General features: G+C 36.9%; 47 protein-coding genes, 1 tRNA gene and 1 pseudogene. 32 read left to right on the forward strand and 17 right to left on the reverse strand.

Features of this window, described 5'->3' with window-relative positions; translation table 11 throughout:
• Window positions 1–281 precede the first annotated feature (281 nt).
• Complete coding sequence (locus L1967_RS17130; RefSeq protein ID WP_249602728.1) at window positions 282–1,409, reverse strand: glycosyltransferase family 2 protein; 1,128 nt, start codon at window positions 1,407–1,409, stop codon at window positions 282–284.
• A gap of 127 nt (window positions 1,410–1,536) precedes the next feature.
• On the opposite strand from L1967_RS17130, the gene ruvC reads away from it, so the two are divergent.
• Both ruvC and hemW read left to right on the forward strand, forming a co-directional pair.
• Window positions 1,537–2,091 (forward strand): crossover junction endodeoxyribonuclease RuvC, encoded by a 555-nt coding sequence (gene ruvC / locus L1967_RS17135; RefSeq protein ID WP_262917461.1) that lies wholly within the window; start codon window positions 1,537–1,539, stop codon window positions 2,089–2,091.
• Between the two features lie 36 nt (window positions 2,092–2,127).
• Entirely contained in the window at window positions 2,128–3,315 is a 1,188-nt protein-coding gene (gene hemW / locus L1967_RS17140) for a radical SAM family heme chaperone HemW (protein ID WP_249602729.1), read from the forward strand.
• Window positions 3,316–3,408: 93 nt separating this feature from the next.
• On the opposite strand, the gene L1967_RS17145 is transcribed toward hemW, so the two are convergent.
• Entirely contained in the window at window positions 3,409–3,801 is a 393-nt protein-coding gene (locus L1967_RS17145; RefSeq protein WP_249602730.1) for a hypothetical protein, read from the reverse strand.
• Between the two features lie 370 nt (window positions 3,802–4,171).
• Between L1967_RS17145 and L1967_RS17150 the strand changes: the two genes are divergently transcribed.
• From L1967_RS17150 to L1967_RS17185, 8 genes are all read left to right on the forward strand, one after another.
• Window positions 4,172–4,918, forward strand: coding sequence for a cyclase family protein (locus L1967_RS17150; protein ID WP_249602731.1), 747 nt, complete (start codon window positions 4,172–4,174; stop codon window positions 4,916–4,918).
• A 3-nt stretch (window positions 4,919–4,921) separates the two neighbouring features.
• The gene (locus tag L1967_RS17155) at window positions 4,922–5,272 is read left to right on the forward strand and encodes a DUF4260 domain-containing protein (RefSeq protein WP_249602732.1); all 351 of its coding nucleotides are present in this window, start codon (window positions 4,922–4,924) and stop codon (window positions 5,270–5,272) included.
• Window positions 5,273–5,275: 3 nt separating this feature from the next.
• Entirely contained in the window at window positions 5,276–5,893 is a 618-nt protein-coding gene (locus tag L1967_RS17160) for a DUF4230 domain-containing protein (protein WP_249602733.1), read from the forward strand.
• Window positions 5,894–5,910: 17 nt separating this feature from the next.
• Window positions 5,911–6,270: an MmcQ/YjbR family DNA-binding protein gene (locus L1967_RS17165; RefSeq protein WP_249602734.1), complete on the forward strand. Its 360-nt coding sequence runs from the start codon at window positions 5,911–5,913 to the stop codon at window positions 6,268–6,270.
• Window positions 6,270–8,048 (forward strand): MutS-related protein, encoded by a 1,779-nt coding sequence (locus tag L1967_RS17170; RefSeq protein ID WP_249602735.1) that lies wholly within the window; start codon window positions 6,270–6,272, stop codon window positions 8,046–8,048. Before L1967_RS17165 ends, L1967_RS17170 begins: the two co-directional genes overlap by 1 nt.
• 16 nt (window positions 8,049–8,064) lie before the next feature.
• Window positions 8,065–9,069, forward strand: coding sequence for a metal-dependent hydrolase (locus tag L1967_RS17175; protein WP_249602736.1), 1,005 nt, complete (start codon window positions 8,065–8,067; stop codon window positions 9,067–9,069).
• A 529-nt stretch (window positions 9,070–9,598) separates the two neighbouring features.
• Window positions 9,599–11,314, forward strand: coding sequence for a DUF885 domain-containing protein (locus L1967_RS17180; RefSeq protein ID WP_249602737.1), 1,716 nt, complete (start codon window positions 9,599–9,601; stop codon window positions 11,312–11,314).
• On the forward strand, window positions 11,307–12,263 hold the full coding sequence (locus L1967_RS17185; protein WP_249602738.1) for a peptidoglycan DD-metalloendopeptidase family protein: 957 nt from the start codon (window positions 11,307–11,309) through the stop codon (window positions 12,261–12,263). Before L1967_RS17180 ends, L1967_RS17185 begins: the two co-directional genes overlap by 8 nt.
• A 410-nt stretch (window positions 12,264–12,673) precedes the next feature.
• Here the strand turns inward: L1967_RS17185 and L1967_RS17190 are convergent, their stop codons facing one another.
• A complete protein-coding gene (locus tag L1967_RS17190; protein WP_249602739.1) occupies window positions 12,674–14,062 on the reverse strand; it encodes a dipeptidase in 1,389 nt (462 codons plus the stop codon).
• 128 nt (window positions 14,063–14,190) lie between these two features.
• On the opposite strand from L1967_RS17190, the gene L1967_RS17195 reads away from it, so the two are divergent.
• Window positions 14,191–14,272 (forward strand) — tRNA-Leu (locus L1967_RS17195).
• A gap of 180 nt (window positions 14,273–14,452) precedes the next feature.
• Here the strand turns inward: L1967_RS17195 and L1967_RS17200 are convergent.
• The 3 genes from L1967_RS17200 to L1967_RS17210 are packed head-to-tail and all read right to left on the reverse strand — an operon-like array spanning window position 14,453 to window position 20,795.
• Window positions 14,453–16,225 (reverse strand): DUF885 family protein, encoded by a 1,773-nt coding sequence (locus tag L1967_RS17200; protein WP_249602740.1) that lies wholly within the window; start codon window positions 16,223–16,225, stop codon window positions 14,453–14,455.
• 24 nt (window positions 16,226–16,249) lie between these two features.
• Window positions 16,250–17,710: a SusD/RagB family nutrient-binding outer membrane lipoprotein gene (locus L1967_RS17205; protein ID WP_249602741.1), complete on the reverse strand. Its 1,461-nt coding sequence runs from the start codon at window positions 17,708–17,710 to the stop codon at window positions 16,250–16,252.
• A 10-nt stretch (window positions 17,711–17,720) separates the two neighbouring features.
• Window positions 17,721–20,795 carry a SusC/RagA family TonB-linked outer membrane protein gene (locus L1967_RS17210; protein WP_249602742.1) on the reverse strand — a complete coding sequence of 1,025 codons (3,075 nt, stop codon included), beginning with the start codon at window positions 20,793–20,795 and terminating at the stop codon, window positions 17,721–17,723.
• A 417-nt stretch (window positions 20,796–21,212) separates the two neighbouring features.
• On the opposite strand from L1967_RS17210, the gene L1967_RS17215 reads away from it, so the two are divergent.
• The 10 genes from L1967_RS17215 (at window position 21,213) to L1967_RS17260 (ending at window position 35,686) form a co-directional block, all read left to right on the forward strand.
• On the forward strand, window positions 21,213–23,429 hold the full coding sequence (locus L1967_RS17215; RefSeq protein WP_249602743.1) for a hypothetical protein: 2,217 nt from the start codon (window positions 21,213–21,215) through the stop codon (window positions 23,427–23,429).
• A gap of 29 nt (window positions 23,430–23,458) precedes the next feature.
• Window positions 23,459–24,388 carry an ROK family protein gene (locus tag L1967_RS17220; protein WP_249602744.1) on the forward strand — a complete coding sequence of 310 codons (930 nt, stop codon included), beginning with the start codon at window positions 23,459–23,461 and terminating at the stop codon, window positions 24,386–24,388.
• Between the two features lie 729 nt (window positions 24,389–25,117).
• Window positions 25,118–28,309: a SusC/RagA family TonB-linked outer membrane protein gene (locus L1967_RS17225; RefSeq protein WP_249602745.1), complete on the forward strand. Its 3,192-nt coding sequence runs from the start codon at window positions 25,118–25,120 to the stop codon at window positions 28,307–28,309.
• 19 nt (window positions 28,310–28,328) lie between these two features.
• Window positions 28,329–30,218 (forward strand): RagB/SusD family nutrient uptake outer membrane protein, encoded by a 1,890-nt coding sequence (locus tag L1967_RS17230; RefSeq protein ID WP_249602746.1) that lies wholly within the window; start codon window positions 28,329–28,331, stop codon window positions 30,216–30,218.
• Window positions 30,219–30,297: 79 nt separating this feature from the next.
• Window positions 30,298–31,239: a hydroxypyruvate isomerase family protein gene (locus tag L1967_RS17235; protein WP_249602747.1), complete on the forward strand. Its 942-nt coding sequence runs from the start codon at window positions 30,298–30,300 to the stop codon at window positions 31,237–31,239.
• A gap of 2 nt (window positions 31,240–31,241) precedes the next feature.
• Window positions 31,242–32,195 carry a formylglycine-generating enzyme family protein gene (locus L1967_RS17240; RefSeq protein WP_249602748.1) on the forward strand — a complete coding sequence of 318 codons (954 nt, stop codon included), beginning with the start codon at window positions 31,242–31,244 and terminating at the stop codon, window positions 32,193–32,195.
• Between the two features lie 18 nt (window positions 32,196–32,213).
• The gene (locus tag L1967_RS17245) at window positions 32,214–33,545 is read left to right on the forward strand and encodes a Gfo/Idh/MocA family protein (RefSeq protein WP_249602749.1); all 1,332 of its coding nucleotides are present in this window, start codon (window positions 32,214–32,216) and stop codon (window positions 33,543–33,545) included.
• A 306-nt stretch (window positions 33,546–33,851) separates the two neighbouring features.
• Window positions 33,852–34,277: a hypothetical protein gene (locus L1967_RS17250; protein ID WP_249602750.1), complete on the forward strand. Its 426-nt coding sequence runs from the start codon at window positions 33,852–33,854 to the stop codon at window positions 34,275–34,277.
• Window positions 34,278–34,416: 139 nt separating this feature from the next.
• On the forward strand, window positions 34,417–35,124 hold the full coding sequence (locus tag L1967_RS17255; protein WP_249602751.1) for a TerC family protein: 708 nt from the start codon (window positions 34,417–34,419) through the stop codon (window positions 35,122–35,124).
• 82 nt (window positions 35,125–35,206) lie between these two features.
• The gene (locus L1967_RS17260; protein WP_249602752.1) at window positions 35,207–35,686 is read left to right on the forward strand and encodes a hypothetical protein; all 480 of its coding nucleotides are present in this window, start codon (window positions 35,207–35,209) and stop codon (window positions 35,684–35,686) included.
• A gap of 9 nt (window positions 35,687–35,695) precedes the next feature.
• Here L1967_RS17260 and L1967_RS17265 read toward each other — a convergent pair whose 3' ends face one another.
• The 3 genes from L1967_RS17265 to L1967_RS17275 all read right to left on the reverse strand — a co-directional run bounded on the left by L1967_RS17265 (window position 35,696) and on the right by L1967_RS17275 (window position 37,828).
• The gene (locus L1967_RS17265; RefSeq protein WP_249602753.1) at window positions 35,696–36,307 is read right to left on the reverse strand and encodes an FMN-binding negative transcriptional regulator; all 612 of its coding nucleotides are present in this window, start codon (window positions 36,305–36,307) and stop codon (window positions 35,696–35,698) included.
• Window positions 36,308–36,390: 83 nt separating this feature from the next.
• Complete coding sequence (locus L1967_RS17270; RefSeq protein ID WP_249602754.1) at window positions 36,391–36,909, reverse strand: DUF421 domain-containing protein; 519 nt, start codon at window positions 36,907–36,909, stop codon at window positions 36,391–36,393.
• 70 nt (window positions 36,910–36,979) lie between these two features.
• On the reverse strand, window positions 36,980–37,828 hold the full coding sequence (locus tag L1967_RS17275) for an SDR family oxidoreductase (protein WP_249602755.1): 849 nt from the start codon (window positions 37,826–37,828) through the stop codon (window positions 36,980–36,982).
• 158 nt (window positions 37,829–37,986) lie between these two features.
• Between L1967_RS17275 and L1967_RS17280 the strand changes: the two genes are divergently transcribed.
• Together L1967_RS17280 and L1967_RS17285 are read left to right on the forward strand one after the other, a co-directional pair.
• Entirely contained in the window at window positions 37,987–38,652 is a 666-nt protein-coding gene (locus L1967_RS17280) for a glycerophosphodiester phosphodiesterase (RefSeq protein ID WP_249602756.1), read from the forward strand.
• Between the two features lie 24 nt (window positions 38,653–38,676).
• Window positions 38,677–39,927 (forward strand): BaiN/RdsA family NAD(P)/FAD-dependent oxidoreductase, encoded by a 1,251-nt coding sequence (locus tag L1967_RS17285; RefSeq protein WP_249602757.1) that lies wholly within the window; start codon window positions 38,677–38,679, stop codon window positions 39,925–39,927.
• Here the strand turns inward: L1967_RS17285 and L1967_RS17290 are convergent.
• Window positions 39,889–40,365 (reverse strand): TspO/MBR family protein, encoded by a 477-nt coding sequence (locus L1967_RS17290; RefSeq protein WP_249602758.1) that lies wholly within the window; start codon window positions 40,363–40,365, stop codon window positions 39,889–39,891. The two genes, L1967_RS17285 and L1967_RS17290, sit on opposite strands and share 39 nt — an antisense overlap.
• A 103-nt stretch (window positions 40,366–40,468) precedes the next feature.
• Here L1967_RS17290 and L1967_RS17295 point away from each other — a divergent pair, with 103 nt between their 5' ends.
• From L1967_RS17295 to L1967_RS17330, 8 genes are all read left to right on the forward strand, one after another.
• Window positions 40,469–41,560 (forward strand): diphosphomevalonate decarboxylase, encoded by a 1,092-nt coding sequence (locus tag L1967_RS17295; protein ID WP_249602759.1) that lies wholly within the window; start codon window positions 40,469–40,471, stop codon window positions 41,558–41,560.
• Between the two features lie 60 nt (window positions 41,561–41,620).
• Complete coding sequence (locus L1967_RS17300) at window positions 41,621–42,559, forward strand: mevalonate kinase family protein (protein ID WP_249602760.1); 939 nt, start codon at window positions 41,621–41,623, stop codon at window positions 42,557–42,559.
• Window positions 42,560–42,582: 23 nt separating this feature from the next.
• Entirely contained in the window at window positions 42,583–43,488 is a 906-nt protein-coding gene (locus tag L1967_RS17305) for a geranylgeranylglycerol-phosphate geranylgeranyltransferase (protein ID WP_249602761.1), read from the forward strand.
• A 108-nt stretch (window positions 43,489–43,596) separates the two neighbouring features.
• Window positions 43,597–44,433 (forward strand): pseudouridine synthase, encoded by an 837-nt coding sequence (locus tag L1967_RS17310; RefSeq protein WP_249602762.1) that lies wholly within the window; start codon window positions 43,597–43,599, stop codon window positions 44,431–44,433.
• A 320-nt stretch (window positions 44,434–44,753) separates the two neighbouring features.
• Window positions 44,754–46,148, forward strand: a complete 1,395-nt coding sequence (locus L1967_RS17315) for an arginine decarboxylase (RefSeq protein ID WP_249602763.1) — start codon at window positions 44,754–44,756, stop codon at window positions 46,146–46,148.
• 66 nt (window positions 46,149–46,214) lie between these two features.
• Window positions 46,215–47,090 carry an agmatinase gene (gene speB, locus L1967_RS17320; protein ID WP_249602764.1) on the forward strand — a complete coding sequence of 292 codons (876 nt, stop codon included), beginning with the start codon at window positions 46,215–46,217 and terminating at the stop codon, window positions 47,088–47,090.
• Window positions 47,083–48,054 carry a deoxyhypusine synthase family protein gene (locus tag L1967_RS17325; protein ID WP_249602765.1) on the forward strand — a complete coding sequence of 324 codons (972 nt, stop codon included), beginning with the start codon at window positions 47,083–47,085 and terminating at the stop codon, window positions 48,052–48,054. Before speB ends, L1967_RS17325 begins: the two co-directional genes overlap by 8 nt.
• Window positions 48,055–48,168: 114 nt before the next feature.
• Window positions 48,169–48,804, forward strand: a complete 636-nt coding sequence (locus L1967_RS17330; RefSeq protein ID WP_249602766.1) for a lipid-A-disaccharide synthase N-terminal domain-containing protein — start codon at window positions 48,169–48,171, stop codon at window positions 48,802–48,804.
• On the opposite strand, the gene L1967_RS17335 is transcribed toward L1967_RS17330, so the two are convergent.
• Complete coding sequence (locus tag L1967_RS17335; RefSeq protein ID WP_249602767.1) at window positions 48,781–50,211, reverse strand: MptA/MptB family glycosyltransferase; 1,431 nt, start codon at window positions 50,209–50,211, stop codon at window positions 48,781–48,783. The two genes, L1967_RS17330 and L1967_RS17335, sit on opposite strands and share 24 nt — an antisense overlap.
• 402 nt (window positions 50,212–50,613) lie before the next feature.
• Between L1967_RS17335 and L1967_RS17340 the strand changes: the two genes are divergently transcribed.
• Window positions 50,614–51,096, forward strand: coding sequence for a hypothetical protein (locus L1967_RS17340; RefSeq protein WP_249602768.1), 483 nt, complete (start codon window positions 50,614–50,616; stop codon window positions 51,094–51,096).
• A gap of 565 nt (window positions 51,097–51,661) precedes the next feature.
• Here the strand turns inward: L1967_RS17340 and L1967_RS17345 are convergent.
• The 6 genes and pseudogenes from L1967_RS17345 to L1967_RS17370 form a co-directional block, all read right to left on the reverse strand.
• Window positions 51,662–53,134, reverse strand: a complete 1,473-nt coding sequence (locus tag L1967_RS17345) for a cellulose synthase family protein (RefSeq protein ID WP_249602769.1) — start codon at window positions 53,132–53,134, stop codon at window positions 51,662–51,664.
• A gap of 13 nt (window positions 53,135–53,147) precedes the next feature.
• On the reverse strand, window positions 53,148–53,846 hold the full coding sequence (locus tag L1967_RS17350) for a glycosyltransferase family 2 protein (RefSeq protein ID WP_249602770.1): 699 nt from the start codon (window positions 53,844–53,846) through the stop codon (window positions 53,148–53,150).
• A gap of 81 nt (window positions 53,847–53,927) precedes the next feature.
• Entirely contained in the window at window positions 53,928–54,617 is a 690-nt protein-coding gene (locus L1967_RS17355) for a cyclase family protein (protein ID WP_249602771.1), read from the reverse strand.
• The gene (locus L1967_RS17360) at window positions 54,617–56,200 is read right to left on the reverse strand and encodes a 4Fe-4S binding protein (protein WP_249602772.1); all 1,584 of its coding nucleotides are present in this window, start codon (window positions 56,198–56,200) and stop codon (window positions 54,617–54,619) included. The genes L1967_RS17355 and L1967_RS17360 overlap by 1 nt, the downstream gene beginning before the upstream one ends.
• Before the next feature lie 51 nt (window positions 56,201–56,251).
• Window positions 56,252–56,818 carry a transposase gene (locus L1967_RS17365; protein WP_249602773.1) on the reverse strand — a complete coding sequence of 189 codons (567 nt, stop codon included), beginning with the start codon at window positions 56,816–56,818 and terminating at the stop codon, window positions 56,252–56,254.
• A gap of 107 nt (window positions 56,819–56,925) precedes the next feature.
• Window positions 56,926–57,030 (reverse strand): annotated as a pseudogene (locus L1967_RS17370) (IS1595 family transposase); the annotation flags it as partial.

A 57,030-nucleotide genomic window follows, 5' to 3' on the forward strand; every position in this document is an offset into this window, starting at 1 on the left:
TAGTCCGATAGCCTATGAAAAGAAATTGATTCTGAAAAGTACTTTTCAGAATCAATCAATCACTATTTTTAATAATGAAATGTAAATTTAAAAACGGTCAACACTAATTAGGGATGTTCAAGGAATCAGGATTGAAATGCTGAATTTTGAATGAAGTTTCTCCATTCCGCGGCCTTCTATCGAAATGACTTCTAGTTAAAATTGCTGATTGCTGAAAGCTAAAGGCTGCCTGTTAATTGATAATTGTTTATTGAACTTTGCCCACTGCCTACTGAGACTGCTTACTGAAAAAACCTTCTTCCTTTCCAATGATACCCACCAAAAAGAGAACGAAAAGCAACGTAAACCGAAAAAAACGGATGCAATACGCTACTTATTATATAATGCCGCATCAAAGATTCCTGATTAAAAAACTGGCTGGCCTTATAAAGCAACACGAAATCTAAGTTGAATTTCACTAAGAAAATGATCATAAAATAAGGAAAAGGAAACAGCTTAAAAATGCCCAAAAGCAGACTCAAACTAAAAGTCAGGTTCATAATAAAAACAATCAAACCGGTAAGTTTAGCGAAATTACTGGTGTATGCCGAGGTTTTTGATGCCCAGCGAATTCGTTGCTGTACCAGTTTTTTAAAATCATTCAGCGGTTTGGTAGTCACTACAGCGAACTTATCTTTAAGAAAAGTTACTTTTAATTGCTGTTTGATAAATTTTTGAAGTAAAAATACATCGTCACCACTGGCGATATTAGAGTTTCCTTCAAATCCATTTTGTGCAATAAAAGCTTCTTTTTTGTAACAAAGATTAGCGCCATTAGCCATAAAAGCTTTGTGTATTCCAAAAGCACCAGCACCAGAAATTTGCAGACTTAAAAAGTCAAGTACTTCAAAAGCAGTGCTGAATTTTACGTTTTCAGCTTCGATAGTCACCGGTGCGGCGATCATCGCCGGGTTGTTTTTTATAATTTCAGTATTAAAACTCTGTAACCAGTTTTGCGGCACCTTACAGTCGGCATCGGTGGTAAGAATATACTCAAATTGGGCAATTTCGATGGCGGTTTTTATGGCGTCTTTTTTTGGGGAATTAGAACTTCGGTGGTTTTGTAAAGCCTTCAGTTGAAGCTGAGGTTGATTTTCGATACATTCAGCAATAATTTTTTCTGAATCATCTTCAGATTCGTCATTTACCAATAAAATTTCAAAACGCTCTAAAGGATAATTCAGTAATGATAAACTTTCGAGTAATTCGGGTAGATTTTCGGCTTCATTTCGAAATGGGATGACGATAGAAAAGTTGTTTTCAGGAGCTTCGTAATCGTACATCGGTTCTTCAAGTTTTTTCCATCCTTTTAAAAATGCAATCATTAAGGCGGCGTAAGAAAGGGCGATTAAAACAACGAATATTAACATGAAGCTGGTTTTCTTTTTCCCGAAATGCTAAAGTTTCGGTACTCGATTGGTAATTTATCGCAAAGATAGATTTCCGTAGCTTTGCAAAAGAGGAATACTTTAATTTCCTTGTCAAAAAATCACGAATTTGAGCGAAAAGATCATTTTAGGAATCGACCCGGGAACCACCATTATGGGGTTTGGATTGATAAAGGTGAAGAATAAGCAAATGGAGTTTTTGCAGCTGAATGAGCTTCAGCTAAAAAAATATGATGATCACTATGTGAAATTAAAAGTGATTTTTGAAAGGACCATAGAGCTTATCGATACTTTTCATCCCGATGAAATAGCGATTGAAGCACCTTTTTTTGGGAAAAACGTACAATCGATGTTAAAGTTGGGAAGAGCGCAGGGGGTAGCAATGGCTGCCGGACTTTCACGTGAGATCCCGATTACAGAATATCTTCCTAAAAAGATTAAAATGGCCATTACCGGAAACGGAAACGCCAGTAAAGAACAGGTCGCTAAAATGCTGCAAAGCATGCTAAAATTAAAATCCCTGCCAAAAAACCTGGATTCTACCGATGGACTCGCCGCTGCGGTGTGTCATTTTTATAATTCCGGTCGGCCAGATATTGGTAAAAGTTATACCGGTTGGGATGCCTTTGTAAAACAAAATCCGGGGAAAGTCAAAAACCAATAATCCCCTAACCCCAAAGGGGAATTTAACCCAAAATTGATGGCGGACTTAGAAAATTTTACGAATGAGAAACTCCTCTCCTTAGGGGAGGCTGGGAGGGGGAAGGGAATCTACATCCATATTCCATTTTGTAAGCAGGCCTGTCATTACTGCGATTTTCATTTTTCAACCTCATTGAAGAAAAAAAGTGAGCTGGTAAGTGCGCTGCAAAAGGAGTTAATACTTCGGAAAGACGAGTTGCCAGATGAACCGATTCAAACCATTTATTTTGGTGGCGGGACGCCGAGTTTGCTGAATTTAGAGGAATTGAATGCCATTTTTGAAACGATCTATGCGGAATTTACCATTGCTGAACATCCTGAAATTACGTTGGAAGCGAATCCTGATGATCTTTCTGAGGACAAAATAAATGAACTGGCCAATTCAAAAATTAACCGACTAAGTATTGGCGTACAGTCTTTTTTTGAAGAAGATTTAAAACTGATGAACCGCGCTCATAACGCTGAAGAAGCATTAACATCTATAAAGTTAGCGATATCCAAATTCGATAATATTTCGGTCGATTTAATCTATGGTGTCCCGGGGATGACTAACGAGCGCTGGCAAGAGAATATACAGATATTACTGGATTTAGGTATTCCGCATATTTCCAGCTACGCCTTAACAGTCGAACCCAATACCGCTTTGCAAAAATTTATCGAAAAAGGAAAAGTAAAACCGGTAGATGATGCCGCTGCGGCGCAACATTTTGAGCTGTTAAGAACGACATTAAAGAATGCGGGTTTTGAACATTATGAATTTTCTAATTACGGAAAACCCGGTTATTTTTCAAAAAACAATACCGCATATTGGCTGGGAAAGCCCTATTTAGGAATTGGCCCTTCTGCACATTCTTACGACGGAAATTGCCGAAAATGGAATATTGCCAATAACACACTTTACATTAAGGCCATCGAAAAATCTGAACTGCCGCTTGAAGTTGAAGAATTAAGCATTACAGATTGTTACAACGAATATATCATGACCCGCTTACGAACCCATTTTGGAGTTGATCTGGGTGAAATCGAAACCAAATTCGGTGAAAAATACCTTCAATATTTGAAGGGACAGTCGGTTGTTCTTTTTGAAAAAGAGCTTTTAAAAATTGAAAATAACGTAATACATATTACGGAAAAAGGAACCTTTTTAAGTGACGGCATTGCTGCCGATTTGTTTTATATCGATTAAGATTAAGATCGCTTCGCTGTTAGAAATTAGATATGAGAATTTAGATTTTAGAAGTGCACTTTTATTCAAAGCATCTAAATCATTTAAGAAGACCTATTCTTTACTTGCAGCCGGATTCGTTCTAAAAATATAAATATATGCAGTCGTAAAAAGTACATAGATCACGGTAAGTGAAATAAAAATCTCTGGATGTTGTTCGATATCAAATGCTATTTTAAAGAAAGCAACAGCGCCAACACCAAAATGCATTAAATTTCCGAAAGAAATAGGTTTGTTGTAAATCCCACCAATAAGAGTTCCTTTGGCCATCCAATTTAAAATTGCAAAGCCCAGGTACAAAGCACTAAGTGTTTTCAAAAATAAAACTGTGATAAGGTTGGGTTCAATATTTAAAAAGTTAAGTATTTCGGTGGGTAAAAAAGAGATAAAAAGTCCTAAAACTGCTAAGAAGAAGGCACTGGCAGTCATGACGATACTTGTTTTCATTTTTGGTAAAATTTAGATTTCGTAACAAGTAAGTAGAATATTATTACAGTTTGTTACACAATTTATATGGGCAGGAAACCAGCGAAAAATATCTAAACCTCACAGGTTTTCAAAACCTGTGAGGTTTAGCGAGAGCATTTTTATTTTAGTAATCTTTTAGCTGCCGGCTGAGAGCTAAAAGCTGAAAGCTAATATTGATAATTTGAAAATGGAATATATTGATCACTGCAAGCTACAACTGCCAACTTCAAAAAATATCGCTAATTTTACTCGATAATCGAGATTAAATGATCAGCGACTTGTGCTGAGTCGGCTTATTTGTCGATTAAGAAGTAAAACCGCTTATATCATTACGTTTAGACCATAGAATATGCTTGCAAAAATTCAGTTTGAGGGAGAAAGTTTTACGATCGATTTTTCAAAACCTATCGATATATCGCTGAGTTTGCGTGGGGACGATAAAAACCCGATTGCATGGTATTTAGATGCGCCTAAAATCACGCCTTTTAAGGATGGAAATTTTGTGGGAAAAGTTTCAGAAGGGGCTTCGGTAAATTTTAATAGTATTCAGTTTAATCCGCATGGTCACGGTACGCATACCGAATGTGTGGGGCATATCAGCAAAGAATTTTTCAGTATCAATCAAACACTTAAAAATTTCTTTTTTAAAGCGAAACTAATATCTGTAAGTCCGCAACTTCAGAGCGAAGATCAGGTCATTTCCGCAGCAATAATTAAAGCGCAAATTGGTGATACGTGCCCGGAAGCTTTGGTGATAAGAACGCTGCCGAATTATATCGAAAAGCGAAGTAAAAAATATTCGCATACCAACTGGCCATATTTATCTGAAGAAGCCATGCTCTTTATTCGGCAGTTAAATGTCAAACATTTGCTAATCGACCTGCCATCTGTAGATAAAGAAAAAGACGAAGGTAAATTACTGGCGCATAAAGCGTTTTGGAACTATCCTAAAAATACGCGCTTTGAGGCTACGATTACAGAGTTAATTTATGTTCCGAATCATGTGCCCGACGGTGATTATTTTCTGAATTTACAAATCGCTTCTTTCGAAAATGATGCTTCGCCTTCCAAACCTGTTTTATATAAAATTCAGTAATCAATGAACGTAACGCTTAAACTCGAAGAACTTGCTAAACTTTGTTTAGGTATCTTCGCTTTCAATTTTTTAGATTATTCCTGGTGGTGGTTTGTGGGCTTATTTTTTGCTCCGGATATTGGTGCAATTGGTTATGTTTTCAATAATAAAATTGGGGCGTTTTTATACAATTTGTTTCATCATCAGGGCCTGGCGATCCTGTTTTGGATGCTAGGTATTCACCTTCATTTTCAGGTTTTACAATTAATAGGTGTAATTTTGTTTTCTCATTCGGCATTTGATCGTATTTTAGGATACGGACTCAAATACGAAAAAGGTTTTAAATTCACCCATCTGGGAGAAATTGTAAAGTAGGATATGGAATTACTTTTTATCGGGCTGGCAGCAGGAGCCATTGCAGCGTACTTTATTTTTACTGCATTTAACAAAGATCGTTCTAAGGTGAAAACCAAAGAGCAATCTGTGGTGTTAATGGAAAAAATTAGGAGTGTTTGTAAGTTTATAACGGTAGAAGGTGATTTTTCTGAAATCTATCATTACGAAAATCTAAAAGAAAAATATATAAGCCTGATTTTCGGGAAAAAGAAGGCCATTATTTTAATCAATGCAAAGGCGCATGTTGGTTTTGATCTTAGCAAAATTAAGATGGAAAGCGATAACGAGAAAAAGCAGATTATTCTAACCAATTTTCCAGAACCAGAATTGCTTACTATAGAAACCGATTTTAAATATTACGATAAGCGCGAGGGCTGGGCTAATCCTTTTACAACATCAGATCTCACCGAAATTAATCGTGATGCAAAAAAGCATATTGTCGATAAGATCCCAGAGTCTCCACTGTTCGAACAGGCTAAAAAAGAAGCTTTAAACACGGTCTTGCTCATGGAAAATATCGTACAGACCATTGGCTGGAAACTAGATTATTCGGCTTTGATTTTAGACGAAGCTGAGCAGAAAAAGATTGAGAAAAAATAATCCTGAAAATAACCAATATGGATATCGATACCTTCAGAAATTATTGTCTGGCAAAAAAAGCGGTGACCGAGCATTTGCCTTTTGATCCTGAGACCCTTGTTTTTAAAGTGATGGGCAAAATGTTCGCTTTAGCATCTTTAGATGCCGTGCCGTTACGTGTGAATTTAAAGTGTGATCCTGAAAAAGCTTTAGAATTACGGGAAGAATACGATGGCAAGATTATTCCCGGTTATCACATGAACAAGCAACATTGGAATACCATGATCTTAGACGGGGAAATTCCTAACGAATTAATTTTAGAACTTACAGACCATTCTTATCATCTTATCGTTAATAGTTTAACGAAAAAACAACAACGAGAATTCGACCAATTATAATGACAAGACACATCGATTTTTATAAAAAACAGATTGAAATTCATCAAAACGAAGCCGATAAACTCCATAAAAAATTACTAGCCTCCAGTTTATTGCGACTGGCTGTTTTCTTAATTATTTGTTTTCTAATTTATTTCTTCTGGGGAAATACACAGGTGACTATTTCTTCGATCATTGGCGGGATCGCACTTTTTGTTTTTCTAGTGTCCAGGCATAGTGATCTTAAATATAAAAGCGATAAGCAAAAAGCCATAATTCAACTCAACCAAACCGAAATTGATGTGATGCAATCACGGCGATTTCAGGATCTGCCAGATGGTAGTGAGTTTCAGGTTCCCAATCACGAATATGCGCAGGATATCGATCTCTTTGGGAGAGGTTCCTTTTTTCAGTATTTAAACCGAACCGCACTTTACGAAGGAACTAAAAAACTGGTGAGTATTTTATTGGCAAACGATATTGAAAATATCCCACATAAACAGGAAGCACTAAAAGAACTGGCCGAAAAAGCCAAATGGCGCCAGGAATTTAGCGCTACCGCAAGTTTGGTGAAAACAACCGAATCTTCTACGACCATCGTTAACTGGTTTAAAGAATACAAACGTTTTGTACCGAAGTTTATAAAATGGCTTTCCCCTGTATTTTCGATATTATCGATAGGAGTAATTGTTGGATATGTGCTTGGGTTTGTAAGTGAATTTCAGTTACTATTATGGTTAATCGTGGGGATTTTAATTACGGGAATCTACCTGAAAAAGATTAACTTACTTTCGGGAAGTGTTTCTAAAATTCAGGATACCTTTCACCAATATCACCAATTGTTGGGAATGCTGGAAAACGAGGAGTTTTCTTCAGCAATAATGAAAGACAAAAAGAAGGCGATTAGGACCGAAAGTAAGAAGGCTTCGCAGATTTTTAGAGAATTTTCTAAAGCCATCGATGCCCTCGATCAGCGTAACAATATGCTATTCGGGATTTTTGGAAACGGATTTTTACTTTGGGATTTACGGCAGTCGTTAAAACTTGAAAACTGGATTGCAAACTATGGATTTCAGGTAGAAAAATGGTTTGAGGTGATCGAACTTACCGATGCTTATAATTCGTTAGGAAACTTCAGTTTTAATCATCCAGATTATACATTTCCGAAGATAAATTCCGAAGAAAAAGGAATTTCAGCAACCCAATTAGCACATCCGTTGTTACATCCAGAAAAGCGGGTAGCCAATGATTTTTATATCGACAATAAAGAATTTTTTATTGTGACCGGCGCAAATATGGCCGGAAAAAGTACGTTTTTAAGAACGGTTTCTTTACAAATTGTGATGAGTAATATTGGTTTGCCGGTTTGTGCTGAAAATTGTGCGTACACGCCTATAAAATTAATTACCAGTATGCGAACCAGTGATTCGCTAAACGACGACGAATCCTATTTCTTTTCTGAACTAAAACGACTTAAATATATCGTAAATCGTATACAACAAGACCGATATTTTATAATTTTGGATGAAATTTTAAAAGGAACAAACAGTACCGATAAAGCTAATGGTTCTAAAAAGTTTGTTCGAAAATTGGTACGTTCACATTCCACAGGTATTATCGCCACCCACGATCTTAGCCTTTGTGAAATTACCGCAGAATTACCCCAGGTAAAAAACCACTATTTTGATGCTGAAATTATTAATGATGAACTTCATTTTGATTACCGCTTTAAAGATGGAATTTGCCAAAATATGAATGCTTCGTTTTTATTACGAAAAATGGAGATTGTAGACGAATAGCTGAAAGAAAGTTTAAATGGATTCATTAACCCAGATTGTTTTAGGAGCTTCGGTAGGCGAAGTGGTTTTAGGTAGAAAAGTTGGTAACAAAGCCATGCTCTATGGGGCGATTGCCGGTACTATTCCAGACCTAGATGTGATTGCCAGTAATTTTACCGATACGATTACGGCCAACGAAATACATCGAGGATTTACCCATTCTATCTTTTTTGCGCTGATTTTCGCACCTATTTTTGGATGGATCATTTCTAAAATCGAACGAAAAGCTGATGTGGATTGGAAAGGCTGGTCTAAATTAATGTTTTGGGGCCTGTTTACGCATCCGCTTCTAGATATGTTTACTACCTGGGGAACACAGCTTTTCTGGCCGGCAGATATTCGCCTGGCGTTTAAAACCATTTTTGTGATCGATCCCTTTTATACGCTTCCGTTTTTGTTTTTTACGGTGCTGGCAGCTTTTAGACCAAAAGGCTCCATTAGCCGTAGAAAACTGAATTATATGGGATTGCAGTTAAGTTGTTTTTACCTTTTTTGTATTACGATTCCGCTAAAGATTTATGCTTTTTATGAATTCAAAGATGCATTAGAAGAACAAAACCTTTCGTATTACGAAATTGAAACAAAACCTACGCCATTTAACACCATATTATGGACGGCCAATGTAGAGACAGAAAAATCGTATTTGGTGGGGACGTATTCCATTTTAGATGATCAACCTATAGAATTTCGTCGTTATCCTAAAAACTATGATCTGTTAGGAACCATTAAAGATTATCCAAATTTCGAACGATTAGTAAAGATCTCGAAAGGCTGGTATACGATTACTGAAAAAGAAGGCGATTTATATTTCAATGATCTTCGGTTTGGGACAATCGATCCAATGGGTAATGATTCGCGGTTTGTATTTAGTTATAAGCTTGAAGTGAAAAATGGCGAGTTGATCGCTACTGAAGTTGAAAAAGATTACGGCGACGCTTCTAAAATGATGAAAGGTCTATTGGAACGAATGAGAGGGAACTAGTTTGCAGTGGGCAGTGGCAAAATTCAATAAACAATTATCAATTAACAGGCAGCCTTTAGCTTTCAGTTCAGCAATAACCAATTTTAACTAGAAGTCATTTCGACAGAAGCGAAGCGGAATGGAGAAATCTAATTTAAAATTTTGTTCTGATTCCTGGATATTTGAGCTTAGAAAATAGACTTCTTTGGAATATTTTTAACCTTAAGTACTTAAAATATTGAGGAAACCTCACAGGTTTTCGAAACCTGTGAGGTTTAGTTGTACACTTTTGAAAGATGAAACGAATGTCATTATTTCGAGCTTTCTTCGCTGTCAGGACTTTAATGCGAGACCGAAGGCAGGAATCCCATTCAAAATTCAAAATTTACAAAGATATCTCCACAAGGTCGAGATCACATCACTTTTACATTCAAAATTCAGCATTCAAAATTCAAAATAAATTTCGCGGCTCTTTCCTCTCTCGTCTTGTTTGTATTCTAACTTCTAAAATCTTATTTCCTTATCTTAGGTGCTGTAAAACCCCAGATTGATGAAACCACAATTCCTGCTTTTCTCATGTTGCTTATTTTTTACCGGTATTTTTTCAGCCCAAAATCCATCAGCCCAATTAGATAATATTATTAAGAGCGAACAGGAGCACAAGGCGTACGATTATGCCGAATATCCTTTGGGATTACATACTGAAGAGCTTTATAAGTCGGAAGCCGATTTTGCCAAAAAACTACTTGATAATTTATCCAAAATCGATAAATCGAAGCTCTCACAAACCGAAAAAATCACAGCCGAACTAATGAAATTTAAACTTCAGGAGCGGGTAGATCAATATGAATACAAAGCCTATTTAAATCCGTTACTTTCAGATGCCGGTTTTCATGTAAGCTTACCGTATCATGTTGGGCGTTTAAACAATTACGATCAGGTAAAATGGTATTTAAAAAAGCTAAATGCCATTCCGCAGTACGTCGATCAAAATTTAGCATTGTTGCGCGAAGGATTAGAACTAGGAATCACTCAGCCATTAGTTATTTTCGATGGATATGAATCGACTTATAACGATCAGATTGTAGATGATTATAAAGAAAGTTTTTATTATAGTCCATTTCAGGAATTACCAAAAAACTTAACGCAAGCGCAAAAAGATTCGGTATTAAAAGTGGCTAAAATTGCTGTAGAAGAACATGTTATTCCGCAGTTTAAACGAATAAAGGAATTTTTTGAAACCGAATATTTCCCGAAGACACGAAAAAGCATAGGTGTTTCTGAAATCCCAAACGGTAGCGAATATTATCAAAACCGAATCCACTATTACACCACTTTAGATCTTACCGCAGATGAGGTTCATGAAATTGGCCTAAAAGAAGTAGCGCGAATTAACGCTGAAATGAAAGCGATTATTGAAGAAGTGGAATTTGAAGGAAGTTTTGATGAATTTATCGAATTTCTACGAACTGACGATCAATTTTATGCAGAAACCGGAGAAGAGTTATTAAAAGAAGGACGGGATATCGCTAAGCGTATCGATGCGCAATTACCGCGATTCTTTAAGGTTTTACCCAGAAAACCATACGGTGTAGCGCCGGTACCAAGTGCCATTGCTCCAAAATATACAGCAGGACGCTACAAAGGCCCATCTTCCCCAACCGAGCCGGGATATTTTTGGATCAATACCTATAAATTAGAAAGCAGGCCAAAGTATGCATTACCAGCTTTAGCGCTTCATGAAGCCGTGCCGGGACATCATTTACAAATATCTTTAAATGCCGAATTAGGGGACAGTATTCCGCCTTTTCGACGTGGATTTTATTTGTCGGTGTATGGCGAAGGCTGGGGGTTATACGCAGAAAGTTTAGGTGAAGAAATGGGGATTTATACCACTCCGTTTGAGAAATTTGGGCAGCTGACTTATGAGCAATGGCGGGCCTGCCGATTGGTGGTTGATACCGGAATGCATGCCAAGGGCTGGAGTCGTGAAAAAGCAGTGGCATTTTTAACCAAAAATACCGCACTTTCTTTGCATGAAATTAATACCGAGATAGATCGTTATATTTCGTGGCCGGGCCAGGCGCTTTCATACAAAATGGGAGAGCTTAAGATTAAAGAATTGCGCAAAAAAGCGGAAGATGTTTTAGGGTCAGCTTTTGATATTCGGGAATTTCATAAGGTAATTTTATCGCAGGGTACGGTAACTTTAACCCTAATGGAAGATTTGGTGAACAATTATATTAAAGAGACGAAAAATGAATAAATCAGCTTTTATTTTATTCTTTTTGCTTATTTTTCAGTTTAGTTTTGGGCAAAACCAAAACGATTATGAAGAGGTGAAAGAATCGGTTATTTCAGCATATAATTCAGGTAATTATACAGCTATTTTCGATACCTATTCCATGCAGATGAAAGAGGCATTAGGTTTAGAAAAAACCGAAACCTTTTTCAAGAACCTTAAAAATTCCGCAGGAAATATTATCGATTCTGAGTTTTTAACTTTTAATCCGCCATACACCATCTATGCAACAGAATTTGATGGCGGCGCATTTATGTTTAGTCTCGCGCTTTCAGAAAATAAAGAAATTACGGGTTTTAAGTTTACGCCCTACGGAAAAACAACCAATCTTACTGAAGCCGATACGATGCTGGATTTACCTTTTGAAGGGGAATGGTATGTGGTTTGGGGAGGTGATACTAAAGAAGACAACTACCATGTAGAACATCCTGCGCAAACGGGAGCTTTTGATTTTTTAAAGATCAACGACGATCTTAAAACCCATGACGGTGATGGGAGTCGTAACGAACAATATTATGCCTTCGGAAAAGAAATTTTATCGCCCGCAGCGGGTGAAGTGGTGATGGTGGTCGACGGAATTTACGATAATGTTCCCGGTGAAATGAACTCCGATTTTGTAACCGGGAACACGGTGGTAATCAAATTAAAAGAGGGAGAATATTTGTGGCTGGCACATTTTAAAAAGCACTCCATACAGGTTAAAGAAGGCGAGCAGGTTGAAGAAGGACAATTATTGGGATTATGCGGAAATTCAGGTAATTCCAGTGAACCTCATTTACACATGCATATTCAGGATGAATTAAAAATGAATAGCGCAAAAGGTTTAAAATCGTATTTTAAGCGCTTAAAAGTAGATCGAAAATATATCGAAAATTACTCCCCTGTACGCGGAGATTTGATCGAGAAGATCTAATTCATATACCGCTTCGCTGTTAGATGTTAGATCTCGTTTGCTGTTAGTCGATAGAATTGAGTATTGAGACGCTTCGTTTTTAGAAGTTAGAGCATAAATTTAATGATATGAGAGATTTAATTTGAATGCTGAAAGTCATTTCGGTTGGAGCGTAGCGCAATAATGAAATCCAATTTTTTTAATTCTACTTTTCTGAAAAAAGAAAAAGAGGCTGTCTAAAAATATCCCAAAACGTCATTCTGAACTTGTTTCAGAATCTCATCTCATTGATTTAAAAATCGCTATGAGAACCTGAAACAATTACAATAGCTATTGGAACGGGTTGACTAAAATTGAGTTTTTAGACAGCCTCTTTAGTTTTAAATATCGCTGTAAGCTATGCTATAAAACTTCTCACTAAGACTGATTACTTATTTCTGTGAATCAGCGAAGTTTTGAAAGAAATAGGGAATGGTTTCAATACCTTTTAGGTAATTCCAAATTCCAAAATGTTCGTTCGGCGAATGGATCGCATCGGTATCCTGGCCAAAGCCCATTAAAATAATCTTGCTTTTTAAAGCTTTTTCGAAAAGAGAAACGATAGGGATACTGCCACCGCTACGTTGTGGGATTGGTGTTTTTCCGAAGGTTTTTTCATAAGCTTTGCTTGCAGCTTTATAGGCATCGTTATCGATTGGGGTTACATAGGCATAACCACCGTGGTGCGTATTCACTTTTACTGTTACTGCTTTTGGAGCCAGGCTTTCAAAATGCTTTTTAAAAAGTTCAGAGATTTCTTTCCAATCCTGATTAGGTACTAAACGCATCGATATTTTGGCAAAGGCTTTAGCGGGTAAGACTGTTTTGGCGCCTTCGCCAATGTAACCGCCCCAGATTCCGTTTACATCTAAGGTTGGTCGAATAGATCCGCGTTCTAGAGTAGAGAAACCCGCTTCACCATAAACATCGTTTATATCCAGTTTCTTTTTATATTCTTCTTCGTTATATGGCGCTTCAGCCATTTTTGCTCTTTCTTCAGCAGAAAGTTCTTCCACATTATCATAAAATCCCGGGATGGTGATATGATTATGCTCATCGGTAAGGGAAGCGATCATTTTTGTAAGAATATTGATCGGGTTTCCAACCGTTCCGCCATAAAGTCCCGAGTGTAGGTCGCGATTTGGACCGGTAACTTCAACTTCCATATAAGATAAACCGCGCAATCCTGTAGTGATACTGGGCACATCTTTAGCGATCATACTCGTATCTGAAATCAGGATCACATCATTTTCCAGCTTTTCGATATTATTTTCAATAAACCAGCCTAAATGCTCACTACCAACTTCTTCTTCACCTTCGATCATAAATTTTACATTACAGGGAAGCTGATTGGTTTTGGTCATATATTCCAATGCTTTTACATGCATGTACATCTGGCCTTTATCGTCGCAGGCACCACGGGCAAAAATAGCACCGTCTGGATGCAGTTCGGTTTCTTTGATAACGGGTTCGAAAGGAGGGGAGTTCCAAAGATCTAAAGGGTCTGGCGGCTGAACATCGTAGTGACCGTAAACCAATACGGTTGGCAGGTTTTTATCGATAATTTTTTCTCCGTATACTACAGGATGTCCCGGGGTATCACAAATTTCGACGAGGTCGCAACCTGCTTTTTCTAATTGGGTTTTCACTGCTTTTGCAGTGGTGATCATCTCATTTTTAAATTTTGAATCGGCACTTATCGACGGAATTTTAAGTAAATCAACAAGTTCTGAGACAAATCTATCCTTATGTTCGTCGACATAAGATCTTACGTTGTCCATGTAGTTTAGATTTTGAAATTTATCAAAGGTAAGAAATTCAAAATTTTTTTTGAAAGCTTGTTTGTGTATTGAAAGATTTGTTTATATTTGCATCCGCTTACCGAAAGGATAAGCACTTTATTGAGCCCGCGGGCGTGGTGGAATTGGTAGACACGCTAGACTTAGGATCTAGTACCGCAAGGTGTGAAGGTTCGAGTCCTTTCGCCCGCACAGGTTAAAAGCCTCTCAGCAATGAGAGGCTTTTTTTATACTCAGATATTTTTAATTCAAAGTTTGACTTTAATTTTAGAATATTGAAACGGAAGGGATAAAAAACTACCCGGAATGTTGGCTATGTGAGCTAAACAATATACCGGGTAGTGCAATTGAATAATTTGGGGTAATTATAACCTAATCGATCGAATCGTAAAATTTCCAGGATGTTTTAAAATCTTCCTTTACATCCTGATCGGTCAATATAGCTCTTATCATTTCTATTGGCATGGAGTTAAGTTTCATGATTTTATCATGAAATTCTTTATCACTCATTTTACCGGTTTTTACCAATTCTTCCCGGAGCGCATAAAACTGCCTGCCACCGGTTAAATAAGCTAGTTGATATAAAGGGGGATAGCTTCCAATAAAAGAGCGTCGTACTTCACCTTCAGCATTGGCGCGTTCAAAGCCTACGCGGTCTACCAGAAAATCGATGCATTCCTGTGGAGTCCATTTTCCTAAGTGATAGTTTAATGAAAAGATAATTCGGGCGCAACGGTGCATATGCCAAAACAACATGCCGATTCGATCTTCGGGTCCACTGGGAAAACCTTTGTCCCAAAGTAATAATTCCCAGTAGAGTGACCAGCCTTCTGTCCAAAACGGAGTGCGGTAGTTGCGGTAGGTTCTATAGCGGCTATTCATAAAACCTTCTAAATTGTGACCTGCAATTAATTCGTGATGAACGGTAGCTTTAGAGAAATGCGGATTGTTACCCCGCATACTCATCATTTTTTGATCATAGCTCATTTCGCTTGTCGGGTAAGAAATCGTGATGTTTGTGCCACCGGTAAAAAAGGGATTTACCAATTGTCTTTGTGGCGACATCATTTGCATGCCCCAGGTTTCTTCAGCTAACGGCGGTACGCTAATAAGATCATGTTCTTTTAAAAAATCAATAGATTCATTATACAAATCTAACATGGCTTCAGGCTGATGGCCCGGTGCTACGTATGTATTTTTGACTTTTTCCTGCGCGGCTTTCCAGTCTTTGCCAAATCCCATTTCTTCTGTAGCTTTTAAAAGTTCTTTGTCACACCATGCGAACTCTTTATTGGCAATTTCAATAAGTTCTTCCGGGTTGTAGGGAATCATCTCATATTTCAATTGTTTTACCAGCTCGTCTCTTCCGGCTGGATAGCCAATAATACCACTTTCATCAACGGGACGTTTGTTTTCCAGTTTAGCTTGAAAGGCAGTTTTATAGTCTGCTAAACTAGAATCTAAAGCTTTGTAAGTCGTAGGAACCCACCAGGTAAACATGGGATCATAATCATTAAAAAATGAGAAAATACTTGTTGCTGAATTTTTTAGATCTTCTATAGCTGAAATAGCTTCCTGAATCTGGTTGTTGTTCAGTGATTCCTCTTTTTTTAAAACAGGAAGTAATGAATCTATTTGTTTAGCTGAAGTGTTCCAGCTTTGTGCAACTTCTTTAGCATCTAACTGATAACCTCTTCGTCTTAACTTTAGATATTTATAGATGTTTTCTGAAAAGGGAAACCAGTTTTTAACTTCAGTATAGATTTTATCATGTTGTTTTGCATTATTAATATCGTATTTAAGATCACGTTTAAATAAAATATAATCTACTTTACACTCCTGCGGAAGTTCACTAAAATTGATTTTATCTAATTCAGCCAGATATTTTTTATTTAGTGTTACAATGCGGTCTCGTCTTTCCTGCGAACCACCGGGATCTGAAATTCTTCCCCATCTAAAACTATTTGAAGGGGAATAATAGCGCACTAAGTCACCCATATCTGCTTCGTGATTGGTAATTAGCATGGGCATTACCTGGCAGGGAACATAACTTTCTTCCTGAGACTGCGCTATAGAAGAGCAAAACATTATACCAGAGAAAGTTAAAGCAAAAAAATAGCTTTTTAATTTATCGAATTTTAGCATTATATATAAGTTAGCTATTTTTAATTAGTTTTTATTATCCCAGGTAGTTCCTTCGTTAAACCAATCGGGCTGGCCAACTGCACTCACGTTTGGATTTCGCTCAATTTCATTTAATGGATAAGGGAATCTTCTGGCGAAAGTGGTATTGGCGTTGGTATTTTGGATCATATATTCAAAATCAAATTCAGGGTAACCGGTCCTTACATAATCAAAGTAGGTTTCCCCGGTCCTAAAAATGTTTGATACATATTTTTGCTGAATAATAAGTTGTTGTGCCTCTTCTAAATTGTTGGGCATAGTTAATGATGCCTGCGCATTGTAGCTTTCAATTTCTTCTTCGGGAACTTCCATATACTCCATGTCGGCGCGGTTTCCTGCTTTCATGGCGGCTTCAGCTAAATCCCATTCGCCTCTAAATGCATAAGCTTCAGCTTCTAAAAATTTAGATTCAGAATAAAGCATAATATGGTCTGGGTACGACATAGAAAGATAATCGAACCGGTAATGGCTAGGTCTATTCCCTGCCTGCACGGCAGAACCTGCATAATGCCCCATAAATCCATCTGGATCTGCTTCGGCATTGGTAAACATTATAGGTCTTCTGGGATCTTCAAACTCGTTCATCATATCGATAAGGAAGTTCCCCGGAGTTAATCCACGGCCTCCACTATAAGCTCTGGTCATGTAGTTATATAATGGGTTGGCGTTTCCCAGATCTTCGAGGTGTTCCCACATTACGTTATCCTGGTTAGAAGTCATCCCTTTTTCAAGGTAAGAAAGTATTGCCGTGATTTGCTCGTCCTGGTCTACCCCTGGCGCATAAATTCTTCTCATGGTCTGTCTGGCTTTTAAAGAATATGCAAAACGGGTCCAGTTATCAATATCACCATTTAGCATATAATCGTCTTGTCCCGGTAAAAGTTCTCCGCCATCCGTATTTTGAAAAAGGTCAATTGCTTCATCTAAAAGAGCATTTGCATGAGCGTACAATTCTTCCTGTGTGGCCAGTTCTGGCTGTTGGTTTTCTAAACCAGTCATGGCCTGTTCTAAGGGTGCCTTATCATATACATCTGCAATGTAAAACCATTGATGCGCTGCGATTACACTGGCAATTCCCTGATAGTAAGTATTTCCGTTTTCTTCAGCAAAATCATGAAGCTCTACCGCGTGTTTTAAAGAATAAGAGTAGGCGTTCCAAACTTCGTTGCCAAATCCGGGATCCACATTTACAATGGCGTTAGAACCTTCGATCGCAAACCAGGACAACCAAGTGGGATAACCATACCAGGTTTCGAATTTTTCATTGGCCATGGCAACCCATTCGGCTTCAACTCCAATTAGCATTACTTCTTCTGTGATCGATGGGCCCGCGGTAATGCTATCTGGGTCGGTATCGATATCTGTCCAGGATTCGCAACCTGCAATAAAAAAGGCGCTAAAAAATATTAAAAATCGAATTTTATATAGTTGTTGTATCGTTTTCATAATTCTCATTTTAAAATTTGGCAGTTAAGGTAATTGAGTATGTTTTTGTAGTAGGTAAGCTGTAGCTTAAGTAGCTATTCCCGTTAGTGATACCATCGGTATTTATTTCGGGATCCGGTCCTTCGAAATCGTCATGAAAGCTCCTCCATAAGTTCCTTCCGGAGAAAGCGATTTGTACATCCTGTAAACCGGCACTCGCAACAAGTTTATTAGGTAGGTTATAAGCAAGCTGTACTTCTCTAAGCTTTATATAATCTTTTGGCATAATATTATCTTCTAACACCGATTGTGCTACGGTTTGATAGTAAAGATCATATCTTGTAGCCTCGGGTGTTTCGCTTGTTACAACTACTTCCCCTGTAGCCGAATCGTAATGTCCCATTACACCATCAAAAGTTATCATGTTATCATCTGGCCGATTATTTTGATGATCTGCCATGCCATAATAGGTTAGATAATGATCATTAAGGCTATAAAGATTGCCCCCTTTAGAAACATCAAATTGAAACATGAGAGAAAGGTTTTTATAGTTTAGAGTGTTTCTTAAACTTCCAATCCACTCTGGCGCCGTTTGTCCTAAAATCTGATTTCCACTATTATCAGCAAGAGGCCTACCATAACTTAAACCAGGCGTGTCATCTAGTACCAGTCTTCCTTCATCGTCCCTTAAAAAGCCCAGGCCATAAATAACGGGGTAGGGCTGGTCTACGATCGCATAACCGTAAGAGCCAACACTTATTGGTTCGTTATTGGCACCTAATCGATCTACGTTAGAGTTGTCTTTAGACCAGTTAAGGCTTACATCCCAATTAAAAAATTCGGTTTGTATTGGTGTGGCATTAATCCCTACTTCAAGCCCTTTATGGGTGATCCCACCAATATTTACGGTTCCATAAGTATATCCCGTAGAGGCTAAAAATTGTTCTGATAATATTTGATTGTCACTCCAGTTATGGTAGTATGAAATATCGAAGTTTAAACGACTTTTAAGTAATCGTAGCTCTAATCCAAGCTCTACTTCGCTTTTAAATTCGTTTGTAAGATTGTTATTAGGGATTCTAGAAGAAGATAAATAACTTCTCTGGCCATTAAACGGCCACATTACCCCATCACCGCCAGCCGAAACTAATGGATTGTTTCTGGCATACGCGTCTGCCGGCGCGCCTACTTTAGCGTAACTTACCCTAAGCTTACCAAAATTTAACAGGTCATTTTTTGGGAGTAATTCGGTAAATACAATTCCTAAACTGTGGCTGGGATAGAAAAAACTATCCGCAAGGCTGGAAGCCCAGTCATTTCTTCCGGTTACCGTATAGTACAGCATTTTTTTGTATCCAATCATCGCCTGGCCAAAAAATGAGTATGACCTAAACATTTCGCGATCAACATATGCCGAATAACCACTAACATTGGTTGAGTTGTAAATTCCGGGAAGTATAAGCCCGTTTCCATTAAAATAGTTTTCTCTCCATTTGTTTTCCTGAATATTATGGCCAATCATGGCATTTACTTCAAAATCACTAAAATCATTATCGTAGGTGATCGTTTCGGTAGACTCTATATCACGGCTAAATTTTTCTGAAGAACTATAACTACCCTGTACCGATGCATAACCTCCAAGATTGTAATGGGAATCGGTATGAGCATTTGTGGTGCTAATCCCGGTTACAGATCTAAAGCTTAGATGATCTAAAATTTCATATTCGATAATAAACGTTCCTGCGAAGCGATCTCTTTCGTTATTAGTGCCAACATTATCCAGTACCCAGGTATAGGGGTCTCTGGAGCCTCCTCGGTAAGACCTAAGGTTTCCATCTTCATCATATATTGGATAAGGATTCCACGTATTGGGTGTAGCCATCAACGTATTCATAAAAGAACTGTTAGAGCTATCCTCAAAAAGACGTTCGTTCTTTTGAGTTGTGTAGAGAATGTTTGAAGAAACCTTAAGTTTAGGAGTGAATTTAAAAGAAGTATTAGCATTTATCGAATTTCTTCTAAACTCCAGAGGTGATAAAATACCGTTATTATTTAAATTGCTGTAGCTAACATAATATGACGCTTTATCACCGCCGCCAGTGATGCTAATACTATTCTCATTTGTAATTCCGGTTTCGAAAATATCCCAGCGATCATATAGTTTTGCACCGGGGACATCTGAAATTCTTGGGCCAAAACTGGTGGAGGCAAACGAAGAATTTCCATCGACATAAACCCAATCCTCATTCTCCCAATATCCCTGTGACCACTGGTCCTGAAGAGGGATTTCGTAAATTTCATCAAAACTTATAGAACTGCTAAGGGTAATAACCGGTTTCATGTTAAAAGTACCGGATTTTGTGGTTACCAGTATAACACCGTTAGCCGCTTCACTACCATATAATGCCGATGCTGCCGCACCTTTTAATACGCTTAAACTTTCTATAGCATTAGGATCGATATCTGCGAGTCCTGAAGAACTACTTCCGTTAGCAGCATCAAAGGGAACACCATTTACAACCAGGAGTGGTTGGTTATTTCCTGTAATTGAAGAACCACCCCTAATCACAATACGGGCGCCACTACCAGGCTGACTGGAAGCACTGGAGATTTGTACTCCGGCAACTTTACCGCTCAAAGCATTTACAAAATTGTTAGTGGCTTTTACCGAACTTAGGTTACCACCATCAACTTCAGCAGTGGCATATCCCAAAGCTCTTTTTTCACTTTTAATTCCTAGGGCAGTTACGACTACCTCACTAAGCGCTTCAGAATCTTCTGCTAAAGTGATTTCAATAGAATTTTTTCCGTTTACCGGTATTTCTTGTGTAGAAAATCCAACATACGAAATGACTAAAATGGCGTTTTGCGGATTGGTAACCTGCAGGGAGAAATTTCCATCCATGTCAGATTGTGTACCGTTAGAGGTTCCTTTAACGACAATGGTAGCGCCTAATAACGGCATTCCATTATTGTCGGTGATTTTTCCTGTAATTTGATTCTGAGCAAAAAGACTTGTGCTCATAATGAAAAGCATCAATAAGAGAAGGTAGATTTTCTGCTTATACATTAAGGGGATTACTTGTGAATTGGTTTTTTGAAGCATATTTTAATTTTTAGTTGTTTGGGAATTGTAGCTAAGCTAAATATTGTAAGTATTGTTTTTTAACTTAAAATTATCACTTATTAATACTTTATTAGCTTTAACAGTGAAAATAATGAATTGAAAAAACGTTTTATGTATGTGTTATTTTAATTTAATTTAGTTTTTTTGGTTATTATGTAATTGCCTCTTTTAAGTCTTAAAAAGACTAAACAGTAATTTGGAAGTGTTAGAAGTATTATTGGTGAAGTAGTTATTGCGATCAGACTTTGGATTTCTATAATTCGCCGAAAATGCTTTAATTTGCTAAAACGTTTTAATGTATTCAGGACTTTCTTTTGTTTATGATCTTAGAATATTATTTAGAAATTTTAAAAGCGGAAGCTGTCGAGATATAAATCTAATTTTGAATTGTTTATAATGAGAATGCACTTAAAATTATTAAGAATAGGGATTTTCTGCGAGATTATTTTTTTTACTTCGGTTGCTTTAGCGCAAACAAATAAAGCCTCTAATACTTCCAGAGCCAAAACTGCTTTTCAAACTAGTAGTAAATGGCTACCTCAGATTGATATCCGAAGTGATGTTGCTATTGTTTATGGAGTTAATGGAAATCCTTCAGATCACGATCTTACGTCTACGTTTATGAGTAGGGTAAAATCATGGAGGGATAAAGGATATACTACTCATTTTATGACGGGGATCGCCTGGGGTTCTTATCAGGATTATTTTTTAGGAGAGTGGGACGGTAAACTACATCTTAATGAGGGACAGGTAGAACAAAGTGGTGATACTATTTGGCATGGTGAGCATGTGCCATATATCGTTCCTAACAAGTCGTTTTTAAATTACATGAAAACGGCCATAATAAAAAAAGTGATCGATGCCGGCATTAGCTCCATCTATTTAGAGGAGCCTGAGTTTTGGGCCAGGGCAGGTTACAGCTCTCAGTTTAAAAAGGAATGGGAAGATCACTATGGATTTGCCTGGCAGCCACAGTGCCAATCTCCAGAAAGTACATGGTTGTCTAATAAGCTAAAATATCAGCTTTATTACAATGCCATCGACGAAGTCTCTAAGTTTGCAAAAACTTATGGTAACGAGAAAGGATTGGATGTAAAAGTATATATTCCAACACATTCTTTAGTGAATTATTCGGCATGGCATATTGTGAGTCCAGAGGCTAGTCTTGCTTCTTTAGAGGGAATCGATGGGTATATTGCCCAGGTTTGGACGGGAACTTCAAGAACACCAAATTATTTTAATGGTATTTTGAAAGAGAGAACCTTTGAAAACGCTTTTTTGGAGTATGGTTCTATGGTTTCTATGACGGCACCGACCAACAGGAAAATTTTCTTTCTTACAGATCCCATAGAAGATCGAAACCAAAGTTGGGAAGACTATAAAAAGAATTACCAGGCTACATTTGTCGCAAAATTATTATATCCCGGAAATGCGAATTACGAAGTGATGCCCTGGCCAGAAAGAATATATACGCGACCATACAGTGTGGCAGGAACCGATAAGAAAATCCTTATCCCCAAAACATATTCAATGCAAATGCAGATTATGATAAATGCATTAAACAATATCCAGGTTTCTGAAAATAAGGTGAGCGGTGACCAGGGGATTGCGGTGGCAATGAGCAATTCACTGATGTTTCAAACCTTCCCAAATCACGATGACTATAAAGATCCTAATTTTTCAAATTTTTATGGGCAGACTTTTCCACTCTTAAAAAGAGGAATTCCTGTTAGCACAGTTCATCTAGAAAATCTTGGATATCAACAAAGTCTTCAGGCTAAAAAAATATTGATTCTTAGTTATTCAAATATGAAACCCAATAATCCTGAAGAGCATGAATATCTTGCCAAATGGATTAAGAAAGGCGGAGTTTTAGTTTATGCCGGTGCCGATAATGATCCTTACCAGCAGGTGAAAGAATGGTGGAATACAGGTGATTTTAGTTATAAAAAACCGATAGAACATTTAACCGATTTGCTGAATATCGATTATCCAGAGGTTAATAAAGTTTACCAGGCAGGGAAAGGGAAAGTTTATTTTATAAAGCAGAATCCAAAGGATTTTGTAATGAATAAAAATGGTGATGAAGCTTTTTTAAATACCGTGAATACTGCCTATGCTGAAGTGAATAACGGGCAGAAGCTTCAGTATAAAAACAGTTTTACATTGGTTAGGGGAGCTTATGAACTTGTTGCCACTTTAGATGAAAGTGTTTCTAAGAATCCGGTAATAACCAGAGGGAGTTATATCGATTTGTTCGATCCAGAGTTACCAGTTCTTTCAGAAAAGATCACCAAACCGGGAGAGCAAAGCTTTTTGTATAATATTAATAATGTAGAAGACAAAGATAAACCACAAGTTTTGGCTTCGGCAAGTAGAATTTACGAGGAAGAAGTGCGTACCACATCCTATTCTTTTGTTTGTAAGAGTCCGCTGGATACCAACAATAGCATGAGAATTTTACTTCCGCAACAACCAAAATCGATATTATTAAATAATAAATCATTACGTAAATCACCAGGAGCATATTACCAATATGACCAAAAGAGTAAAACCTTACTTTTACAATTTGCAAATAATCCCGAAGGAGTGAAACTCTTAATAAAATGGTGATGAACATAAATTTTCAAAATTTAGATTAAATGAATATAGCCATAGGCGCAGATATTGGGGGAACCCATATCACCAGTGCAGCCATAGACTTAGATTCTTTTTCTGTAATAGAAAACAGTTATTACAATCAAAAAATAGATAATAAATCCCCTAAAGAAGTTATTTTTAAGCAATGGGCATCCTGTTTAAATAATTCCATTAAAGCGGTGGATGCTAGCTATAATACTATTTTAGGTGTAGGTATAGCAATTCCCGGACCTTTTGATTATGCAAGGGGAATTGGTAAGTACGAGAGAAATGATAAATATGAAAGTCTTTATAATGTATCGGTACTTGATGGACTTGCCACGGAAATTAAAAACAGTGGGATTGAATTGCGATTTTTAAACGATGCTTCGTCGTTTGGGGTGGGCAGTGATCTTTTAGAAAACTTAAATGAAGAGCGAACCATAGCTATTACTTTGGGTACTGGTTTTGGCGCTACTTTTCTAGAAAATAAGGTGCCTTTAATTTGGGGCAGCGGAGTTCCTGAAAATGGCTGTTTATGGGATAAAAATTTTAAAGAGGGCATTGCAGATGATTATTTTTCCACACGTTGGCTTATCAATCATTACGGTGATTTAACCGGTAATGATATTACCGGTCTTGGTGTAAAAGAACTTCTTGATAGTGATCCTGAAAATATGAAGCAGGTATTTACCGATTTTGGTAATAATTTATGCGAGTTTTTATACCCTCACCTTAAAGCCTTTGATACAGATGTTTTATTTATCGGCGGAAATATTGCCAAAGCTTCGGCTTATTTTCTGGACATACTAGAGGCTTGTATAGCAGAAGGGAAGCTAAAAACCAAGATTAGAATTGTTACTGAAGCCGAAAAAGTTGGGGTTATAGGAGCAGCCTATCTCTTTAATCCTGATTTTTGGGAAAGAATTCGTACAGCATTGCCTAGTATATAATTTTAGCATCGGTATTATTTTAAATCTAATCTCGATAAACAGGTGAAAATTTTACTTGTAATTTGTCGATTTTCGTAATAATAAAATCTCTCATGCCCCATATTCAGCATGAGAGATTTTTTTGATTTTCTGGGCGTCATAAATTAGACCTAAGCGCTCCAATTTAATTCAGCTCCTTGGGGGTGAAAACATCTCAATTTTCTGGATATGACTTCAAAGAGGGGGAATTTGATTATTAAGTTGGTTGAGGTTTCATATAATTTGGCCCATAACCTAAAATACTTTTACAAGGTACTTCAAGTAGCTATTCAATCTTCATTTTTGAAACTTAGAATTCAAATTTTGGAGACGGAAGTAAATGAATTTCGAAAATAATTTTCAGTTCATACCATTTCCATATTGAATATATACAATTGTTGCATGTAAGTAGATGATGCAAGAATGCTAGGTAGAATACCTAAACAGGAATTTTAGTGCATAGTAAGATAATCCCTGTACTCAAAATAAAGAGCTTTGGGATACTGAGGGGGATTACTGTAATGTAAACCTTATGTAGTATATTAGTATTTAATTAATATATTTTTTGAGATATGTTAATTAATTTATATATTCGATAACATATTTTTAAGTGTTATTTGTTTTAAATTTTCTTATGGTCATTCTGACTGTTTTTTTATTTAAAAACGAAAACGTTTTCGATTAATTTTCTAACCAATTAAAGATTTTCGAATGGAAAAAAACTTTTGCATTAGGTTGAAGCCTTTTGCTTTTATCGTATTTAGTTTATTTGCGCTCTCTTCACTTACCGCATCATCTCTCAAATTAGAAAGTGTTGTATTTCAATCTCAAATTAGAGGGACTGTAAAATCTTCAGCCGATCAGTTACCGATGCCGGGTGTAAGTGTCATCGAAAAAGGAACTTCTAATGGAGTAGTTACCGATTTTGATGGGAATTTCGAACTTAATGTGTCTTCTAACAATGCTGTTTTAGTATTCTCTTTTATGGGATATAAAACCATGGAAATGAGTTTAAAAGGAAAAACTTCTATAGATGTAGTTATGGACGAAGATCAGGCACAATTAGATGAAGTTGTATTAGTAGGCTATAGCGAGCAGCGGCGAGAAGTAATTACCGGTGCTGTTGCGACAGTTAGTAGTAAGGAGTTAGCCAAATCACCTACTTTAAACGTTTCTAACGCGTTAACAGGAAGAATGCCAGGGGTCGTTGCTACACAAAATAGTGGTGAGCCTGGTTATGACGGTTCAACGATTAGTATTAGGGGAAGTAATTCTTTTGGGGATAATAGTCCTCTGGTAGTTATTGATGGAATTCCAGATAGGCAAGGAGGTTTTAGCAGGCTTAATCCTGCAGATATTAAAGATATATCAGTACTTAAAGACGCCTCAGCTGCAATTTATGGAGCTCGTGCAGCAAATGGAGTAATCTTGGTAACTACTAAGAGAGGGAAAGTAGGAAAAACATCATTGTCCTATGATTATAATTTAGGTTTTTCACAGCCTACCGTTATCCCCGATCTTGCCAATGCATCGCAATACGCTATGATGCGTAATGAACTGGAAATTTACAAGCTTCCCGTAAGTGAATGGAGTGCTGCGAATGCCGGCTTTATGAGTAACGGTGTTTATACAAGGCCATCGGGGGACGAAGTTACCGCTCCATTCTCACCAGATGATATTAGTCAGTTTCAAGATGGTAGTGATCCCTGGTTTCATCCAAATACCGATTGGTTCTCTGAAACTTTAAAGGACTGGTCGACACAAAGTAGGCATACCTTGCAAATTAGCGGAGGGACAGAAGATTTAAAGATCTTATCTACAATTGGATATCAAAATCAGGATGCCTATTATAAGAAATCGGCAACCAATTATAAACAATATGATATCAGGTTAAATATGGATGCTAAAATCAACGATTATATAACTGCAAAAATAGGTGTGCTAGGAAGGCAGGAAGATCGTAATTATCCAACAAAACCTGCCTCTAGTATTTTTAGAATGTTAATGCGTAGTTCTCCTACCCAGCCTGCATACTGGCCAAATGGTATGCCTGGGCCCGATATAGAATATGGAGAAAATCCAGTGGTTATTACTACAGATCAAACAGGCTACGATAAAGATCGGAGGTATTATTTTCAATCTAATGGCCAATTAGATATAGAGATCCCCTGGGTAAAGGGTTTAAAATTTACCGGAACCGCTGCAGTAGATAAATATATTCAACAAACTAAAAGGTGGGAAATACCATGGTACCTATATACTTGGCAGGGAGGATATACTGATGATGGTACTCCAGAGCTAGTGAGAGGAAAAAGAGGCCCCGCAGAGCCTAATTTAAACCAGGGAAATCAAGATCAGTTAAATATTTTATTAGGAGGAGTTTTAAACTTTGAAAGAAAATTTGGATTCCATCAAGTTAATGTGCTTGCCGGAGTAAACAGAGAAACGATAAGAAATGATAGCTTTAGTGCCTATCGGCGTTATTTTATTTCTACCGTAATAGATCAGCTTTTTGCAGGAGGAGATGCAGAAAAAGATAATGATGGCCGGGCTTGGGAAAGAGCAAGGCTAAATTATTTTGGTCGAGTTGGCTATAATTATAAAGAGAAATATTTAGCAGAATTTCTTTGGCGATACGATGGTAGTTATATGTTCCCTGAGGACAACAGATACGGATTTTTTCCAGGGGTGATGATTGGATGGAGAGTCTCTGAAGAGAATTTTTGGAAAGAGAACCTTAAGCTAATCAACTTTTTCAAAATAAGAGCTTCGTATGGGCAAATGGGGAATGATAATATTTATTATGATGACGAATTGCAAGAATATCAATACTTCGCAACTTATGGATTCAGTAATTATGTAACAGGTAGTGCGCTAAGTCAAACCTTATTTGAAACTCGTGTGCCCAATACCGCGGTAACATGGGAGGTCGCAAATAATTATAACCTTGGTTTTGATGGCCGTATGTGGGACGGGAAAGTGAATTTTACCTTAGATCTTTTCCTTAATAAACGCAGTAGTATATTATGGAGAAGAAATGCTTCTGTTCCACAAACCACAGGGATGAGTCTTCCTGCTGAAAATATTGGCGAAGTAGAAAACCGAGGATGGGATTTCCAATTAGGTTACAATAATCAGTTTGGTGATTTAATGTTTAGTGCCAGCGTTAATGGAGGGTATGCTAAAAACAAGATTGTATTCTGGGATGAAGCACCTGGAGCACCCGAGTGGCAACGGTCTACTGGTAGAATGATCAATGCGGGCTTGTATTATGAGTACGATGGGGTTTTTGCTACACAAGAAGAAATAGATAATAATACCATAGATTATAGTGCAATAACAAATAATCTTAGGCCTGGAGACATGAAGTACAAAGATTATGATGGCGATGGTGCAATTACTCCAGATGACCAGGTAAGGAGAGATAAAACAACACAGCCAACTTTTCAAGGAGGCTTAAATCTTAATTTTCAATATAAAGATTTCGACCTGTCAGTATTGTTTCAAGGAGCCGCAGGAGGAGAATTACGGGTAGGTGCAGATGAGTCTGGATCTATAGGGAACTATTTAAAAGAAGTGTACGATAATCGATGGACTATTGATAACCCAAGTAGTCAGCACCCTAGAATAGCAGATCGAGGAGACCAATATTATTCGTATGGCAATACATATTGGTTACAAAGTACCGATTATTTAAGATTGAAAAATATTGAATTAGGATATAATCTTCCACAAAAAATAGCAGATAAAGTGGGAATAAATAATTTTAGGCTTTATGTAAACGCATATAACCTAGTGACTTGGACGGGTATGGAATCTTTCGATCCAGAAGCGGTAAACTCTATCGGGCAATATTATCCGCAGTCCAAAATTATTAATCTAGGAGCAAGTATTAATTTCTAATTAGAAAATTCAGAAAGTCATGAAGCATTTAAGATATATAAAAAAATATTTATTTATAGGCCTGATAGCAGTGATCTCTTTTACTGGATGTAATGATGATTTCGTAAACACCAAACCTCTCGACGAGGTTACAGATAGAGAGGTGTGGCGAGATCCTTCTCTAGCGAGAGCTTTTGTGTTAGAACTTTATAATGGTTTTGGACAAGGAGGTTTTGATGAGCAAATGCAAGCCTCTTTAACAGATGAAGCTTTATTTACACACCCGGGAAGAGGTATAAACACTATTACAGAATCTAGAAGTAATCCTGCCGATCAGGGTTGGATAAATTACAATTATAATTGGAGCGATATGTATAGCCGTATAAGAGCAACTAATATCGCTATAGAGAATTTGGAGAATCCTTCATTTGGAAGCGATGTGACTCAAGATGAAATAGACGAGATGCTGGGAGAAGCATATTTTATGCGCGCCTTCTTTTACCAACAATTAATGAGGTATTATGGAGCAGTACCCATTATTGATTTCGTATATGAATTAGGTACAGCAGATTATTCAGTGCCAAGAGCTACTTTCGAGGAGCTTATAACATTTATTGTAGACGATTGTGAGACCGCTGCAAGTTTGTTGGAAGGCACTGATTTAGGTAATGGTAGAACCAGTAGTCTTGCTTCAAAAGCTTTAAAAGCAAGGGTTTTATTATATGCAGCCAGTGATTTACATGATATCGCAACAGCATCAGCAAATTCGTCTTTAATTTCTGGTTACTCCAATCCAGAGTATTTAGGTTATACCTCAGGAAGTCAGTCAAACCGTTGGGAATTAGCTTTTAATGCAGCCCAAGAAGTAGTTCAGGAAGGACAAGGATATAAGTTAGATTTATCAGAAAAAGTATCTCCAGAACAAGGAGAAGCAAACTATATAGCCGCTTCACTTGCAGGAGGAAGCGCTGTTGCTGATGCCGAAGGAAGTAAGGAAATTATTTTAGGGCGCTATTTCGTGGACGAAAAAAATGAAGGAGGAGCTAATATAAACTTGTATAATGGACCTAATGGATATCATAACTGGTCAGGGAATACTCCTACCCAGGATTTAGTAGATGCATACGAGACTATTGAAGGGGAAACCTTTAGTTGGTCTAACCAGGAACATGCTAGTGCGCCTTATCAGGATCGGGATCCTCGATTTTACGCGTCAATTTTATACGATGGGGCAGATTGGAAGCCAAGAACAAGTGACGTAGCAGGAAGTGATCCTTATGGACAAATACAAACAGGTAGATACGAAATCATTAATAATAATGGAGAAAAAGTAACCTATTGGGGCTTAGATACCCGAAATAGTGATATTGAGGATTGGAACGGAAGTTATACAGGTTATACTATGCGGAAATTCATAGATCCCGATCCGGCAATAATAGACCAAAATACTCGGCAAACTATTCCTTTTCCCTTGTTTAGGTATACCGAAGCGGTTTTAAACTATGTTGAAGCAGCAATAGAAACAGGGAGAGAAGATATTGCGAGAGAATGGCTGAATAAAATTAGATTCCGTGCAGGGATGCCCGCAATAACAGATACCGGAGAGGAATTAATGGATCGTTATCGCAATGAGAGGAGAGTAGAATTAGCCTATGAAGAACATCGATTTCATGATGTTCGAAGATGGATGATTGCACCTGAAAAATTTGGAAAGCAAATTAGAACCATTGAAGTAAGAGCTACCTTAAAATCAGGAGCCAATGTAACGCAATATCATTACGATCCAGACTCTTATAATTATAACTACACACCGGCTGAGTTAAATCCAGGTGTGGAGAATCGTCAATGGTTAGATAAAATGTATTTTATTTCGATTCATCGAGACGAAATGAATAGAAACGATTTGCTGGTTCAAAATCCAGGTTATTAAAGGTTGTAATTAGTCATCTAAGCCTAACTTTATATTAAGTTTAGGCTTAGATGATCTTCCTAAAATTAATTTATAAGTCATGAATAGAAGAAATTTTGTAAAGCAAAATTTGAAAATTTCAGCATTAGCAGGGATTGGAGGTTTAAGTGTATATCCTAAAGCGATAAGCAGTGATATTAATATATTAAAAGAAGAGAAGGCTCCTGATCAATTCCACTTAAAGTACGCACCCCATTTAGGAATGTTTAAAAATTTAGCAGGAGAAGATCCTATAGATCAATTAAATTTTATGGCAGATCAGGGGTTTACCGCTTTTGAAGATAATGGGATGAAGGATAGGCCTATAGAAGTACAGGAGAAAATGGCTGCTACCATGCAAAAGAGAAACATTACCATGGGCGTCTTTGTAGCCCATAAAATTTATTGGACCTCTCCTAATTTAACAAATGGTGATAAGACACTTAGAGATGAGTTTTTAAAAGAAATAAGAGAATCTGTAGAAGTTGCTAAACGAGTAAATGCCAAATGGGTTACTGTAGTTCCCGGATATATAAATGTTCGGCAAAATATACAATATCAAACCGCCAATGTGATCGAAAGTTTAAAATATGCCGCAGAAATTTTAGAACCTCATGAAATCACGATGGTATTAGAACCATTAAATTTTAGAGATCATCCGGGACTCTTTCTTTCAGAATCTCCTCAGGCCTATCAAATTTGTAAAGCGGTAGCGAGCCCATCCTGCAAGATTCTTTTCGATGTTTATCATCAGCAAATTCAGGAAGGCAATTTGCTTCCTAACATCGAAGCCTGCTGGGATGAAATAGGTTATTTTCAAGTGGGTGATAATCCAGGTAGAAATGAACCTACGACAGGTGAAATTAATTATCATAACATTTTTAAATATATTCATCAAAAAGGCTATAAAGGAGTTATCGGGATGGAGCATGGAAATTCAGGTGAAGGCAAACAAGGAGAATTAGCAGTTATAGAAGCCTATAAAGTATCAGATAATTTTTAAGGATGAAGAAATACTGTGTTTTTACTTTCTTTTTCTTTTTATCTATAATTAATTATGCACAAAGCAAGCTACAAGACTATACGTTAGATTTTCCGGGAACTAGTCTTAAGCTCGAAATGATAGCAATTCCTGCAGGAAGCTTTATTATGGGAGGGAATGAGCAATCTCCAGAAGAAGAAAAACCGGCTCATAAAGTACAGCTAGATGAGTTTTGGATGGCCCAATACGAAACCACCTGGGATTTGTATAATTTGTACTTAGAGCGTAGCATAGAAGATCAGGAATTTCAGAAATCAGATCTAATTAAAGTTGAAATTGATGCAGTCTCGGGTGCGACTATCCCATACGTAGACATGAGTTTAGGTATGGGAAAAGGAAAAGACCTCCCTGTAGTAAATGTAACATATTTAGCCGCTTCTCAGTTTTGTAAGTGGCTCTCTGCAAAAACAGGAGATTTTTACCGTCTGCCAACTGAGGCCGAATGGGAATATGCTGCCAGGGCGGGTAGTGAATCCTCCTATTTTTTTGGAGACGATCCTGTAGCTTTAGAGGATTTTGCTTGGTATGCGGCAAATAGTGATGCTTCTTATCACAAAGTAGGAGAAAAGCAGCCAAATCCATGGGGACTTTATGATGTTTATGGAAATGTAGCCGAGTGGACGCTGGATGCCTATGATCCAAAATATTACAAAAGTGACGATGAAATTAGTGAAAATCCCTTCAACGTACCAACTTCGGTATACCCTAAAAGTGTGAGAGGAGGATCATATAAAGATGAGGCTTTTAAATTAAGAAGTAGCGCGAGATTCTTTTCTAGTAAAGAATGGAAAAGAAGAGATCCTCAATTTCCAAAAAGTAAATGGTGGAATACCGATGCGCCATTCGTTGGATTTAGAATAGTACGAGACCCCAATCCTCCTTCGGTCCAAGAGTTAAAAAAATACTGGGGAGAATAAACGCTAAAATATTAAATTATGAAATATAATAACCAAAATAACAAAAACTCTAGAAGGGAATTTTGTAAAAATAGTGCCATTGTAACAGCAGGTATGATAATGCCCTCAACAACTATAAATTCAATGTTTAATACGTTTAATGATAAAAAATTAAGACTAGCATTGGTAGGATGCGGTGGGCGCGGAACAGGTGCAGCAAATCAAGCTCTAAAGGCAGATGAGAATATAGAATTAGTCGCAATGGCAGATGCTTTTAAAGATCGTTTGGATAATAGTTATAATGCTTTAAAAGAAGAGTTTGAGAGCACTAAAAAAATTAATGTAAAAGACGAGCATCAATTTATAGGGTTTGATGCGTACAAGAAAGCCATAGATTTGGCAGATGTAGTTATTTTAACTACCCCGCCGGGGTTTAGGCCTCACCATTTTGAATATGCTATACAGGCAGGAAAGCACGTTTTTATGGAAAAGCCTGTGGCTACAGATGTTCCTGGTATAAGAAAGGTGTTAAAAATGGCAAAGATTGCTAAAGAAAATAAACAAAATGTAGTGGTAGGATTACAAAGGCGCTACCAAAAAAATTACATAGAGATTGCCAACCAGATAAAAAATAATAAGGTAGGTGATATCGTTTCAGGACAAGTGTACTGGAACAGTGCCGGTGTTTGGGTGCATCCTAGAAAACCAGAGCAAACCGAGATGGAGTATCAAATGAGAAACTGGTATTATTTTAATTGGTTGTGTGGAGATCATATTTTAGAACAGCATATACATAACATCGATGTTGCTAATTGGTTTTTAGATGAATATCCCATTTCTGCACAAGGTATGGGAGGAAGGCAGGTAAGAAAAGGTCCTGAGCATGGAGAGATTTTCGATCATCATTTTGTAGAATTTACCTACCCTAGCGGTGCCGTGATATCAAGTCAGTGTAGGCATCAACCGGGAACAATGTCTAAAGTAGCAGAAGCTTTTCAGGGAACCAAAGGAAGAGTAGAAACCAATGATGCCGGTGTGGCAAGGATTACAGATATAAAAGGAAATGATATTTTTACCTATCGGGGAGAAAATGACCCAAATCCCTATCAAGTTGAACATGATCGGCTATTTGCTGCGATCCGAAACGGGGAAGTTATAAGTGATGCAGAAAATGGAGCGAAGAGTACAATGACTGCAATAATTGGGCGTATGGCTACTTATAGCGGACAAGTAATTACTTGGGAAGAAGCAATGAACTCAAACCATTTATTAATGCCTCAAGAAATAAACTGGGATAGTATTCCGCCAACACGACCAATGGAAAATGGAGAGTATCCTATTCCTACACCTGGTAAAACAAAATATGTATAAAAGCTTTCTGTTAAAATCAATGAAGTTCTAATAGTTATGAATACCGGATTCCTAGCTAACTTTTCTAGAATTTTCGCGACAGGGATCTTTGTGATTTTTCTTACAGTTGATTTTATTTTTGGTTTTTCTTTAATGCGGTTGGGTGTTTTGTTTTTTAATGTAAGTATTTGATTTTTAATTCTTTGTATGGTTTTTATTTGAATTTTTAGCAGGGTGATTTGTTTATAATTTTTTAATGTTAAAGTTAGAAGAGATTAGATGGTAATGATTTAATTTTGAACCAACTAACTAATGAGCTTTTTAAAAATGAAACTAAATTATTCAGGTACTCATCTAAAGGTATATAATTTAGTAGCTAGAGCTAACCAAATTATATCTAGTGTTGCTTTTCAACAAGACTTAAGAGCATTTCTTAATAATCACTATGCAGATAATGTAGTAGATGAATTTTTAAGCCATCTACAAACATCGGGTTGTGATATTAAAATCACTTCACATTGGAAACCTTTTTCTCAGAGGGTGATATATGTGGATAAAGCAGGATTAAGTATAAATTCTGCCCGATTAAAAAGACCTTCAAAGTTTTATATCAGTCTTTTGCTAGAAAGAGCATTTATAGTTTTCGACCAGAAATATGATATTAGTGAAAAAACACTAAAAATTAAAGATATAGAAGAGAAAGAAGATGTACTACAAGGGATAGGTTATCTGGCACAATTGCCGGTAGTTTAACCTTTTTATTAGATAAATTAAAAAAATGCTTCAATTCCTGTTATTGATAACGGGTGAAGCATTTTTATTTTTTTATATGGTTGGTGTTTTGGTTCTTTTTGGGTAGTTTTTTCGGTTTCTTAGGGTGCAATAGTATTTTATGGACATTTTTCTTCATGCAGATACCTGGGTGGCTTTGCTTACCCTAACATTTATGGAAATAGTATTAGGTATCGATAATATTATTTTTATTTCGCTTGTAGCAGGTAAATTGCCAAAAGACCAGCAAAAGAAAGCCAGGATTGGTGGGCTTACGCTAGCCATGTTTACAAGGGTTTTACTTCTTTTGGGCATAACCTGGATAATTGGTTTAACTAAACCAGTGGTCACTTTTGGTGATTTTGACTTGAGTTGGAGGGATATTATTCTATTAGCAGGAGGACTTTTTCTTTTGGTGAAAAGCACCCTGGAAATTCATCATAAAGTGGAAGGGCAACAAGAAGCTGAAAGGGAGATTAAAGTAAAATCCTTTAGTCTGGCCATTGCTCAAATCGTCATGTTGGATATTATTTTTTCTTTTGATTCCATTTTAACCGCGGTTGGTTTAACTACTCAGGTTACTTTAATGATCATCGCGGTAATTATTTCGATTTTAGTAATGATGATTTTTGCCAAAGCAGTAAGTGATTTTGTAAATAATCATCCTACAATCCAGATTTTAGCTTTAAGTTTTTTAATACTTATTGGCGTGATGCTCATTGTAGAAGCCTTGCATTATCATGTCCCTAAAGGCTATATCTATTTTTCGGTTTTCTTTTCGCTCGCTATCGAAATGCTGAATATGCGCTATCGTAAAAATAATGTGTAGTTTTTTTTAGATAAAATTTTATTTCATCTCATAAGCAACCTTTTTAAGATTTTTGTATCTATCAGAAAATAAATCGTTTATTATGAAGAGATTTTTACCTGTTCTAATTTTAAGCCTATTTATTTTTGCATGTAGCAAAGAAGAATCAGTGCAACATGATGTTGTTGGTGCCTGGGAAAATGTAATGCGGCCTTCAATGGGGACAAGTGATGCAATTGATTTGACAGAATATCAGATTGTAACTCAAATTATTTTTTCTGAAAGTGCCTCCTATTCCCTAGATCGATTTGTTCAAGACCCAGAGACTCATGAAGTAATAGGTTATCTTGATCGCCATATAGGTAATTTTTCAATTGAAGGGAATATGGTAAGTCTTCAGTACGATTGGTATAGCACGATAGAAAATGATCAGATTCAGGTGGTCGCTGTGGACGATCTGGAACTTTTACATGCAGAGCAAAATAGGAGACGTAGCTATTCTTTTGAAAATGGCAAACTAATTTTAGGTTGCGATTATAACGAAAACTGTGTTGCTGTTTCTCATAAAAGAGTAAAACTATAACGAGCTTTTTTACAAAGCGTTCTCCTTTTTAATTTCTCTTGCGAGCAGTTTTTGTTGTGCATCGCCTTTTTCTAAATGATGTATGGAAGATTTTACATCCTCTTTTTTATATCCCTGGTGTAATTTTGCAACACCTTGGATTTTAAAAGGTTCGGCCCAAAATCCCGTAATGAGTGGTAAGTGATCTAACAGCATTTGCTGCGGAATTTCATGATAAAAAAGAGGTGATTTTTGTCGATTTTCGAAAGTATTGACCAACTTTTTTAAAGAACTTTCTAACTCTTGGGGAGTCTGAAGTTTAATACGTGCATTAACGTGCACTGCGGAATAATCCCAGGTGCTAATGTCTTTTTCTGCATACCAGGAAGAACTTACATAACCTTGTGCGCCACTAAAGATCAGCAAAACTTCGGCACCGTCCTGTAAAGCCTTTAATTGCTCGTTATGATTAGCGATATGAGCATATAATTTAAAATTTAGAGCATCACCTTCAGTTAAAACCGGAACATGTGTCGCCACAAAATTCTTCAACTTGCTCACCATAGTCGCAAAAGGATGATTTTGGATAAATTTGAAGATAAATTCAGGATCATCCTTTATGTAATTTTTTGGCTGATACATATTTTTCAGAAGTAATTATCGTCGGATCACGCCCACGAAGCATTTAATCTCCATGATCGAGTGAAAATTATAGTCGCAAATTACTAATTTCGGTTTACATCTTTGATAAGCCATTCTTCTAATTTTTTATCTGGCGAATGTAATACTGAAACATCACCGGTGGTTTCAAAAACAACGGCTCTTACTTCAGAAAGTTGAATTACATTGGCTTCTCTAAGCTTTCCGCGTAAATCAGATTCGGTTACACGGGCTTTTTTTAAATTTTCATGCAGAATTTTTCCTTCTTCCATGAGCAATAAAGGCTCATTGTCGGTCATTTTCTGAAAAAAGGGATACCTTCTTAAAAATGCGGTGGCAATTTGTAAAATATAAACAACCAGTAAACCTACGGCGCCTTGTAGCAAACTAACATTCTTTAGTAGAATAGTTGAAGCTAAAATACTTCCGCTGGCAATAGTCATTGCAAAATCGAAGCTCGACATTTTAGAAAAGCTTCTTTTTCCCGCTATTCGGGTATAAATTATGATAGTGATATAAATACCAAATGCGCTAAGTAATATTGCAATTAAGCTTGTTCCAGATGCTTCAAACCATTTCTCCATATTGTTGATTTTAATCCCTTATTAAGGGTTTTATTCCCCCAGGCTTGCCCCGAGGTTCTTGATTTGATAATTATCCTCCTATTAATTCGCCACCATTAACATGAATTGTTTGCCCCGTAATATAGCTGCTATCTTCACTGGCTAGGAAAACATAAGCAGGTGCAACTTCTCCCGGTTGCCCGGCGCGTCCCATGGGTACTTTTTGTCCAAACTTGGTAACATTATCAAAAGTAGCCGGGATTAGGGGAGTCCATATTGGCCCTGGGGCAACGGCATTTACCCGAATTCCTTTTGACACCAGCATCGATGATAAACTTCTTGTAAAGCTGGTGATAGCTCCTTTACTACTGGCGTAGTCTAACAAATGGGCACTGCCACGATACGAAGTGACCGAGGTAGTATTTACAATAGTCGAATTTTCTTTTAAGTGGTTTAAGGCCTCTTTTAAAATATAGAAATAGGGATAAATATTGGTTTCAAAAGTTTCTTTTAACTGATCGATGCTTATATCCTGAATATTATCTTTGGGAAACTGCACTGCCGCGTTATTGACCAAGATGTCTAAACTACCAAATTCTGTAACCACATCATTTACCGCTTTTTTGCAAAACTTAGGGTTTTTAATGTCTCCTGCCAGTAAAAAACACGCTTGCCCTTCAGCTTCAATACGTTTTTTTGTTTCTAACGCATCCTCATCTTCTTCAAGGTAAATAATGGCTACATTAGCCCCTTCACGGGCAAAATGTACGGCGACGCTTTGCCCAATGCCACTGTCGCCTCCTGTAATTAGCGCGTTTTTACCTTTCAGCTTTTCACTGCCTTTGTAGGAGTCTCTAATAACCATGGGTTGGGGCTCCATTTTGTGCTGATCTCCCGGTTGTTTTTGATCTTGTTGCGGAAAGGTTTTTGGATGATTCATAAAATTTGCAATTTAGTGATTTGAAAATCGAGTCAATTTAATCATGGTGAACGCAAAAAAAATGTTAAGTTGTCCTAAGCATTTCTAAAGGAGTGCCGATTTTAATTTTTTGAACTAAAAATTATTTGAATAAAACTAACTAACAACAGACTAAACAAATGGCAACTTTAAAAATCGGGCATCGTGGAGCCAAAGGTCACGTGGCAGAAAACACGCTGGAAAGTATTAAAAAAGCGATAGCGCTTAAAGTAGATATGATCGAGATTGATGTGCATCTGTGTAAAACGGGGGAGCTGGTCGTAATTCATGATGAAGAACTAGGCAATACTACTTCAGGAAATGGGATGGTGGGTGATAAAAGCCTGGCGCAAATTAAATCGTTTAGAACTAAAGAAGGGTATCAAATCCCAACCTTAGCCGAGGTACTGGAGCTTATTCAGGATAAAGTAATTTTAAATATCGAACTAAAAGGGGAAGGAACGGCCGAGCCGGTTTTAAAATGCCTGCAAAAATACCCTGGGGCAAAAATCCTTATTTCCAGTTTTAGTTTTAACGAATTAATGACCCTGCGCAGTTTAAATCCAGAAATTCCGGTGGCGGTTTTAACCGAAGATGATCTTAGTATGGCCTTTTTACAGGCGCGACATTTAAAAGCTGTCGCCGTAAATCCTTATTACAGAATGGTGAACAGGGATTTTATTGCAGATTGTCATCGAAACAATATTAAAGTCTATGTTTGGACGGTAAATAAACCAGAAAAGATTAAGAAATTAAAAAGTCTTGATGTTGATGGTATTTTTTCTGATTTTCCAGATCGATTATAACTGAAAATAGTTTTAAAGGAACGTATGGCGCATTATGATGTATTGATTGTAGGAGGCGGAGCCGCCGGTTTTTTTACCGCGATTAATCTGGCGAATTTTAATCGGGAATTAAAAATCGCCATTTTAGAGCGTGGTAAAATCGTGTTGTCGAAAGTGAGAATTTCAGGAGGTGGGCGTTGTAATGTGACCCATGCTGAATTTATTCCGAAAGAATTAACGCTTAATTACCCAAGAGGAGAAAAAGAACTGCTGGGGCCGTTTCATCGTTTTATGACTGGCGATACCATTGGCTGGTTTGCAGAGCGTGGTGTAGCATTGAAAACAGAGGAGGACGGAAGAATGTTTCCGGTTACTGATAATTCTGAAACGATCATCGATTGTTTTCTTTCTGAAACCCGGCGTTTGGGGATCGAAGTTCTTACCGGGCAGCCGGTAAAAAACATTCAAAAAAATGATGAATCCTGGCTAATAGAAAGTACAAAAGCTAATTTTACCTGCGATAAATTGGTGATTGCGACGGGAAGTAATCCCAAAATGTGGGAGATTTTGGAGAGGTTAGGGCATAAAATGGTGAATGCAGTCCCCTCGTTGTTTACTTTTAATATCAAAGATCCAAGGATTAAAGATTTGGCGGGTATTTCTACGTTTGCTGAGGTGAAAATCCCAAATTCGGGATTGGAAAGTGAAGGGCCGCTTCTTATAACCCATTGGGGAATGAGTGGTCCGGGAATTTTAAAGCTTTCGGCCTGGGGTGCAAGGGAACTAAACGACTGTGATTACCGATTTTCGATTTTGGTAAATTGGGTGCCTGGTTTTAATCCAGATACTATTTTAGAAGAATTACGCGGTATAAAAGAATCCTCGGCAAAACAAAAAGTAGCTAAATATGCGCAATTTGAACTTCCTAAACGGCTTTGGGTAAGATTAGTAATGGCGGCAGCTATTTCAGACGATGAGGTGTGGGCAAATGTTTCAAAAGCGCAATTAGATCAGTTAGCTTTTCAGCTGACTAAGGGAGAATTTCAGGTAAATGGTAAAAGCACTTTTAAGGACGAATTTGTTACAGCAGGTGGCGTAGATTTAAAAGAAATCGACTTTAAAAACTTCCGAAGTAAAAAATATGATAGCCTGTTTTTGGCAGGAGAAGTATTAAATATCGATGCGATTACCGGGGGATTTAATTTTCAGAATGCATGGACGGGTGGCTATATTGCGGCTAAAGCAATTGCCGGGGAATTAGTTAATTCGCCAAAACTCGAAAGTGAAAACGATTAGGAAAAGCACCCAGACGGCATAAGGGATAAGAAGATAGGCTGAAAGCGCATTTACCACCTTAAACCATTTAATAGTGATAAGCAACAATATAAAAACAGCACTTATGGCTATTAAAGCGATCATGGGTTCGTGTAGACCAAAGAAAAATAAAAACCAAAAGGCGTTAAGCAGTAAAATAAACCCAAAATGGTAAAGGGCGGTTTTAACCCATTTGTGGTAAAAGCCTTTGTTCCAGACCAAACCTGCAGAAATACCAATAAGTAAATACATGATTGTCCAAACCGGGCCAAATAAAAATTCTGGCGGTGTAAACCATGGTTTTTGCAGCGCAGCATACCAGGAGTCTAGTCCGTTTTGAAGAGCAATAATCCCCAAAAAACCAAAAACCAGACAAACAGCGGTGGCTGTTACGCTGCGGATAAGCAGCTTAGAGTTCATGACTTAGGTTAGGTTTGACTTTAAAAATAACAAAAAAAATGAATTTTACCTCCTTTATAGGTGAAAATTTAAAAGCATATATTTGCTGAAAATCTAAAGAAAAATGCCTGATAAGGAGTTTATTGCAGTATCTTTAAAAAATGCTATAGAAAGTGGATCGGTTTGCTGGGAAGCCCCAAGTAATATAGCCTTGGTGAAATATTGGGGGAAAAAGGAAAATCAAATTCCGGCCAATCCCTCGTTAAGTTTTACCCTTAAAAACTGCAAAACCACCACCACATTAAACTATGTTAAAGTTTCTGAGAATGCTACTCTTTCCGAAGAAATTGAGTTCGATGTGATCTTTGAAGGTGTTAAGAAAGAGAGTTTTAAACCCAAAATAGCTACTTTTTTTAAACGAATTTTACCCTTTTGTTCTTATTTAAAAGCGTTTAGGTTTGAAGTGGTCTCAGAAAATTCATTTCCGCATAGTAGTGGAATTGCTTCTTCGGCCAGCGGCATGAGTGCATTGGCACTTTGTGTAATGAGTTTAGAAAAAAGCCTGTTTCCTAAAATAGAAGACGATTTTTTCTATAAAAAGGCATCTTTTTTGGCAAGATTAGGTAGCGGTAGCGCTTGTAGAAGTATAAAAGGTGATCTTGTAGTGTGGGGAGAACATAAGGAAATCCCATTAAGTAGTGATGCCTATGGTATTCAGTATCCGTTTAAAATTGCCGATGTTTTTAAGGATTTTCAGGATACTATATTGCTTGTCGACAAAGGCAAAAAACAAGTAAGCAGCACCGTGGGGCATAATTTAATGCATGGGCATCCTTTTGCAGCAGCCAGGTTTCAACAGGCGCACGATCATTTAAGTGCACTGATTCCTATTTTTAAAAATGGAGATTTAGCAGCGTTTATTAAAATTGTGGAACGTGAAGCACTTACGCTGCACGCCATGATGATGAGCAGTGATCCTTATTTTTTATTGGTGAAACCCAATACTTTGGCGATTATCCATAAAATTTGGGAGAAACGTGAAGAAAGCAATATTCCGGTTTGTTTCACTTTAGACGCCGGTGCAAACGTACATATGTTATATCCTTCTAAAAATAAAGAAGAGATTTTGGAATTTGTTAAGAACGAGTTAGTTGTCTATTGTGAAAATGGACACTATATTTGTGACGAAATTGGAGAAGGATCAAAAAAGTTGTAAATTTACGTATATGGCTATGATTCAGGTTTTCAATTTCTGAATGCTAAAAGGCTAATGTATATGAAGGGACCTTTATTTTATTCTAAAATTTTATTGTTTGGGGAGTACGGAATTATAAAAGATTCCAAAGGATTATCCATCCCTTACAATTTTTACAACGGTGCTTTAAAGGTTTCAGAAGAGCCTACAGCAAAGGCAAAAGAGTCTAACGAGCACTTAAGACGTTTTGCAAATTACCTGAACACACTTCAAAAAGAACATCCAGAACTGGTACAGTTTGATATTGCGACGTTAGAAGCTGATATTGAAAAAGGGATGTATTTTGATTCCAGTATTCCGCAGGGATACGGGGTAGGAAGTAGTGGGGCGCTTGTTGCCGCGATTTACGATAAATACGCTACCGATAAAATTACGGTGTTGGAAAATCTTACCAGGGATAAATTATTAAAGCTGAAGAAGATTTTTGGTAAAATGGAAAGCTTTTTTCATGGAGAATCTTCTGGTCTGGATCCTTTAAACAGCTATCTAAGCATTCCTATTTTAATTAATTCTAAAGATAATATCGAGCCGGCCGGAATCCCTTCACAAACCGAGAATGGAACCGGAGCGGTATTTCTATTAGATAGTGGTTCTACCGGCGAAACGGCGCCCATGGTTTCCATTTTTATGGAAAATATGAAACAAGAGCCATTTAGAAAGATGCTTAAAAATCAGTTTGTAAAACATACCGATGCCTGTGTAGAAGATTTTCTAAAAGGTGATGTGAAGTCGCTTTTTAAAAACGTAAAAAGTCTTTCTCATGTAGTTTTAGATAACTTTAAACCTATGATTCCGGCTAAATTCCACAAGCTTTGGAAAAATGGTATTGAGACCAACGATTATTACCTAAAACTTTGTGGTTCTGGTGGTGGTGGCTATATTCTTGGATTTACCGAGGATATTGAAAAAGCCAAAAAATCACTAAAGGATTACAATCTAGAGGTGGTATATACCTTCTAAGTTTACCTGAAAAAGTATAGCCTATGGCTTCGCTAATGAATAAGCGTTTTTTGCTTAAGATGCTAAGCCTCTTTTCTGTGGTACGCGGTTATAATATTTTGATGATCGTTATTGCCCAGTATCTGGCTTCAGCATTTATACTTGCCCCTAAGCTTCCTTTGCGCGAGGTTTTTTTCGATGATAATCTTTTTTTTCTCATTTTAAGTACGGCAACGGTCATCGCTTCAGGATATATTATCAATAATTTTTATGATAGTGAGAAAGACCTTATAAATCGACCCAAGAAAACGATGCTGGACAGGATCGTTGGGCAGCGCACCAAACTTTCGGTTTACTTTATCCTTAATATGTTTGCGGTGTTTTTTGCCAGTTATGTTTCGTTTAAAACCGTTGTATTTTTTTCCTTATATATTTTTGCTATTTGGTTTTATTCCCACCGCTTAAAGAAAATTCTGTTTGTAGGGAACCTTGTAGCTTCGATCATTGCCATCGTTCCATTTTTTGCGGTTTTTGTGTACTACCGTAATACCGAAACGGTGATTTTTATTCATGCGGCATTTTTATTTTTGATGATTGCCATGAGGGAGCTGGTAAAAGATCTTGAAAACCTAAAGGGAGATCTGGCATTAAATTATCATACTATTCCGGTTGTTTACGGTGAAAAATGGAGTAAGTTATTTTTAGGGATTTTATTCTTAATTTCTATCATTCCTACCTTACTACTTACCCAAAAGTTTGATGTGGGATATATGCATTATTATTTTTATGCCACCTTTTTTCTGTTGGCCTTATTTATGCTGATCCTTTACTTTAGCAAAACAAAGTGGCAATACCTGATACTTCACAATATCCTGAAATTTATTATTGTAGCCGGGGTTTTTAGTATCTTACTTATTGATCCTGATACGCTTTTAAACAGAGTGTTCTAAAAGCAAATTCCTAGATTATAGTAAGTTGACTTTAAAATAAATCAAAATCTTTTAATAATCATTTTTTAACATCGATACGAACCAGTATCTTTGCAAAAAATTAGCGATATGAGCAGAAGTGATAATTCTTCAGGGAAAAAATTTAGTGGAAGACAGGGCGGTAGCAGTCGTAAGAAATCGTATGCTCGTGGTAATGCACCCATAAAACGTAAAAATACGGCTTTAGAAAAGCGTGAAGATGGGATGCGTTTAAATAAATATATTGCTAATGCCGGTATTTGCTCACGTAGAGATGCCGATATTTATATCGCTTCAGGCAATGTTTCGGTAAACGGTGAAGTTGTAACTGAGATGGGATATAAAGTACAACTAACCGATCAGGTGAAATTTGATGGCCGTAGCATTACTCCAGATAAGCCAGAATATTTTGTACTGAATAAATCTAAAGGTGTTTTTGTAACCGGGAGTGTGCATAAAGGCGGACTAACTGTAATGGATATTATGGCGAAAGCCTCTAAAGCTAAATTAGATCCTATCGGGAAGTTAGATACCCAAACCACCGGTTTGTTGGTGTTTACCAACGATGGTGCTTTAGCCAAGAAACTTGCCAACCCAAAAAACGGAATTCGCCAGATTTATCATATAAAATTAGATCATGCGCTATCGCAGGAGGATCTTGAAAAAATTAGGGAAGGCGTTTATATTGAAAGTAAAAAGATTAATGTAACAGATGTAAGTTACGTTAAAGATCGGCCTAAGAGTGAGGTAGGAATGGAACTTACCAGCACTAAACCTCATATTGTACAAAAAATATTTAAAAGTTTAGGTTACGAAATACTAAATCTGGATCGTGTGGTTTATGGAGGGTTAACCAAGAAAGACCTACCACGAGGAAGGTTTAGAACACTTACCAAACAAGAGGTGATTAACCTTGGAAATTTGTAGTTGATTTTTTTAATTTTTCAATTACTTTTTTATTTACATTTACCACCTGTTTCGTGACGGGTGGTAACAACTATGATTAAAAAAAGCATCCGGCGACAAAAGTTTTTAATTAATAGCTTTATTTTTTAGTGTTTTTAGATTGAAAAACATTTTTTTCTTCAGGTATCTGTCAACTCAGTCAGTTGTTAGGTTTAGAGGCAATTCTAAATCTCAGTTTTTGCGAGTCATAAATTTTCTTAACAATATTTTATCAATCTGAATTTTCAGACTGTGATATTAATAACTAATTTTTAATTTTTAACCAATCTACTTTTATAAAATTGAATACCAAGTACAGGGATTTAATCGATCAGACTTACTACTTTCCTCAGGAAGAATTTAAATTAGAGGGTAGTGAGCTTCAATTTCATGATATTGATTTAATGGAGCTGGTAAAACAATACGGCGCACCATTAAAATTCACGTATCTGCCAAAAATTTCAGACAACATCAATCGTGCAAAAGGCTGGTTTAAAACCGCCATGAAAAACCTTGGTTATAAGGGAACTTATAATTATTGTTATTGTACAAAGAGTTCGCACTTTCAGTATGTGATGAACGAAGCACTTAAAAATGATATTCATATTGAAACCTCTTCGGCTTTCGATATTAATATTATTGAAAAATTAAAGGCTTCCGGAAAACTGAAAGACGATGCTTATGTGATTTGTAATGGTTTTAAACGCGATCAATATGTGGCCAATATTGGGCGATTAATTAATAACGGACATAAAAACTGTATTCCGATTATTGATAATTATGAAGAGTTAAGCCTGTTGGAAGACCGCATAAATGACGATTTTGAAGTAGGAATTAGAATAGCTTCTGAAGAAGAACCAAAATTTGAATTCTACACCTCCAGATTAGGGATTGGCTACAAAAATATTGTTCCGTTTTACAACCAATCGATAAAAGATAATGACAAAGTGAGCCTAAAAATGCTTCACTTTTTTATCAATACCGGGATTCGGGATACTGCTTATTACTGGAACGAGCTTAACAAATGTCTTAAGGTGTATATTAACCTGAAGCGAATTTGCCCCACACTGGATAGCTTAAATATTGGTGGAGGTTTTCCTATAAAAAATTCCCTGGCCTTTGATTATGATTACCAGTATATGGTAGAGGAAATCATTAATCAGATTCAACTTGCCTGCAAAGAAGCAGATGTAGAAGTGCCAAACCTTTTTACTGAATTCGGAAGCTTTACCGTAGGGGAAAGTGGTGGTGCGATTTATGAAATCTTATACCAAAAGCAGCAAAACGACCGTGAAAAGTGGAATATGATAAATTCCTCTTTTATAACGACATTGCCAGATACCTGGGCGATTAGCAAAAAGTTTGTGATGCTTGCCATTAACCGTTGGAATGATGAGTACGAGCGTGTACTTTTAGGAGGATTAACCTGTGATAGTGACGATTATTATAACAGTGAGCAAAACACCAATGCAATTTATCTCCCAAAATTTAAAAAAGATAAACCACTCTACATAGGATTTTTTAATACAGGAGCATATCAGCAAACCATTGGAGGTTTTGGCGGACTTCAGCACTGTTTAATTCCGCAACCAAAACATTTGCTTATCGATAAAGATGAAAATGGTAAGATTTTTACCAAATTATTTAGTGAGCAGCAAAAAGCCGAGGATATGTTAGATATTTTAGGCTATGACTAAATATGAGAACTAAAATTTATATCTTTAAAACAATCAACTATTTCTTATTAAACCAATTAGATTAAAATGAGTAAAAAGAATTATGCCGGTATACCCGATAAATATGCCAGGATAGATGAGGCGAAGGTGGTATTAATTCCTGTTCCTTATGATGGTACCAGTACCTGGCAAAAAGGCGCAGATAAAGGGCCAGATGCTTTTTTGGAAGCTTCAGAAAATATGGAAGTATACGATATAGAAACCAGATCTGAGGTGTATAAAAAAGGAGTGTATTTAGCACCACCCGTTACAGAAAATTCTTCACCAGAGAAAATGGTAGAGGCCGTTTATAAAACTACCAAAAATTACATTGCTCAGGAAAAGTTTGTAACGCTTTTTGGAGGAGAACACAGTATTTCTATTGGGAGTATTAGGGCTTTTAATGAAAGTTTTGAAGATCTTACCGTAGTTCAATTAGATGCCCATGCCGATTTAAGACCAGAGTACGAAGGTTCTAAATGCAATCATGCCTGTGCAATGCATGAAGCTAGTAAAAAGACCAACCTTATTCAGGTAGGAATTCGCTCTATGGATATTTCAGAGACCGAGTACATGGACGAAAATCAGGTGTATTTTGGTCACGACCTATACGAAGACTGGATGGACGATGCTATTGGTCAAATGACGCCAAACGTATTTATCACTATAGATCTTGATGCTTTTGATCCCTCGATCTTACCATCTACAGGAACACCAGAGCCGGGAGGTTTATTCTGGTACGAAACCTTAGAGTTTTTAAAATTAATGTTTAAGAAAAAGAATGTAGTTGGCTTTGATATTGTAGAGCTTTGCCCAAATGAAAACGAGAAATCTTCAGATTTTCTGGCGGCAAAATTATACTACAAAATGCTAAGCTATAAGTTCAAATATCAAAATTATAACGAAGAAGACGAAGATGAATAAAGGAGCGATTTCGCAATTCATAGAAAAATACTATTTACACTTTAATGCGGCAGCCCTTGTTGACGCGGCAAAAGATTACGAAAAGCAATTAGAAGGCGGTAGTAAAATGCTGGTTTCCCTGGCGGGAGCCATGAGTACAGCCGAGCTTGGTAAAATTTTTGCTGAAATGATTAGGCAGGATAAAGTACAGATCGTTTCCTGTACCGGTGCTAACCTGGAAGAAGATGTAATGAACCTTGTGGCACATTCACATTATAAGCGTGTACCACATTATCGCGATCTTACCCCAAAAGAAGAATGGGAACTTTTAGAGGGAGGCTTAAACCGTGTTACCGATACCTGTATTCCAGAGGAAGAAGCTTTTAGAAGAATTCAGGAACATATTTTTAAAATCTGGAAAGAAGCAGATGATCAAGGTGAACGTTACCTTCCGCATGAATTTTTGTATAAATTATTATTAAGCGGAGTGCTAGAAGAATATTACGAGATCGATCTTAAAGATTCCTGGATGTATGCTGCGGCAGAGAAAAACCTGCCCATCGTAGTGCCAGGGTGGGAAGATAGTACACTGGGGAATATTTTTGCGTCTTATGTGATTAAGGGCGAATTAAAAGCCAGTACCATGAAATCTGGTATTGAGTATATGACCTTTTTAGCCGACTGGTATACCGAGAATTCTAAAAACGGAATTGGTTTCTTCCAAATTGGGGGTGGTATTGCAGGAGATTTTCCTATTTGTGTGGTGCCTATGTTGTATCAGGATTTAGAAAGAACAGATACGCCATTTTGGAGCTATTTCTGTCAGATCTCAGATTCTACCACAAGTTATGGTTCCTACTCTGGTGCCGTGCCTAACGAGAAAATTACCTGGGGTAAATTAGATATCGATACGCCAAAACACATTATAGAAAGTGACGCAACAATTGTAGCACCGCTAATCTTTGCTTACCTTTTAGACATGTAAATTGTTTATCGATTTTAGGTAAAGTATTAACAAACTTTTACAAGATAAAAAAGCTGTCCTTTAGCCTAATTTGGCTTATTTTGGACAGCTTTTCTTTTTTTAATTCTGCGGAGGATGAATATGTGGATCGTTTATGGAATTGGTTTTTTAGCGCAGTTATGCTTTTCTGCACGCCTCATTAATCAATGGATACTCTCAGAGAAAAAAAATAAAGTTCAAACGCCTACGCTTTTTTGGCAACTTAGTTTGCTTGGTGCCATACTCTTTTTTGTATATGGTTATTTGCGAAAAGACTTATCTATTATGATCGGTCAGGCGCTTATTTACTATATCTATTTTAGAAATTTACAACTTCAAAATCAGTGGAAACCCTCTAATATTTTCTTTAAAGCTGCCGTTATTTTATCGCCAATCGTTATAGCGGGGTATCTTATATTTTTTAGCCGTTTAGACTGGTCGCAATTATTAACCGGAGATAATATTGCAATATGGTTGGTGGTTTTAGGAACTTTAGGGCAAATAATTTATACGGGACGATTTGTGTATCAATGGATTTATTCTGAAAGGCACGATAAAAGTAGTTTGCCATGGGGATTTTGGGTGATGAGTTTAACAGGTTCTGTCATCATTTTTACCTATGCCTGCTTTAGGACCGATCCGGTTTTGTTATCGGCCCATTTTTTTGGAGGTATCGTATATATCCGTAATCTTTTTATAATTCATAGGTCACGAAAAAAGGCTAAAGCTTAATTTCTTCGGAAAGAAAACCTCTATAACTGCAAAGCCAATCACCACAATATATTCTAGAGTGACAAGCCATAAATTCTCCTGAAATTCTACATTTCCGTAAGCATAATAACTCAAAATAGCTACAAAAGACCAAACGATAGGGAATCGATAGTTGGTGAATACGGAGAGTAATAATAGAGTTGCAATATACCATGGATGCACGGTAGTAGAAAACAAAAAGTAAAAGAAAAGCGCAAAAACGCACCCCGAAATTAGCGATTTTAAGCTACTCTTTTTTCTAAAAAGGCTTATCACAAGGATAATAATAAAAGTGATTACAGGAAGGATGCTACCGGCATCGGCAATGATGTTATACCCTTTAATTTGAAAGCCAATCCACCTTACGATGTAATAAATACTAGCGTTGAATTCGAATTTCTGAAACCAAAGTCCTACACTTTCAGAAAAATTAGTCAGAAATGCTGAATTATAGAAGGGTAGAAAGCTTAAAATAACTGTGATTAATACGATAGCGTAAAAGCTTAAAAGCTTTACCCATTTTATGGATTTTAAGTCGGATATGTTTGCTGAAATTTGATTGGTAAAACTTCGATTTTCGATAATTTCTGAAGTATTTTTTTTAATGCTGAAAAACTTTAGGAAAAGTGGTAGGAACATCAATGGCAGCAATTTTACCGAAACCGATATTCCTAAAACGATAGCTGAAATGATCCATTTTCGTTTCCATAACAAGTAAAAACTTAGCAGAATAAAAAAGCCCATCACACTTTCAAAATGTAGGTTTCCGGTGCATTCAATGATCACAAAAGGATTCAGTAAAAACCAGAAAATATAATATTGCGGTAAATTGAGATGTTTTAAAAGTTTTCTTCCGAAGAAAAGAATTCCGATTTCCGCTAAAAGAATAAAAACCCGAAAAATAATCACCGAAAAAAGAATACTGTTTTTTGAAATTAGTCCTGCAACAGCAAAGATCAACTGATTTATGGGCGGATAATTCGTATAATTTGAAGCACTTAAAGCACCCATACCTTTTACCAGTTCCTGAGCCTGAGAAATGCTGCCAAAATGAGCCGATTCCATTAAAAGATTGGGCGTGGATAAATAGGGATTAATCCCATCAGCGAGTAATCGACCATCCCAAATAAACCGGTAAAAATCCTGCGAGAGATTGGGTAGTGCTAGGATAAAAATTAACCTAAAAATCAATGCTGCACCTGCCAATAGCCAAAATCGTGTTTTTAAAAGCTGAATAAGTTTAAAGCTCAGAAAAAACAATCCGGCATAAAGCGTTATTAGTTTCGGAAAATCCGTTCGGTCAAGATCGTAAGCAAAGCTCCAGTAAAAAGCAGCCGCCGTTAAACATAAAAGCAACGGAATTTTATAGAATTTCAGGAATTGTAGCAATTTTACTAGAAGTTAGAATTACGAAATACGAATGTAGTTAAAAATATGTTTTAAGAATGAGAACGTTTCGCTACTACATTCTGGAACAGAAACAAGAAACAGGAAAAAAGAACCAAAAAAGTCCATCCTCTCAACACCACCTCGCCGTCCATTTGAAGAAGAGAGCTTTATTAAGGAATGATCTCGTTATGAAAACTACCTGAATTCATCTGGGGGTCTCTTTTAAGTTTTGAATAAAACATGTTCTTTAAGTATTACTACTACACAAAAAATAATAGTTTTGTATTTCCCGAAACTCTACGACTAAGATTGATACTGTAAGAATTACTGTTTATATAGTAAACCCTTTTAAGGCTATATTTATAATAGTTCGTTAATAGTAACAATAAAATTTAACCTATTTTGAATTTAAGAAATCACCTGTCAATTTTCGTAATTATCCTCGTCTCACTTTTTATTTTCTCCTGTAACGATGATGATCCTGAAAATTGCTGTAATGTAGATATAGGATTTGAGTTAGAAATTTTAGATGCTGATAATAATGATTTATTAGATCCGGATTTTTCAGATAGCTATGATCATTCAGAAATTAGCTATTATAAACTTGATGAGAATGATAAGAAAATCGAACTTATTTTAGAAAATCAGTTTATTAATCCGCCTTCAAACGAATCTGGCAGATATTTTTTATACATCGCAGGACTTGGTACCAGGCAGTCTGACGGGAGTTATATTTCTTATCTAAAATTATCGAATACCGTGACCGACACGATAAAAATAATAACTAATGAAAATGATAATAACCTGCTAAATGAAAAAATCTGGTATAATGGTGATTTAATATGGGAAACATCTGATCCTCGCTTAATTACTATTTCTAAATAGCTTGTAAAACTCAAAATAAGAAGTATGAGGCTGTCTAAAAACTCAATTTTAGTCAACCTGTTCCGATAGCTATCGGAATTGTTTTAGGTTCTCATAAAGATTTTTAAATCAATGAGATGAGATTCTGAAACAAGTTCAGAATGACGTTTTTGGATGTTTTTAGACAGCCTCTATTTATTTAAGATTAAACAATAGACTCAAATTTTCTCGTCTATTATTTTAAATTTGGAAGAGATTTCTCCATTCCGCTGCGTTCCAGCCGATATTTTGTTACCAATAGAAGCTTGCGTCATCTCGACCCTGCCTCGCCGGCAGGCAGGCAGGCAGAGCGGAGAGATCTCTTTTTGGAAATTTTGTTTTGGATAAGATTTCTCCATTCCGCTGCGCTCCAGTCGAAATGACGAATTTATTTTATTCTTAAAATAAAGATTCTGTTGTCCTCAACCCTACCTTGCCGGTAGGCAGGCGAAACGTAGAGGTCCTACTATAAGACGGTGTCATTCCAATCATTTGTCTCTTATCTCTCGTCTCAATTCTAACTACTAAAAGCGAAGCGGTCTAAAATCTAACTTTTTGAAAAAATACTCTTAAAAGCCACAAAACCAAATCCGCCAAAAAGCATAAGGTGGAAAACAATTAATCCGAAATCATTTAGCACAAAAGCGCTATACAACGCAAAGGCAAAATAGAGGCAAAGTAAAGCTTCGATAAGAATGTTTGCTGAAAATTTATCGGAGAGGTATTTATTCCCTTTCCAGGAATCTTTAAGCGTATTCACGTTGAATTTTGGAGTACGAATAAACTCTGATTTTTTACCAAAATGACCTTCTAAAACCGCCAGTGAATTATGTACAGAAAATCCCATTGCCACCGCAAAAAAGGTGATAAACATCCCGATAAAACTAAAAAAAGATTTGACGCTTTTTCCGTAGATTTTGGTGTAGGGTACATAATAACAGAAAAAGAAAATGATCGTGCTAATGCCGAAACCGGCAAGCACATTAAAATACCAGCTAAACGCAGGATTATTATTTTTAATATAGAGTACGGGAACGCTTAAAACCGCAAGTAGTAAAACGATTAAAAACATGCTTGAATTTAGCAAATGAAAAAATCCGTGAAACTTTGTACCAAAAGAAACACTGGGATCTTTAACCAATCTTAGATAATTTTTCCTGAAATTTTCAGCAGCGCCTTTGTTCCATCGGAATTGCTGTGAGCGTGCCGCACTGATCACTACCGGAAGTTCAGCCGGAGTTTCAACATCTTCCAGGTATTTGAATTTCCATTTTTTAAGCTGTGCGCGATAACTTAGATCTAAATCTTCGGTAAGTGTGTCACCGCTCCAATTCCCGGCATCTAGGATACATTCCTTGCGCCAGATTCCAGCTGTTCCATTAAAATTGATAAAATGCCGACCAAAATTTCTGCCGGTTTGTTCTAGTATGAAATGAAAATCTAAAGCAAAAGCCTGGATTTTTGTAAGTAGCGAATAATCCCGATTTAGATGGGCCCAGCGAGTTTGCACCACGCCAATTTCATGATCCTTAAAATAAGGAACCGTGTTTTTAAGCCAATCTGGATTCGGCATAAAATCGGAATCAAAAATCGCGATAAACTCACCTTTTGCGATTTTTAATCCTTCTTTTAGCGCCCCGGCTTTAAATCCGCTTCGCTTTTTACGTTGTATATGCTGAATATCAATTCCGTTTTCCCGAATTTCAGAAATAATTTCAGTGGTTTTTAAAACCGATTCGTCGGTAGAATCATCGAGCACCTGGATTTCAAGTTTGTCTTTCGGATAATCCATCTTAGCGATATTCCGCAGTAATCTTTCCACTACATACATTTCGTTGTAAAGCGGCAACTGGATGGTCACTTTAGGGATTTCAGCAGGATTATTTAGATCGAATTTTTCAGCAGTATCGACACTTTTCTTCGCTTTTAAGTAGTTCAGCAATAATTGTAATTCTGAAATACTGTAAAAGAAGATCACCAGCAAAGCCAGTGTATATATTATGATAACCGCTAAATCCAATCTATTTTTTAATCTATTTAAAGCTATATTTAAAAATCCAGCCCAAAATCTTTACGCCTGCAAAGATAGCGCCTTTTAGCGTTCCAGAAACTTTAGAGATGCCAATCCTGTTTTTGTAATGCACCGGCACTTCTACATACATAAAATCATGCTTTATGGCTTTAAGTTGCATTTCTACCGTCCAGCCATAGGTTTTATCTTCCATATTTAGCTGAAGCAGTTTCTCGTATTTTATCGCTCTAAAAGGACCAAGATCGGTAAATTTTGCGCCGAAAAATAAGTGCATTAAAGTGGTGGCTAGCCAGTTTCCGAAGATCTGCGGAAGCGTCATCGAGCCCTCTTCCCGCCATTTTTTTACCCGTGAACCAATTACCATATCAATATTTTTTTGCTGAATTGGCGCAATAATTTTGGTTAATTCTGAAGGATAATCGCTGTAATCGCCATCCAGAAATACAATGATTTCAGGTTTTTGAGATTGTTTGGCGATATGGTCCATTCCTTTTAAACAGGCGTAACCATAACCTTTTCGGTTTTCCTGAAGAACGGTCGCACCGGCAGCTGAAGCATTTTTCTCGGTATCATCAGTCGAATTGTTACTTACCACAATTACTTCATCGACGATATTGGGGATTTCAGCAATAACTTTTGCAATCGAATCTGCTTCGTTATACGCAGGGATAATAACTTTTATGATGGAGTTTTTCTTCAAGTCTTTTGGGTATAAACAGTATTTCCAGATCTTGCTTTAGACCTCACAGGTTTCTAAAACCTGTGAGGTCTAGGCTGTCGTCTATTCAAAAATCGCAACGGCTCTAACGGTAGAACCGGTGCCACCGCGAATTTTCAAAGGTAGGGCGATAAATCTGAAACGCCCACGTCCCACCAGTTTATCCAGGTTGATCATATTTTCGTAATGCGTAAAAGATAACTCGCCACAAATATGATGAACCTCTTTGTTGGAAATTCCAGGTACGCCGGGCGACATGGTTTCTACACCAAAAGCTGCGATTTCCTGTTCGCCAAGCCAGCGAGCAGCTTCTGCTGAAATTCCCGGGCCATTTGGCCAATTTTCAGTATTAAAATGTTTTTGATAATGATTGGTGCAAAGCAATAAGGTGTCGCCTTTCTTTAGGTCGAGATTCGATAATTTTAGCTGCTTTTTTATTTCTTCTGAAGTAATGATCTCTTTTAATCCTTTTGCTGAAAAGTCCAGACAAATCCCTTCAGTATAAGAAGTAGACAAAGGCATGGTGTCGATCGATTTTCCTTTATCTTCTTTACGCATATGGTTTAGTGCGTCGACATGCGTGCCGGTGTGTTCACTCATTTTAAGCGAATAAACACTGGGAGTTGGGTTTTCAGGATTTTTGATGCCTTCCCATTCTTCGTGCGATGCATGCATTTTTATGCTTACCTGTGGCAAAACTTTGTAAACCGGCATGGCATCGTAAATCTCCTGACTAAGATCGATGATTTCCATTAGTTGCTTTTCTGATTTAGAAGATCCAGTAGATCTACGTCGTTCCCAAGTAAAACCTCATTTTCGTTGATTCTGCCTTCCGTTTTTCCGTTTTCTAATTTTAAAACTCCACGAGGGCAAACCGCTGAACAGATTCCGCAGCCCACACAACTGGAGCGAACAATATTTTGTCCTTTTTGAGCATAAGCTCTAACATCGATTCCCATTTCGCAGTACGCCGAGCAATTTCCGCAGCTAATGCATTGTCCTCCATTAGTAGTAATTCTAAATTTTGAAAATAACTTTTGCTGCATTCCAAGAATTGCCGCCATAGGGCAACCGTAACGACACCACACGCGACTTCCAAAAATCGGGTAAAAACCAACACCAATTACTCCAGAGAACGCCGCGCCAATTAAAAAGCCGTACCATTCGCGGAGTTTATATGCCGGGAAGAAAAAGATATTCCAGTTTCCACTGAAATAATTAATCCCAATAATCGCTAATATCACCACTAAATAACCTATGGCTCCGTACTTTGCATCTTTTTGTAATTGATCTCTTTTAAAAATCATGATGAGCGAAAAAAATAGCGTAAGGAAACCGGCACTTCCCCAAAGAAAAATATCTTTAGTTAGCCAAAATCGATCGGCATTTTCACCAAGATACGAATAGACTACCGCGATGGTCATCACGGTAACAAAAACTAATACACTATGAATTACCCAGCGTTCGATCTTCCAGGCTTTTTGAGATTTATCAGAAAGTTGTCTAAAAGGATCACCGGCAGTTTCGGCGAGACCGCCACAACCACAAACCCAGCTACAATACCAGCGTTTTCCGTATTTGTAGGTGAGAATAGGGGTGATCACGAAGATCGAAACAATACCAAAAATAAGCATGGCAACACCTAAATTTCCGGCAGATAAAAATGAATCTAAGCGATATCCCGCAAAAAGATCATAATTCAGCGGCCAGATCGTTGTCGGTGCAAAATAAGGTTGGTTAAGTCGCGCAAGAATTTCAGGAATTAAAAACGCAAAACCTAACTGAAAAAACATCACCGAACAGGTTCTAATGATCTCGTAGCGATTATGGCGATATTTCAGGATAAATTTGAACCCGAATATCCAGATCGCAACCGTGTATAACGTTCCGTAAACGAACCATTGGCTGGCCGGGCCACCATTTATAAATTTGCTCAGGGGATCGAACAAGGCAATGATTCCGCTATTTGTACCTTCGCTATGTAATCCCAAATAATGCGGAAACCAATACAACACCATGTAAAAAAGCGTAAGTCCAATCCCAAGAATCCAGGCCCAAAATCCTTTACCGCTTAGGGATTTAAACCAAACGCCGTCGTTTTTAATTCCTGCATGTTTTTCCCAATAGGCATCTACAGAGAAAATAACCGTTCCCAGAGTGATCATTCCTAAAGATAAAGTCAGAAATAAGCTTTTATTCGGGAAATTGAAATTTGCGATCGCAAGAACCAAAATCAATAAACCTGTAAGGCCAATGGCACTTGCTATTTTTTGAGTCGTAGAAATGCTTTTTGGAGCATCCCCAGTGATAGACATATTATGTTCGATGTTGTTCATTTTATATTATTTAGACCTCACAGGTTTTTAAAACCTGTGAGGTCTTGAGTTTTATTCTAAATATAATTCACTCTTTTTCTCAAAGATTTCCTGCTGTCGTTTGTAATGCATAAACCTGAAATTGGATATATCATCAAAAAGTTCTAGAACATCATCTCTTTTTAAAAGAGTTTTTGCTGTAGACATCATTGCAATAAACGAGGAGTATTTATAATTTTCAAAATTTGTGGTAAATCCATGATGTGATGGATTTAGATGAATATATAAAATTAGTTGTTTTAGGTATTCGTCATTTTTTATTTGAATTCTTGAAAACCTATCTTGAAAGAGACTTCCATTTCTATCGTAGGCTTTATTTATAGCTTTAGCATAGGCATTAAATAAATTTGAAAAGCTTTTAGAAAGAATCTTATTTTCAAAGTTTAGAGTTTTAATTAATAAATGAAAATGATTTTTTAATAAGCAGTATGCATGAATTTCTGCGATTGGTAAAATATATTTTTGAATCAATGAAAGAAAAAATGTGTAATTTCTATCTTCAATAAAAATGTTTTCACCATTGTTACCCCTATTGTAAATATGGTAGAATTTATTGGCTTGTAATGGCTCATATTTCATTTTTATCGGTGTTTTTTTAAACCTCACAGGTTTCTTAAACCTGTGAGGTTTGGTTTGCCGTATAGTCTTAATATTGCTTTTTTAAACCTGATTTTGATTATCCGCAATTAGTCATAACCTGTAATTCCTGCTATAACGAGCCTATCGAAGAGTTTTTCTCCGAAATATCTTCTGTTGAGTTTGTAGATAAATTCATTCAGGTATAACTGTAG

Origin of the sequence: Zunongwangia pacifica, assembly GCF_023499215.1 — a bacterium.
Taxonomy (GTDB): Bacteria; Bacteroidota; Bacteroidia; order Flavobacteriales; family Flavobacteriaceae; genus Zunongwangia; species Zunongwangia pacifica.

What these genes read in the sequence shown, in the direction of transcription:
- L1967_RS17130 (WP_249602728.1), bottom strand. Translation starts at nt 1,409, where the DNA reads ATGTTAATATTCGTTGTTTTAATCGCCCTTTCTTACGCCGCCTTAATG.
- hemW (WP_249602729.1), top strand. Translation starts at nt 2,128, where the DNA reads ATGGCGGACTTAGAAAATTTTACGAATGAGAAACTCCTCTCCTTAGGG.
- L1967_RS17145 (WP_249602730.1), bottom strand. Translation starts at nt 3,801, where the DNA reads ATGAAAACAAGTATCGTCATGACTGCCAGTGCCTTCTTCTTAGCAGTT.
- L1967_RS17150 (WP_249602731.1), top strand. Translation starts at nt 4,172, where the DNA reads ATGCTTGCAAAAATTCAGTTTGAGGGAGAAAGTTTTACGATCGATTTT.
- L1967_RS17155 (WP_249602732.1), top strand. Translation starts at nt 4,922, where the DNA reads ATGAACGTAACGCTTAAACTCGAAGAACTTGCTAAACTTTGTTTAGGT.
- L1967_RS17160 (WP_249602733.1), top strand. Translation starts at nt 5,276, where the DNA reads ATGGAATTACTTTTTATCGGGCTGGCAGCAGGAGCCATTGCAGCGTAC.
- L1967_RS17165 (WP_249602734.1), top strand. Translation starts at nt 5,911, where the DNA reads ATGGATATCGATACCTTCAGAAATTATTGTCTGGCAAAAAAAGCGGTG.
- L1967_RS17170 (WP_249602735.1), top strand. Translation starts at nt 6,270, where the DNA reads ATGACAAGACACATCGATTTTTATAAAAAACAGATTGAAATTCATCAA.
- L1967_RS17175 (WP_249602736.1), top strand. Translation starts at nt 8,065, where the DNA reads ATGGATTCATTAACCCAGATTGTTTTAGGAGCTTCGGTAGGCGAAGTG.
- L1967_RS17180 (WP_249602737.1), top strand. Translation starts at nt 9,599, where the DNA reads ATGAAACCACAATTCCTGCTTTTCTCATGTTGCTTATTTTTTACCGGT.
- L1967_RS17185 (WP_249602738.1), top strand. Translation starts at nt 11,307, where the DNA reads ATGAATAAATCAGCTTTTATTTTATTCTTTTTGCTTATTTTTCAGTTT.
- L1967_RS17190 (WP_249602739.1), bottom strand. Translation starts at nt 14,062, where the DNA reads ATGGACAACGTAAGATCTTATGTCGACGAACATAAGGATAGATTTGTC.
- L1967_RS17200 (WP_249602740.1), bottom strand. Translation starts at nt 16,225, where the DNA reads ATGCTAAAATTCGATAAATTAAAAAGCTATTTTTTTGCTTTAACTTTC.
- L1967_RS17205 (WP_249602741.1), bottom strand. Translation starts at nt 17,710, where the DNA reads ATGAAAACGATACAACAACTATATAAAATTCGATTTTTAATATTTTTT.
- L1967_RS17210 (WP_249602742.1), bottom strand. Translation starts at nt 20,795, where the DNA reads ATGCTTCAAAAAACCAATTCACAAGTAATCCCCTTAATGTATAAGCAG.
- L1967_RS17215 (WP_249602743.1), top strand. Translation starts at nt 21,213, where the DNA reads ATGAGAATGCACTTAAAATTATTAAGAATAGGGATTTTCTGCGAGATT.
- L1967_RS17220 (WP_249602744.1), top strand. Translation starts at nt 23,459, where the DNA reads ATGAATATAGCCATAGGCGCAGATATTGGGGGAACCCATATCACCAGT.
- L1967_RS17225 (WP_249602745.1), top strand. Translation starts at nt 25,118, where the DNA reads ATGGAAAAAAACTTTTGCATTAGGTTGAAGCCTTTTGCTTTTATCGTA.
- L1967_RS17230 (WP_249602746.1), top strand. Translation starts at nt 28,329, where the DNA reads ATGAAGCATTTAAGATATATAAAAAAATATTTATTTATAGGCCTGATA.
- L1967_RS17235 (WP_249602747.1), top strand. Translation starts at nt 30,298, where the DNA reads ATGAATAGAAGAAATTTTGTAAAGCAAAATTTGAAAATTTCAGCATTA.
- L1967_RS17240 (WP_249602748.1), top strand. Translation starts at nt 31,242, where the DNA reads ATGAAGAAATACTGTGTTTTTACTTTCTTTTTCTTTTTATCTATAATT.
- L1967_RS17245 (WP_249602749.1), top strand. Translation starts at nt 32,214, where the DNA reads ATGAAATATAATAACCAAAATAACAAAAACTCTAGAAGGGAATTTTGT.
- L1967_RS17250 (WP_249602750.1), top strand. Translation starts at nt 33,852, where the DNA reads ATGAAACTAAATTATTCAGGTACTCATCTAAAGGTATATAATTTAGTA.
- L1967_RS17255 (WP_249602751.1), top strand. Translation starts at nt 34,417, where the DNA reads ATGGACATTTTTCTTCATGCAGATACCTGGGTGGCTTTGCTTACCCTA.
- L1967_RS17260 (WP_249602752.1), top strand. Translation starts at nt 35,207, where the DNA reads ATGAAGAGATTTTTACCTGTTCTAATTTTAAGCCTATTTATTTTTGCA.
- L1967_RS17265 (WP_249602753.1), bottom strand. Translation starts at nt 36,307, where the DNA reads ATGTATCAGCCAAAAAATTACATAAAGGATGATCCTGAATTTATCTTC.
- L1967_RS17270 (WP_249602754.1), bottom strand. Translation starts at nt 36,909, where the DNA reads ATGGAGAAATGGTTTGAAGCATCTGGAACAAGCTTAATTGCAATATTA.
- L1967_RS17275 (WP_249602755.1), bottom strand. Translation starts at nt 37,828, where the DNA reads ATGAATCATCCAAAAACCTTTCCGCAACAAGATCAAAAACAACCGGGA.
- L1967_RS17280 (WP_249602756.1), top strand. Translation starts at nt 37,987, where the DNA reads ATGGCAACTTTAAAAATCGGGCATCGTGGAGCCAAAGGTCACGTGGCA.
- L1967_RS17285 (WP_249602757.1), top strand. Translation starts at nt 38,677, where the DNA reads ATGGCGCATTATGATGTATTGATTGTAGGAGGCGGAGCCGCCGGTTTT.
- L1967_RS17290 (WP_249602758.1), bottom strand. Translation starts at nt 40,365, where the DNA reads ATGAACTCTAAGCTGCTTATCCGCAGCGTAACAGCCACCGCTGTTTGT.
- L1967_RS17295 (WP_249602759.1), top strand. Translation starts at nt 40,469, where the DNA reads ATGCCTGATAAGGAGTTTATTGCAGTATCTTTAAAAAATGCTATAGAA.
- L1967_RS17300 (WP_249602760.1), top strand. Translation starts at nt 41,621, where the DNA reads ATGAAGGGACCTTTATTTTATTCTAAAATTTTATTGTTTGGGGAGTAC.
- L1967_RS17305 (WP_249602761.1), top strand. Translation starts at nt 42,583, where the DNA reads ATGGCTTCGCTAATGAATAAGCGTTTTTTGCTTAAGATGCTAAGCCTC.
- L1967_RS17310 (WP_249602762.1), top strand. Translation starts at nt 43,597, where the DNA reads ATGAGCAGAAGTGATAATTCTTCAGGGAAAAAATTTAGTGGAAGACAG.
- speB (WP_249602764.1), top strand. Translation starts at nt 46,215, where the DNA reads ATGAGTAAAAAGAATTATGCCGGTATACCCGATAAATATGCCAGGATA.
- L1967_RS17325 (WP_249602765.1), top strand. Translation starts at nt 47,083, where the DNA reads ATGAATAAAGGAGCGATTTCGCAATTCATAGAAAAATACTATTTACAC.
- L1967_RS17330 (WP_249602766.1), top strand. Translation starts at nt 48,169, where the DNA reads ATGAATATGTGGATCGTTTATGGAATTGGTTTTTTAGCGCAGTTATGC.
- L1967_RS17355 (WP_249602771.1), bottom strand. Translation starts at nt 54,617, where the DNA reads ATGGAAATCATCGATCTTAGTCAGGAGATTTACGATGCCATGCCGGTT.
- L1967_RS17360 (WP_249602772.1), bottom strand. Translation starts at nt 56,200, where the DNA reads ATGAACAACATCGAACATAATATGTCTATCACTGGGGATGCTCCAAAA.
- L1967_RS17365 (WP_249602773.1), bottom strand. Translation starts at nt 56,818, where the DNA reads ATGAAATATGAGCCATTACAAGCCAATAAATTCTACCATATTTACAAT.